Source organism: Methanobrevibacter sp., assembly GCF_030539665.1.
Lineage (GTDB): Archaea > Methanobacteriota > Methanobacteria > Methanobacteriales > Methanobacteriaceae > Methanocatella.
In genome coordinates this window covers 395451-453121 of sequence record NZ_JAUNXR010000001.1, presented here as the reverse complement: position 1 = coordinate 453121, position 57671 = coordinate 395451, and the positions used below count along the sequence as shown (strand labels likewise).

The window sequence follows — 57671 nt, the reverse complement described above, 5'->3', positions numbered from 1 at the left end:
AGAAAAATACCAGAATGCAAAAAGAAACCAGCTGGAAAAGCTGACAACAAAATTTGACTACACATCAAAAAGATATGCAAATGTCAAGAGAACCGAATTTGACTTGCTGAAAAAGGATTTCAAATCCGTTTCGAACAATATGGTATTCACCAAAAAGACAGAACTTAACTCTGTCAAGAATTCGAGGATCTTAAGAAATCCCCAAAGAATACTGCAGCCAAAGATGCGGCAGTACGACAGAATGTATGAAAAGCTGGAGGTAGTAAATCCGTTGAATTCACTGAAGCGTGGATATACAATAGCTAAAAAAGACAAAAAGGCAATAACAAGCGTAAAAGATTTAGATAAGGATGACATTGTAGAAATACAATTCAAAGACGGGAACGTCAATACAAAAGTGATATGAGGTGATAAAATGGAAAATATGAGTTTTGAAGAAAGCTTAAAAGAACTAGAAGAAATTGTTGAAAAATTGGAAAACGGAGATGTATCTCTAGACAATGCAATTGAAGAGTTTAACAAGGCAATGCAACTGATCAAAACCTGCGATGCCAAATTAAACAATGCAGAAGAGGCAATTGCAAAAATCGTCAATGAAAACGATGAGCTCATTGACTTTGAAATAGATGAGGAATATTGATGGTAAAATTATCCTTGATCCTTTGTGTTTACAATGGAGAAAAATATGTTGATGAAGCTATTAGTAGCGCATTAGATCAAAGCTTGGAAGACATTGAATTGATTATTGTAAACGATGGTTCAACCGATAAGACATTAGACATTATAAATAGCTATTTGATTGACCCTAGAATTAAAATAATAAACCAAAAGAATAAAGGCCTCGGTGCTGCAAGAAACGTTGGAATGAATCATGCCTCAGGAGAATACATTGGATTTCTGGATGCTGACGACTGGCTGGACAGCAAAATGTGTGAAGTAGCATACAACGAAGCCAAAAGCAACGATACTGACATTACAATGTTTAAAATTATAAACCAAGATGATTCCACAGGAGAAAAATATGAAAGTGACTGGTTTAACCTGAAAAACCTCGATGGAAGATTTGACAACAAAGTGTTTTCTCCAGATGATACCAAAGATGTCCTATTTGATTTTTCCGTTAGCGCATGCCAAAAAATATATAAAAATAGCTTCCTGAAAGAAATAGGAGCAGAATTTCCTGAAGGAATTTATTTTGAGGACATGCCCTTCTTTTACTACGTGTATCTTAATGCAGAAAGAATTTCAATCATAAGAGAACATCTCTACATCAGGCGCAAACATGACTCATCAATTACTGAGAAGATAGATGCCAAATTCTTAGATACTGTTCCTGCAGGACAAATAATGTTTAATAACTTTGTTGAAGGAGGATTTTACGAAGATTACAAATTCGATCTGATAGCCTACAAGGTTAACGGGCCTAGAATGGCATTAGCTTCAATAACTGATGATTACAAAGCACCGTTATTTAATTTGATAAAAGAAGATTATGAAAATATTAGAAAAACGGAATACTATAATGACTTTTTGGATAATCTAGGACCAAAAAAGAAAAAATTCTTCTTAGACATGCTGAAATCAGACAGCTATGATGAATTTATAGAAATTAATGAAAACAAGTATTAAAATAACTTTGCTTGAATATCCTTTTTTGGAAACTTATTCAAATATTCAAATATCATGTCACTGTCGTTCAATATTCCGTTTTCTCTTGTTTTCCTCTTAAAAAGTTTCATGAGCTGACTGTTTCTTTTGCTTGGCAAAACATAGCTGTCCCCATATGTTCTGATGTATTTCTCTTTAATGCCTGGGAAATGTTCGTCCAATTTTGAATAGAAATGTTCCCTGTTTCCTTCCCTTAGAGTAAGACCCATTTCAAAGCATATGATTCCATAAACATTTGCTTCACTACAGTATTCAACGATTCCTTTTATGTTGTCCTTATTATCGTTAATGAATGGCAAAATCGGAGTCATCCAAACAACGGTTGGAATGTTTTCCTCGTTTAACTTTTTAAGAGCCTTGAACCTTTCAAATGTCGTTGAAACATTGGGTTCCAATATCCGGCAAAGCTCCTCATCATAGGTCGTCATTGTCATTTGAACAACTGCCCTGCTTTTGTTATTAATGCTTTTAAGCAAATCTAAATCCCTTAAAACAAGATCTGATTTTGTAATGCAAGTAAATCCAAATCCGTACCTGTCAATAAGTTTTAAGGATTTCCTAACATATTCCAATTCTTTCTCTAACGGCAGATACGGGTCGGTCATGGCACCTGTGCCTATAATGCATTTTTCCTTTTTTGAATGAATGGCTTTTTTAAGAAGCTCCAGGGCATTCTCCTTAACCTCAACATCCTCAAATTCATGATCCATATTGTAAATTTCACTTCTTGAATCGCAGTAGATGCACCCATGAGTGCATCCCCTATAGATATTCATCCTATTTTTAGCCGATAAAATGCCTTTGGCTCTTTTATAATGCATATTTAGAGTCTGTTAAAAATAGTATTTAAATGAGATTTGAGAGCAGTAAAAAAGTAATAAAAAAAAGAAATAATGGAAAATTTTAATCTAAGAAGCGTTTCTAGGTTTTTTGTCAGAAGGTTTTGAAAGAATTACTACCTTTTCGTTTCCATCATCATCTTCTTCAATAGCTACCATTAAAGCCTCTTCTTCATAAGCGCCAGGATCCTTTTCTACACATTCACTAATTTTAGCATTGATAGCTCCTGAATCTTCCACATCAATCATATCTACAATTTCCAATTGATTTTGGAATCTATCAATACCTTCAAGAGGAATGTTTTCTACAAAAGGAATAGCCCCTACAGCACCATTTATGCTTTTCTTCTCAGGGTCACAGCCGTTTTCATGCAGTGCCACAATACTTTGGCCTGTAATGTGACCTTGTACTTCAGCACCTGACAAAATCAAAAATCTAATGTTAGGATTTGAAATGATGTTTGCAACAACCTTTTCTACACCAAGATTTTCTGTTTTACATGGCCCTGCGATTGCAGCCCCTTCCAATTCTCCTTCAATATGTGATGCAAGGGTAGTTACTGCTACAGGACTTTCTGGATCACCTACAATGTAATCTCCACTGATTACTGGCCAGCCTTCAGCTGGAGCTTTTTTATCTGCCATGATTTTTTCCTCCTTTAATGAATTTAATATAATAATTTCAACAACAAATTGCTGATTAATAATAATGACTTTTCAATATATAAACTTGAGCATTTTTACACATCAGAATAACAAAAAAACTAAAATAAATAATAACCCTTTCTAAAAAATCAATTGAAAAAATAGATGTTCAAATAGAATTTAATTGAAATTTTAAAAACTGTTCATATAAGATTTTGCAAAACAATGAAAACGGTTCATGAACAAGGCAGATTAAATACACATAAAAAACAAATATATACTTATGAAACTAGGATTTTCAACATTATCACTGTTTAGCAAAACAAATGACAAAATTGTAGAAACGGCAAAAAACAATGGATTTGAGATGATTGAATTATTGGCTGAGAATCCATTTAACTTCAATACTCCCGAAGCACTGAAGAGTTTTGATGTTTTAATTCATGGCCCCACAGTGGATTTGAATATAGCCAGCATAAACAAAGGAATAAAAGAGGAAAGCGTCAAGCAGATGAAAGACACAATAGACATGGCAGAAAACGTGAATGCAAAGGCCATTACAGTACATCCCGGAAAAATTGGAAGAAATGATGAAAGATTAAGGAAAATAGCTATGGAAAAGGCAATTGAAAGCATAGGCGAACTTGTAGATTATGCAAATTTAACCGTATCCGTTGAAAATATGCCTTCAAGATTCTCGTTTCTAGCAAATAACGTTGAGGAACTTGAACAAATCCAGCAGGAGACAGGATGCAAGATTACAATAGATACAGGCCATGCCAATACCTGTGAAAATCCGGAAGAATTTTTTGACTTGAAAAATATATGCTATTTCCATTTGAATGACAACAACGGTGAAAAAGACCAGCACTTAACACTTGGGGAAGGAACACTTGACCTGAATCTTCTTAAAAAGGTAGACTGCGGGATAATAGAGTTGAATAACTTTGACAATATTCTTAAAAGTAAAGATGTTATAAAATCACTTTTTAAAAAATAAAAGAGAGTGAATATCTACAATTGTGGATGAAGGCCAATAATAGATATTCTTTCTCCAAATTAATTGTTTTTTGGTTCTAAAACCAAAATTATGCTATTAATACATTGCAACATGGAATATAGACTATCACATATAAATAGTTTTACATTAGTACCAAAAGTAAAATAAACGGGAAAAATCCACGTTTTTTAAGAAAATAAGTTAAATTATAAGAAAAAAGTTTAAAAAAAAGAAAAAATGTAGATGTAAAATCTACATCATTGGAGGCATTCCGCCCATAGCAGCAGGATCCATATCAGGGTTTCCGCTACCACTTGATGCGATTACATCGTCGATTCTTAAGATCATTTCAGCAGCTTCGGATGCAGATTGGATAGCTTGTTTTTTGACACGTTTTGGTTCAATTACACCAGCATCTTTCATATCCATTACTTTTCCGGTGAAAACGTTTAATCCCATGTATGGGTTGTCTTCGTGGGATGCTCTTAAGTCTACTAATGAATCGATACTGTCTAATCCAGCGTTTTCAGCTAAGGTTTTAGGAACAACTTCTAAAGCTTCTGCAAATGCAGTTACTGCTAATTGTTCCCTTCCACTGATAGATTCTGCGTAATCTTTAAGTTTTTTAGCCATAGCGATTTCTGGAGCTCCTCCACCAGCTACAACTTGATCATCTTCTACAGTAGCTGCCACTACACCGATTGCGTCTTCGATTGCTCTTACGATTTCGTCTACGATGTGTTTGGTACTTCCTCTTACGAATAAGGTTACAGCTTTTGCAGATTTACATTCTTCAACAAAGATCATATCTTCGCCAGATACTTTTCTTTCTTCTACGATACCTGCTTCACCTAAGTCAGCTTCTTCTAAGTCATCTAAGTTAGATACAACAGTAGCACCGGTTGCTCTTGCTAATTTTTCAATATCGGATTTTTTAACTCTTCTTACAGCTAAAACGCCTGCTTTAGCTAAGTAGTGTTGTGCAAGGTCATCGATACCTTTTTGTGCGAATAATACGTCTGCTCCAGCATCAACGATTTTTTGAACCATTTCTTTAACCATGTTTTCTTCTTGTTCGATGAATGCTTGCATTTGAGCAGGGTCGGTTATTCTGATTTCTGCATCTACTTCAGTTTCTTTTACTTCAAGAGGAGTGTTTACTAATGCGATTTTTGCATCTTTTACTTCTTTAGGCATACCTGGGTGTACTCTTTCTTTGTCTACGATTACACCTTCAACTAAGGTAGATTCTTCTACTACAGCACCGTCTTTTTTCTCGATTTTGATGTGGTCAATGTCAACATCGTTTCCGTCAGCTACTTTTTGTACAGCATCAACGATTAATTCAGCTAATGGTTCACGTGCAGCTTCGGTTCCTTTTCCGGTCATTGCAGTCATTGCTACTTTCATTAAGGTTTCTCTGTCTACAGTGTCGATTGCAATGTTGTCTAAGATTTCTTGTGCTTTTGCAGCTGCTTGTCTGTATCCCATAGCTACGATGGTTGGGTGAATGTCTAAGTCAAGTAAGTTTTCAGCGTTCTTTAATAATTCTCCAGCAATGATTACTGCAGTTGTAGTTCCGTCACCTACTTCATCTTCTTGGGTTTTAGCTACTTCTACGAGCATTTTTGCTGCAGGATGTTCAATATCCATTTCTTTTAAGATAGTTACTCCGTCGTTGGTTACTACAATATCACCAAGACCGTCTACTAACATTTTGTCCATTCCTTTTGGACCTAAAGTGGTTCTTACAGTTTCTGCAAGCACTTTAGCAGCTAAGATGTTGTTTCTTTGTGCATCTCTACCAATCATTCTGTTGGTACCTTCAGGTAAAATAAAAATTGGTTGTCCTTGTGCCATATATATCACCTAATTAAATTCTATTTATAATTAAAATAACTTGAGTATACTAAATACTAGTTATACTATAATAACTGAGTTTAAGGTTATATAAATACTTTATGATTTAGGTAAATAATAACAGATAATGATAAATTTATCAAACCATCTCCTACTCAAGTCAAAAAAACAATTAAGCTATTTATTAAATAAACCTTTGCAATTATCCCCAAAAAATTAATTTGATTGAAATTAAAATATCAATTATGCCTTTTATTGACTTGACACACAATTTAACAAATGAAACAATAGAATTTCCAGGAGATCCAAAAACAAAGATCATACATGTTGAAAATGAGGACTGCAACCTGTTCGAAGTTACCACAGGACTTCATACTGGAACCCATATGGATGCTCCGTTCCATTATATGACTGATGGAGAAAAGATTAATGAAATTGACATCAATGATTTCATCGGAAAGGCAAAATTATTGCAAAGCACATCCAAGAAAATCAACCCTTCCGATGCATTGGAAGAAATTGTCATTATAAATACAAATTGGTCAAAGCATTGGGGCACTCATAAATACTTTAGTGAATATCCTTACTTATCCATTGAATTTGCTGAAAGATTAGTTGAAGAAAATGTTAAAGGGGTTGCAATAGATACATGTTCAGTAGATAAACATGATGAAAATGAAATTCATAAGTTACTGTTAAAAAATAAGATATGGATTGTGGAAAATATAGCAAATAGTGGCAAACTTAAAGGGAAATACTATAAATCCTATTTCATTCCATTAAAAATTGAAGCCGAAGCTTCTCCAATAAGGGCATTTGTTAAAGAGATATAATTATTGTTTATCCAATCTGAATGGAGGTGTTTCGGGAGCATTGCTTGAGTAATATTCATTTTCCTCTTGCAATTCATTGAAAAACTCATTAATTTCTTCCAATCTTTTAATCTTATTATCCTTTTTGGTTAATTCTTCTTTTAAACGATAATATTCTTCGATTGGAACGGATTGGTCTTTGATCATGTTCAATTGATTATTGATTTCTCTAATTTGATTGTCCCTAATTTCAATTTCCTTTTCAAGAACCAAGATTTTATTTTGACTTTCAACATCGTTTTCAAGTTTGATGATTTCTATCTTATATTCATCGATCTGTCTTGAAAGATTGCTGATTTGAGCATCCTTTTTAGCTATGCTTTGATAAGCGTCGTTCAATCTGTTGTTAATTTCAGACAATTCCTGCTCTTTGTACTCTTTAAGTTGATTAGCAAAATAACCTTTAACTTCCTCTAAGGATGTGTTGACATAATTAAGTTCATAAATCTTATTTTCATTACGTTGAATCTCCCTGTCCTTTTCCTCAAGTTCTTCTTTAAGGATGTCGACAGCTTCATCAGCTTTGAATTTTATCAATGATACTTCTTTTTCTTTTTCAACAATTATACTTTCCAATTCTCTAATTTTATTAGTTTTATCTTCCTTCCGGATTTCATAATCCATTTCTGTTAAACTTAATTTAACATCATTAAGTTCCAATAAACTGGATTTAATTAGAGATTGTAACGTATTGTTTTCAACATTGCCACCAATTTTCATTATTATCCCTTATGTTTAGTATATACTAATAAATAATAATTATACTTCATTATATTTAAAATAAACTAAAAATAATAAAAAAAATGAAAAAATTATAAAATTTTATCATTAATAAGTTCAGCATTCAACACAGATGCACCTGCAGCACCACGAATGGTGTTGTGACCTACAAGAACATATTTTAAACTATTGTCAAATGCCTGATCTTTCCTAAGTCTTCCTACAGTTACAGCCATACCGTTTCCTGCATTCCTATCCATTCTAGGTTGTGGCCTGTCATTTTCTTTCTTGACAACAATAGGATTTTCAGGAGCTGAATAAAGACCTAATTCCTGAGGCAATGCTTTGAAATTTTTCATTTTGTCTTCAACATCCTCAATGTCAAAATCATCCTCCAATTCTATGAAGACAGCTTCAGTATGACCATCAATAACAGGAACCCTATGACAAGAAGCACTTAAAACAAAATCAGCAGGCTTAACTTCTTCGCCATCATAATTACCTAAAAGATGTAAAGTTTCTGATTCCATCTTTTCCTCTTCACTTCCAATATAAGGAACAAGATTGTCCAAAATAGCCATTGAAGGAACACCATTATAACCTGCACCGGAAATGGCCTGCATAGTAGAAACCCTAATGCCCTTTACATTGAAATTGTCAACAATAGGCTTTAAAGTTAAAGTTAAAGCAATAGTGGAACAGTTTGGATTGGTTACAATAAAACCATCCCAATTATTCTCTTTTTGTTGTGCATCAATCATGTCCAGATATTCAGGATTGACTTCAGGAATGACCAATGGAATGTTTTTCTTCATTCTGTGAGCACTAGCATTGGAAGCCACCACATAGTCTTTTGCAAAGTCTTTTTCGATTTTAGCTGCAAGCTCTGTTGGAACTGATGAGAAAACAATGTCCACATCATTATCCATAGCTTCAGGAGTTGTATCACAAACAATAATGTCCTTTACAGCTTCAGGCATCTCCTCATTAAGATACCATGTTGTTGCATCCTCATATCTTTTACCTGCAGATCTTGAAGAAGCTGCAAGTGCAGTTAATTCAAAGTCAGGATGACTATCAAGCAATTGAATAAATCTTTGACCAACCATTCCAGTTGCGCCTAAAACACCAACTTTAACCATTTAAATCTACTCCAATCCAAGAACATCCTGCATACTGCTAAATGTTTTAGTAGCTGTAGGAATGTATCTGATAGCTCTAATAACACCGGCGATAAATACTTCTCTTGTATGTGCCCTGTGTGTAATTTCCAATCTTTCACCATCACCAATGTACAAGACTGTATGATCACCTACGATATCCCCACCACGGATTGCATGAATACCAATTTCTTCTTTGGTTCTTTTACCCACATGGCCTTGTCTTCCGTAAACTCCAACTTCTTCAGGATTACGTTCAAGAGTCTCAGCAATTACTTCAAATGCAGTCATTGCTGTTCCTGAAGGGGAGTCTTCTTTCTGATTATGGTGAGCTTCAATAATCTCAATGTCAAAATCATCTAAAATAGGAGTTAATTTTTTAAGCAAGTCGAAGAACACGTTTACCCCAATAGCATAGTTAGATGAGATAATTGCATTGACACCAGCATTTTCAATGTTTTTAATGTTTTCATCCATCTGCTCTTCTGAAAAACCGGTTGTTCCCACAACCAAATTAACGCCATTTTCAGCAGCTATCCTAATAGTTTCGACTGCTGCATGAGCAATGGTAAAGTCAACCAAAACATCAGGTTTAGCTTCCTTTAAGGTTTTATCCAAATCCTGGGAACCAGAAATTTCAACACCGATAGGGCCAATACCTGCCCTTTCACCAGCATCTTGACCTGCTAAAGGAGTGTTTGGCATTTCAATAGCTGCTACAACTTCCATATCATCTTGTTCTGTTATTTTTCTAATAATACCAGAGCCCATTCTTCCTGCAGCCCCGGTTACTGCTACTTTAATCATAATAATTACCTTTAAATTAAATCAGATTCTTTTAAAATATTCTTAAGAATTTCTACATTTTCCTCTTTCATAGGTGCCAATGGTTTTCTAAGAGGGCCTGAAGGAAGACCCATAATATTCATGGCTGTTTTAGCTGGAACAGGATTACTTTCCATGAAAATAGCCCTTATTAAATCAATCATTTCATAATGGAGCTCCATTGCTCTTTGATAGTCGTCATTTAACATGCTGTCAACCATCAGAACCATTCTTTTAGGATCAACGTTTGCTGAAGCACTTATTACACCAGTTCCTCCCAATGCCATAATCGGTAAAGTAAGACTATCTTCTCCAGAAAGAATGTTGAAATCATCCTCAAGACCTTCTTTTGAAAGTGCCCTATATAAATCGTTTATTTTTTCAATGCTTCCACTAGCTTCCTTAATAGCATCAATATTGTCTATTTTTGCAATTTCAACAATGGTGTCAACATCCATGTTTATTCCAGTACGGGATGGAACGTTATATGCTATGATTGGAATGTCTGAAGCGTCTGCAATTGTTTTGAAATGGTCTATTAAACCATGAGGCTGAGGTTTGTTGTAGTAAGGAGTAATTACAAGAGCCGCATCTGCACCTGCCTGTTCTGAAAACTCAACTAGGTCAAGAGCCTCTTTGGTAGAATTACTGCCTGCACCTGCAATAGTTTCAACTCTTCCATCAACTTCATCAATAAGAATTTCAATTACTTTTTTATGTTCGTCATGGGTTAATGTAGCTGATTCACCGGTTGTTGCAGCACCAAGTAAACCGTTAACGCCATTATCAATCAAATAATTGATATTACTTCTAAATCCTTCTTCATCAATTTCTTCATTTTCAGTAAAAGGAGTTACCATTGCAACATACGTACCTTCGAAATTCATTTTAAAACCTCTTTAACTAATTCATGTGCTTTTTTACCATCCTTCCATTCTACAAAAACAACAATGGCTGTTTGTGAGGAAGATATTTCAACTATGTTAATATTATTTTTTCTTAATGGTTCAGCAATATTGGAAATAATGCCTGGTGTCTCTATAAAATCAGGACTTACTAATGTAATCATAGCTGTGTCCTTTCCTAAAGATAATGAGCTTAAAACATCACTTTCAATTACTAAATCGTGCAATAAATGATAAGCTTTATCAGAGTCCTTTTTATTAATGAAAACAGTCATGGAATTTTGACCTGCTGAAATGCCAAATATATTAATCTCATTTTCTGAAAGGCGTGTAGTTAATTCTGAAAGTAAACCTACTTCTTTAAGCATTCCATCTCCAACAAGAGCTATTACTGAAAGGGGTTCTGAATACAATGAAGCGCATTTCATCATTTCTCCATTAAAAGGGCCGACAATCTTAGTTCCGCTTTGAGTTAAATCTCCCTTATTAAAATTAATAATCTTGGAATTGATTAATGGATCCTTATATTTTAAAGCATGAGGATGTAAAACCTGTGCTCCATGAGTAGCCAAGTCTCTCATCTCTTCTACACTAATTTTGTCAAGCAACTCAGCTTCTTCAATCTTGTTTGGATCTGTGGACATTACTCCATCCACATCAGTAACGATGATTACTTCATTGGCATCTAAACAGTGGCCCAATAAAAATGCAGTAATGTCACTGCCTCCTCTACCTAAGGTTGTGATTTCTCCGTCCGGACCCTTACCTAAAAATCCGCAAATTACAGGAATGATGCCTTGGTTAATTAGGTCTCTGATTCCCTCTACCTTCTTGTTGGTGGTTTTGAAATCAATTTTCGCTTCTAAAGGATTGCTATCTGTAACAACTGGCCAAAGTTCATTGTAAGGATCTATAAATTCTGATTTAACCCCCAATGATTCAATAGCTGCTGAGAATAATCTTGTGCTGGTTAATTCACCCATAGCTAAAATTTCAGCCTTGCGCTTTTCTGTTAAGCCTTCACCAACAGCATCATGGGATAACTTAATTAAATCATCTGTTGTCTTGTTAACAGCAGATACAACAACTACCACTTGATTGCCCTTCATATATTCATTTACAACAGATTGTGCTGCTTTTTTAATCCTTTCTCCATTACCGACCGAAGTTCCTCCAAATTTGGCTACTATTAAGTCCATTAATATTCACACCTATTTCATTAAACTACGTTTAAATTTTGATTAATATAAAATATCTATATATTAATTTAAGTATTCCTATTAATAAACTTTATATTTAGAAAAAGAAGTAATTTTAAAAAAAATAAGGACTGCTTATAAATTTAGAATATTTTTGTCAAGAATTTTCAAGATATATACTTTAAAAATTAAATTAATGACCAACATTTAGGAAAATTGCTGAATCTTTGAAAATAAAAAAAAATATGAAAAAAGAAAATAAGTAAGTTTAACAACCTTTTTTGTCAGAAAGATCGGTTCCAGATTTTACTTGAGTTTCGATTTTGTCTTCGATTTTTTGTTTTTTAGCACCGACAACTTGTGCTTCGATTTTATCTTCGATCTCTTTAGCTGATTCACCAACAACTTGACCTTCAACTTTTTCGTCAATCTCTTCAGCTGGTTCACCAACAACTTGACCTTCAACTTTCTCATTAATCTCTTCAGTAGGTTCACGTACTACTTCGTCTTCAATTCTTTCACAAATTTTTGCCATTTTAATCTCTCCTTATGTATTCTTTTATAAAATACAATATTAATATAAAAATAAGTAATATAAAAAGGTTTGCATTATGTGAAAATAAAATAAATAAAAAAAGAAGAAATGATAGTTAACTAAACTATTCTTGAGTTTGTTCTAATCTTACAAGTCTAGTAACATATCCTGCGATTTTATTTCTTAAATGTTTAGTACTTACAGTGGAATATTCCATTACTAATTTTTTGTTTTCATCAAAACTAGTGGTAAAAATTCCAGGATGAGTTTCTATAAGTTCTTTTGCTAAACGTTTAACAAATGAAGTTCTAATATTTCCCATTCTCTACCCTCCTTAAAATTTCGTTTTGTTCATTTTTACTTAAAATAGTTAACATATTCATGATTTGCTCAATAATATCAGCATCAATATTTTTTTCCTTAGCTAATTTTTGTGATTTCTCAAAAATAGCTTGCTCTCTTGATTTATCATAAATTGGCATTTCAAGATACATTTTAGCAAGAACAATATCTTTAGCTAAAGAAGTTCTTTTACAAATCAATTCAAATAAATTATTATCAATTTCATCAATCTGCAATCTTGAATTATTTAGAAGCTCATCGGCTTCACTTTTATTTTTAAAAGAATATATCTCTATTTCCTCATTCAAAAAATCACCATAATTTGATAATAATGATAATGATATAATTTATAACAATTATAGTATTTAAATTATATGATGATTCCAGATGAAAAATAAAAAAAAGAATAAATGAAGTAATAAAAACTTCACCTAATATTTGAATTTTCTTCTAAGTGGTATTAAAACCATAGCCAACAACATCAACAATATTGGATTGGCAGTTTTTACATTGTTTAAATTTCTATTTGCATTGTTTAAACCTGTATCCATGGTTTTATTAGCAACATTGCCAGATTGGTTACCTGCTGTTTCATTGCCTGGAACGTTTGATGAGGTTCCATTTGTAACATTGCCAGTAGCATTGGTCTCGTTAGCAATAGGACCTGATGGAGTTTCATTGGTAATGTTTCCAGTTTCATTAACAGGAATTACATTGAATGTTGTACTATTAACAGCATTTTCATAGTTTGGAGCTACGAATGAAACATTTGCCAAATAACTTCCAGGATTTAATATTGAATCAAATTCAACAGTTCCTTTTCCATTATTAATTTCCACTTCAAATGTTTTGTTATCAATAGTAACGTTAGCTGTTCCGTTTAACGGATCGCCATTGATTCCAGTAACTTCAACAATTCCTTTAGACGCATTTCCATAAGTAACATTGTCCATTTGAATGTTTAATTTAGGAACGGCTTTAGACACTTCAAAGATTGTTGAATTATTTGCAGACAAATAATTTCTATTTCCTTCATAGTTAGCTAAAGCAGTATAGTTTCCAGCATTCAAATCAGGAATAGCTATTTGACCAACACCATCATTTAAAGCTACATTGTAATTTTTACCGTCAATGGTGACTTCTACAGAAGATCCTCCATTGCTACGGAGAAGTTTGAATGATTTAAGTAAAGAATTTTGTTCTGTTTTATTGTTTAAATAAACATTACAAATTGCTACATCCCCGTAAGTAATATTTGTAACTTCAATAATCAATTTTGGAGCAATTTTAGCTACTTCAAATATTGTAGAATTGGATACGTTCAAGTAATTGTTGTTTCCACCAAATTCAGCAACGACAGTGTAATTACCAGCATCCAAATTAGGTATCACTAATGTAGCTTTACCATCAGCCAAATCAACATCATAAATAGTTCCGTTTACATCAACTTTGACAGACCCTTCTTTGACATCGCAGGATACGTTTACGGTAACTGAATTGCCGTAAGTTGTATTTGAAGCTGTGACATTTAAGGAAGGTTGGACTTTCATGACTGTAACATTTGCAGTATTGTTGGAAGCCAAATAATTATCATTACCTGGGAAAACACCGGAAACAACATAATCACCAGCATCCAAACCAGATACAGTCAAATTACCTTTACCGTTCACCAAATCAACAGTATAATTTTTATTGTTAACTGTAATATTGACAGAACCGGTAATATTGCCCAAAGTCACATTGCAAACCAAATCCTGACCAAAAGTAATGTTATCTGCTTCAATAACCAAATCAGAACCAGCTTTATCTACTTCGAATACTGTTGAATTTGAAGCTGGCGCATAATCATCGTTACCAGCGAAATCAACAAAAGCAGAATAGTTGCCTGCATTCAAATCAGATAATTTGAATTCAGTGTTTGGTGAATTGGAACTGTTGTAGATTGTCTCATTAGTTTTGATATCTTTAATTATAACCTGAACATTTCCAGAGTTTAAATCAGAACTTGAAACGTTGACTGTTGCATTTTCCCCATAGGTTATATTATCGACGGATATGACCAAATTAGGGTTTGATAGAACTTTAACTGTTCCATTTTCCAATAAATATTTGTCTCCATTTGAATCAATGGTTGCACTGACAGGATAGATTCCTCCTTTTGAAAATGTAACATTAGCTTTGTAAGTTCCATTTTTGTAAAGAGTAGGATTCACAGCTGTTCCATTTACAATGAATTTAAAGGATCTATCTCCAACGGTGTTGTTGTTTGCATCCACCAAAATAGCTGTAATTTCAACGGTTTTGTTGATATTGGTCTTTACGGTTGAATTGTCAAGTACAACTAATTTCAATGGGTTTGTAAATGTACCGTTGTCGTTATAGATACTTAAATATTCGCCTGATTTTAGATTGTTGTCTTCAAGAGTTAAAGTACCGTAATTTTGTATTAAAGTATAGTTAGCAGTTAAATTTGAAGAGTAAAGTTTCAAATCAGCACCATTGTAGATTTCAGTACCGTTGACCGGAACGTTATAATCAAAGTTGGAATCCTTAATAACTGCATAACCTGGAAGAGGATATCCCCATGTAGCGTTGGTATTATAGATAACGCTTCCATTGGTTCCTATGTTTCCTGTAAAGTTAGATCCAGTTACATTTAGTTTTCCACCATCATTGAATAAAAGTGCAGAACTGTTAGCTGTATTATGAACAAAAGTAGAATTTTCAACAATTGCAGTTCCTAGGAAATTGTAAATTCCACTACCTTTGTTATTAGCTACATTATACTCGAAAGTACAGTTGTTAACTTTAAGATTAGCTGAATAATCATAATTGTAGATTGCAGCACCACTATTTCTGGTTACGACATTGGATGTGAAGTTAGAGTTTTTGATGTTAGCCACTCTACCGTCGTTGATAATAGCTCCACCATATAGTCCTGAGTTATTTTCAAATAAACAATTATCGACATTCAATATTCCATAACTGAAGATAGCCCCACCACTGTAACCTGTTTCATTAGTTCTTAAAGCTGAGTTGTTCATGAAATTACAATTATTAATATTTGCATTTACATTGTAAACATAAATGGCTCCTGCACCACTATTTAATGCCCTGTTGTTTAAAAAGGAACAGTTGTCGACATTTAAAGTGGAACCTGAACCTGACATGTAAACAGCTCCTCCACTTGTAGCAGTATTGTTTTCAAAGTGGATGTTAGAAATAGTTAAAGTAGCAGAATTCGGCCTGCTATAGACAGCACCACCAAAATCGGAAATGTTACCATTGACTATCACTAAATTTTTTAATGTTACTTTAACATTGGTAGCACTGGCCAATATGATAAATACTCTTGAATTTCCCTGTGCATCAAGTACAGAGACTGAATTTGGATTGTCCTGACTTGATCCGTCAATTGTAATACTTTTAGCAATAGAAATATGTTGACCATTTCCAATAAATGATTGATTATTTAAATAAATAACACTATTTGATGCTGATGAAGCAATTTTACTGTTAATATCTGCAAATGTAGTTGCATCTGCATCTAGATTAACAACCGCAAAATTATCATCTACAGTCTGATTATCATCTGCACTAACACTAGATACAGAGAATAATAAACACAACACAAATAATATCACCATTATTTGTTTTTTCATATTCATCTCCCCCATAATAAATTTAAAGACTCGAAAACAAGCCTAAGAATTTATTAAAAATTGTATATATCTAATAAATATACAGCATAAAATAGACCATTATCTCTTATAAATGTTTCTATTATGTAGTTAAATGAACAATAAATAAAAAAAAAAGAATTGTTTAAATGAAAGTGCATCCCTCATTGTCAACAGTGGTTTCAATGATTCTGCCTTCAAATTGGGCCCAGGCATCCTTAACCTCATCCACGCAATCGACTTCACATATCGCAACAAATGACGAACCTGTTCCTGACAAACCGGATGCTAAAGCCCCAGCATTTAAAGCTTCAATAGCTATCTGACTGTTGAAATTCAAAGTGGCGGCATAAATCAAACCGTTCAAGTTCAGTGCTTTGAAATAATCTCCATTTCTAGCCATTTCAAATGCTGATTCAACAAGAGGTGCCAAAAGTTTCATACGATTGACATCAGAGCTTCCTGATTTTGAAATTTCATCAGGCATGTAAACAAGAATTGGAAACTCCTCCATCCTTTCCTTAACAATCATTTCATGATACCTGTTGTTTGTAACCACAACACCTCCAAAATAGGAAGCTGTTGCATCATCAAAAGCTCCTGTAATTGTTACTTTTGCTTTAAGAGAGGATTCGATAGCCATATTAATAATGTCATAATCGTTGAAAAGTTCCAAGTCAAATTCTTCAGAGATTATTTTAGCTGTTACTGCAGTGATTGCATTGGAAAGCGCACTGCTGCTTGATAAACCTGAGGCCATTGGAAGTGTTGACTTTGTCTCCAAATCAATACCGAATTCATCCTCTGAAATGCCATAGGTCTCAAATACGTTTCTAGCGCAGTCTTCCATGAATTTGGTTTCAGCCCCAACATCGTTTCTTGCTGTAATTGAGCTCTTCTGAGTTTTTGCCTTACATACGATATCCAATCCGATTCCAAATGCAGAACCGGAACCTGTAGCTATCGCGTTTATAATTGTTGCAGAACCTGGTGATCTTACTGTTTTTTTCATTTTTTCAACTCATCATAAGGTATTTTAACTTCACTAAAATCCATTGCCCTATCTCTAGCATTGGACTTGAATGAATCATATAATTCGTTATTGTTTAATAATTCTTCAATAGCTTTGGAAACTGTTTTTGGATCATTTGGGTCAATTAACAATCCCACATTTTCGGTTATTATCTCCTTAATTCCACCGACATCACTTCCAATTACCGGAACTCCACAAGCCAATGCCTCTATTAAAACCAGCCCAAAGCTTTCTGAAAATGATGGCAATACAAGCAAATCAACTCCTGGAATAATGTCCTCCACATCTGTTCTAGGACCTGTAAAGGTCACTCCAGAAATGTTTTCATTTTTAACTTTCTTTTTAAGATCATTGTAAAGAGGACCTCCGCCAACTACAACAAGTTCATAGTCAGATACGGCATCTTTTTTGGCCTCAAGAAGAACATTGACATTTTTACGCTTGATTAGGTTTCCTACAAACATTACGATTGGTTTATCAGTATCCAAAAACCTTTTCCCGTCATCCTGTTTGAACTTATCAGTGTCAACGGAATTCCAATGAAGTGAAACCTTATCTCCAATTCCCTCAACACCTGTATTCAATATCTCATCTTTTAAAGCGTTGCTGACTGCAAAAACCTTATCCGCATTTTTAAGAACCTTTTTAAGAGGTTTTCTCATGAATTTCTGTTTCTTATACAATTCAAACATGTCAGAACCATGTGCAGTAACATAAGTTTTTATACCATGTTTGTTGCCCACTTCAACTGCTGCGGCCCCTGCAGGGAATAAGTAATGTCCATGGATAATATCAATATCCTCTTCCTTTAAAAGATTCTCCAAAGCTTTTTTAGCATTCTTTTTAAAAGTTAAACCACGAATTCCAGGCACATTAATTCCCTTGGTTCCAATAACGTGAATTCCATCAATATCCTTAATGTCATCATGAGGATAGGTAATCACATAGACCTCATGACCTTCCTCAACGAGTTTTTTAGATAATGAATGAATATGAACCCCAACACCACCGACATGAGGTGGAAATTGACCTACCATAGCTATTTTCATAATTAATACTATTGTTTAAGGTTGTATAAAATTATTGTTTAAGAAATTGCCCTTCATATCCACCAATATGACGTTGATGTCCAAGTCTAATTTAAGCCTGCATCTTTCATTTATTGCCAATGCTATGCTATTGCAAACTTTTAAGGACAAATCTTCTTTATTTAATATGTCCAACATGTCTTCTGTGGTTTTTGAATCATACAATTGTTCAGCCACTTCATTGCTGGCACCACAAAGAACCGCATGAGTAATCATTATCTCACGGCGTCCGTCAGCTACGGCATGTTTCGTATCGAAAATTCCTCCGGCAACCTTAATAAGTTTTCCAATATGGCCAAAGAAAGTAAAACTGTCGATTCCTCTCTTTTTAGCTTCCTCAAACATGAATCCTACAAAGTTTCCTGTTTGTACAATCTGGTCCAATGATATGTTGAAATCCTTAATGGCTAATTTTTCACCAATGTTGCCCGGAACAAAAATAATGTCCTCAATATTTTGAGCAACAACCACATCCAATTGTTTTACGATTGAATCCTTATATGCCTTTGTTGACATTGATCTTGCAATGCCTGTAGTTCCAAGTATTGAAATTCCATCAACAATCCCTAATTTGGGATTCATGGTTTTTTGAGCTATTTTTTTACCTTCAGGAACAATGATGGTTACAATAGCTGTTTTATCTTCAGGAATCAGGTCCCTTAAATTATCATGAATCATTTGGCGAGGAATCGGATTGATTGCGGCTTCACCTATTTCGATTTGAAGGCCAGGCTTTGTTATTGTCCCTACCCCTTCACCGCCTTTGATAATCACTTTTTCGTCCTTGAAAGGAATCAACTCCACTTTCGCATCTATTTCAACCTCGACAGTGACATCCGGATCGTTATATGGTCGTTTATGAGCGCTTGAAATAGCTGAAGTTGAAGATAACTTTTCAGAATTGTCTATCAATATATTGAGAGTGGTTTTGGGTGTCTTAACATTTACAGCAGATACCTCTTCATTAAAAATAGTTTTAAGACTGGCTATTGCACATGCAGTAGCGATTGTACCTGTTGTAGGCCCTGTAAAATCAGAATTATTTGAAGTCATGAAAAAAATAAAAAAAAGAAGATTAATTAGAAAATATCAGTTTCATCACTGTTTGCAATTTCATTTATTTTTGCAACTAATTGATCTTCGGTTGGTGCACCAACAAATTCAACTTTACCGTTGATTGCAATAGTTGGAACAGCCATGATTTGATAATCTCTAGCTCTTGCCATGTTTTCTGGATCGTTAACATTTACTACTTCTACTTCAATGTCTAAATCCATATCATTTTGTGCTTCTTGTGCTACTTTAATTGCGCCCGGACAGTGTGGGCAGCTATTTGATGAGAATACTTCTACTCTAATTGCCATTTTATCATCTCCAATTAATTTTTAAAGAGAGTTTATACATTCTTATATATAACTGTTTTGGTATTGTGCAAAAATGAAAAAATATCCAAATACTCATAAAATGCTCTCCAAACTTTTAATAATATTACAATACTATTAATATTAAGAGAGGATAATATGGAGACATTACAATCAGATATAAAAACCATAATTAATGACAGCTATCCTTATATTGAAGAATTTAATCCTGCACAAAAAGCCGTTATAGAATCTGGTTATTTAGAAGATGATGATAATTATATTATTTCAATTCCAACAGCAAGTGGAAAAACAGTACTTGGAGTCTTAGCTGCTCTTAAAACTATACTTGATGGAGGAAAGGCGGTTTATGCCGCACCATTACTATCAATACAAAACGAAAAGGTTAAAGAATTTAAAAAATTTGAAGATCATGGAATTACCGTTGGAAGACATCCAAACAGTTCCGATTTATCTGTAATGGTTTTTGAATCATTTGATGCACTTACAAGATTTTCCTGGAATACTTTAAGGGATGTCGATACATTAATTATTGATGAATTCCATATGATTGGAGAATACAGCAGAGGCCCTACTTTGGAAGCTGCAATTACAAGAGCCAAAATAATAAACCCTAATCTTAGGATAATAGCTTTATCTGCAACTTTACAAAATATTGGGGAAATCGAAGAATGGCTTGAAAGTAAAACTGTAACCCACGATTACAGGCCGGTTCCATTGAACAAGGAAGTTTTAGATGCTGAAATGTTTGGAACCAAAAATAAGAATGACGTTATTGTAAAAATTATCGAAAAATCAATTGAAGACGATACACAGGCATTGTCCTTCGTTTCAACAAGAAGATTTACAGAAAGCCTTTCAACATATGTCGCTAAAAAAATCAATAAAAAGTTGACAAAAGAACAAAAAGAGAAGTTTAAAGAAGTAGCCGACAAACTTCTGGAAGTTCCCAAGAAAAAAGGCTCACTTCCAACCAGCACATGTCTTAAACTTGCAGAAAGTGCTGAGAAAGGTGTTGTTTTCCACCATGCGGGACTTTTTAATGAGCAGAAGGAGATTATTGAAGACGAATTCAGAGCTGGAAATATTTTGATGATTGCCGCCACACCAAGTCTTATGTATGGAGTTAATCTACCTTCAAAATCTGTTGTTATTCGTGATTATACTCGTTGGACCAGCAATGGCCCTGCAAACATTCCTGTTTTTGATTATGAGCAAATGTCTGGAAGAGCTGGAAGGCCACAATATGACACTGAAGGAAATTCTTATTTGATTGCTAAAACCATGGATGAGGCTTATGACTTGAAAGAAAGATATGTTGAAGGGGAAGTTGAAGCAACCAACTCTAAACTTGTTGACAATAAAGATGCTATCTTTAAACAGATTATAGCTCAAATCTCAAGCGGATTGTCAAGAAATATTGATGAACTTGCGGAATTCTTTGATAAAACTTTATACGGATTTCAAATGAAGAACAATCCTTCAATGGCAATGTTTGCTTCAGATAGCATAAAATGGGAAATTGAATCTGCCTTGGAATTTTTACTTCAAAACGGAATAATAAGAGCAACACCGGAAGGATTGAAAACAACTGATTTTGGAAATCTAATATCAAAATCAAACTATAGTGTTGAAACTGCGGTTAAAATAAAAGAATATGTTTCATCAATTAATGAATTCAACCCTTACGAGTTAATCTATGCATTGTCTGAAACTCCAGACATGCCATTGATTTCATTTAAAGGAAGAAAAAGTAAGGATCCTGTGCGTGACAAGCTATCAGAATCTGGGCTTTTTGCTGTTGATATCGGCAACCCTGAAGCAACAGCAGTCTCTTTAATTGAATGGATAAACGAGAAAAATGAATATGAAATAGAAAACGCATATCATGTTTACTCTGCATCTACTAGGCGCTCCGCATATGAGGCATCCCTGCTTGTAAAATTTGCAAAACAAACCATGGAAATTCTTGGAAACTATTCCATACTAAAAGATCTGGATTACCTGTCAGCAAGACTTTACTATGGAGTAAAAGAAGATATCATCCCTCTCGTTGTAGGAGTTAAAAGGCTTGGAAGAAGAAGAGCAAGGGATATTGTGAAAATATTTGGAACCGATTTAAGCAATGTAAAGGAATCAGAACTTCAGAAAATCGATGGCATAGGGCCTAAATTGGCTGAAAGAATTGTAAATTTCTCACAAAATCAAGTATGAATATTCGGTGTCTGTTCTGCTAAACAAAACATGCAAAGAGCATTTATATTGTCTTTTTGTGCATCCTTAACAGGACAGTAAAAAATACCGTTCTCCTCATAAACTTCCAGATTTCCAGGAAACAGGCTTCCAACAGGATGCATTGGCTCTTCCTTAATGAAAGTTACATAAAGAGAGGTTATTGCAATGATCAACCTAAAGTTAGGGTCCAATCCATCATCCTCAATTCCTTTATTGTATCCATATTCCAAATTTATTAACCCCTTTTCAAAAAGTCCCTTATCTATTGAGCCTTCAATTTCAAAATCCACATCCAACAGCTCCTTAACACTTAAAATAAAGACTTTTACATAAGGTTCTACAAATTGATCCTGATATTCCTCTTGAACGAATTCAACCCCTTTGCGCATACTGGCGGCGGCCAACATCAAATCATATACTGAAATATTCTTCCCATACTTCTTTAGAATGTGCAATAACTGCTTTTTAGATATTTTTTCATTATGATTTAAATCTTTCAAGTCTTGAAAAATAGCCTCGTCAATCATCAATTATAATATATGAAAACGAATATAAAAAATTTTATAAAAAAAAAGAAAATAAAAGTGGAGAATGCTTAATATTCTCCAATAGCTACACCAAATCCGTCAACGATTAAAGCAACACCAATGATGATAGCTACATAAACTGGTCCCATCATTGCAAAGTATCCTAAGAATACGGTAATAATACCTAATATAATGGATAATACTGCAATTCCTTTGTTAAATCCATTGTGGAATAATCTCATAATACCTGCGATGATTATCATAAAACCAAAGACATAAAGGTATACGCTTACGAATAAGTCAAAGACTAAAACGTTGAAGAAGACTATATAACCACATATGATTGATAAAATTCCCAAAATAATGTATGCTACTGTTGATCCTTTTGAAATACTCCATACATTTCCAGAAGCGATTAAGTAGTAGATTCCTAAAATGAAGAATGCTACACCAAATACTACTGATAAAGCGAAGTTACTTGCAAAAGGGAAAATTAATATTAAAAAACCTAAAATTATTGCTATAATTCCAAGGATTGTCCTGTTTTCCATATTCTCACCTTTTATATATCTATTACATTGAAATAATTCAAATGTAATATACAATAGTGAGAACTCATATATAAAGTTAATGTTTAAAAAAAGTAAAAAGTTAGAAGATAAAGGTTTTATCCTCCACCTTCAGCAACATTAGAATTGAGTTCAATATTCTCTAAATCTAATGCATTGTCTTTAATGGCATCGATGTCGACCTCTTTATCTTCACCATAGATGCGTTTTTGTTTTAAATCTTTTTCATCTAATACTTCAAGCAGATTAGAAACATACCATAGGCCTGTTTTATCCAATCTTACCCAACCAACATCATCTTCAAGTTTTAATTCAATAACTTCACCTATAGTACCAGTGTTAACATATCTAACCTGGTAACCTATATTGATAGGCTTGTCACGAGCGTCAACAACTACCATTAATTATCACCGATTTAATCTTCTTTTTCAACTTTTACAGGTTTTGTTTCTTTTGGAATTTCTTTTTTAAGAATAATGTAATCCCCGATAGCTGCAATGTCATCGAATGGAACTTCCACTTCATCTTTGCTGATGAGATTTTTTTTCAATCCGATTACAATTCCTTCCACTGCACCAGTTTCTGGGTCAAATTTTACATCTTCTACTTTTCCAACTGCTTTTGCGTTTTTATCAAGTACAGCCATTCCTTTAATTTCACTTAAATACATATATATCACCTTTTTTAAAATTTTTTATATTCTTAAAGAAATATAAATAAACATTAATTAAAAACATATATAAAATTAACTATTGACTAAATGGTGATAATTATGGAAAAAGCATGTCGAATTATTATTAAGGATATTATAGATGGAAAAATATCTACTCGACGTGAATTGGAAGTTGAAAAAAGACAGCTTTGCAGGGATTTGAAGTTATCGAAATTCATGAGCAATTCAAATATTCTTGAATTTGCAACAGCAGAAGAAAAGGAAATCGTTTCCAACATACTGAAAAAGAAGCCTACCAGAACAATGTCCGGAGTTGCAATAGTTGCCGTAATGTGCCATCCCCATGATTGTCCTCATGGAAGATGTTTCTATTGTCCTAAAAGTGATATTGCTCCACCTAGCTATACTGGTGAGGAACCTGCTGCGCTTAGAGGAAGAATGTTTGAATTTCATCCATATGTTCAAACTTTCAACCGTTTGAAACAGCTTAAAAAGATTGGTCATCCCATTGACAAGGTTGAGCTTATCATTATGGGAGGCACATTCCCTTCAAGAGATCCCTGTTATCAGGAATGGTTTGTCAGCCAATGCCTAAAGGCCATGGTTGATTTCGGACTAATACTTACCAACGAGCCAAGGGACGATAGCTATGATTTGGACAAGGTTAAAATCAGGCAATATGAAGAGGGAATCTTGAAGACCTATTCTCCAAACGATTACGTGTTAATCGAGGATGTTCAAAAGGCAGATGAGTCATCGAAAGTAAGGTGTGTTGGAATGACCTTCGAGACCAGGCCGGATTTCTGCAAGGAAGAGCATGTGGACAGAATGCTTAATATGGGAGTTACCCGTGTGGAGCTTGGGGTTCAGACATTGTATGATGATCTCTACACCAAGATTAAAAGAGGCCACACCATACAGGACACCATTGATGCCAACAGAATTCTCAGGGACTCTGCCGTGAAAGTAGCTATGCACATGATGCCAGGATTGTTTTTAACCCCAGAACAAGACCTGAAAATGTTTAAAAAGCTTTTCAGTGATGAGAATTTCATGCCAGACATGCTTAAGATCTACCCATGCCTTGTAACAAAGGGAAGTGAATTGTATGACTTGTGGCTCAGTGGTGAATATGAGCCATACAATGATGAAGAGGCCGTTGACTTAATTGTAAAAATCAAGAAAATTCTTCCAAAATGGGTAAGAACCATGAGAATACAGAGAGACATTCCTTCCACACTTATTGATGCCGGCGTTCAAAAGTCAAACTTGGGAGAGCTGGTTTACAACAGATTAGAGGAAGAGAACATTAACTGCCAGTGCATCAGATGCCGTGAAATCGGCCATAAAAAAACAGAACAGAATTATTCATTGGATCAGTTCCATATTTTCGAGGAATCCTATAATTGCTGTGGAGGGCTGGAGACATTCATATCCGTAGAGGATGAGAATGAAGAAAGCCTGGCCGGATTTTTAAGGCTTAGAATGCCTTCCGATAAAGCCCATAGAAATGAAATTACTGACAAAACAGCTTTAATCAGGGAATTGCATGTATATGGAAATATGATGCAGATTGGCCAGGAAAACAAAAACGTTGGCCAGCATTCAGGATTTGGTGAAAGATTGCTTAAGAGGGCTGAAGATATTTCAAAGGATATGGGAAAAGATGAAGTTCTTATAATTAGCGGAATCGGATCTAGAAATTACTATCGTAAGTTTGGCTATGAAAGAAAAGGACCATACATGGCTAAAAAAATATAATGCACAAATATTAAATAGTAGTTCGTATATATACTAACTAAATAGAAGAGGGGATATATTATGTATAGAATAAAAAGTGCTAAAGACTTAGCAGGACATATTGAATACAATAATCTCAATAACCTTGCAACAGAAGAAGAAATGAAAGCATTTCTTGAAACTGCAAAAGAATTTGATTTTTATGGAATTACAATAAACCCAAGCTTTGTTGAACTTGCAAAGGAAACTCTCAAAGACACCGATATGAGTATCGGGACTGTAATCAGTTTCCCATTAGGCTTTGACACCATTGAAGCTAAAATTAAAGAAGCTGAAACCGCAGTAGAAAGTGGAGCTGACGAAATAGGCATGGTAGTCAACATCTCACAAATCAAGGATGGAAACTATGCTGCCGTTGAAGAAGAAGTTTCAAAAGTAAAAGAAGCAATTGGAGACAAAATTCTCAAGGCAATCATTGAATCAAAAGCATTGGATGATGAGGAAGTAATAAAAGCTGCACAAGCAATCGAAAAAGGCGGAGCAGACTATATTGAAACCGGAACCGGCTTTGTAAGTCCAAATACAATTTACGAAGACGTAAACCTAATAAACATCATTCAGAAATATGCTCCAAAAATAAAAATCAAAATAACAGGCGGAGTTAACATCTACAAAATAGCTAACCAGCTATTGACTGGTGGAGCAGACCTTATTGGTTCCAACGAAGGATATAAAATCGTAAAAGATTACCAAGATTTAAGGGAAAATACAAAAATAACTCCAAAGCCAATTAAGTTTGATTAAAAACTTAATTCTTCTTTTTTTTAAATTTTTTTATAGAAATTAATTAAACTCTTTTTTGAAAAATAAACAAAGCAATAGCTAATATAAAAATAATTACAGAAAAATAAGTTAGGAATGCCATGGGCCGGACTTGAACCAGCGACATCTAGATCTTCAGTCTAGCGTTCTCCCAACTGAACTACCATGGCATATGGACCGAACGAGATTCGAACTCGTGATCTCCTCCATGTCAAGGAGGAATCATACCCCTAGACCACCGGTCCTATACAACATTTAATACTTTATCCAATAATATATATAAATGTTTTGGTAATCACCGATAGTCAAAATTAAAAAAAATATAAATTGACCACAAGAAATGGCCAATAGATTTTAAATAAAATACTAAAAAAGCCTATTTGATAGCTAATTTGATATCTTCAGCTTTTACAGTTTTTCTACCAGCGTGGCGTGCGAAATTTACAGCTTTTTGTGCGATTTCGTTACCTTTTTCTTCTAATGCTTCAGCTAATGCAATTTTTGCATCATCACTAATTCTTTGTGCGCCAGCATTTTTTAAGATACGACCGACTGGTGCGATTGGTAATTCACTCATAATTACACCTCCAATTAAATAGTAGATTAAGATACTATATAAATGTATCGGTAAAAATGGCTAAATTCGATTAGAAATATATAGTTAGTAGTTATAAGTTATTATTTTTAAAAATAAAATATCTAAAATTAATATTGTGAAAATTAAAAGAAAAAATAAATAAAACTATAAAAAAAAGATTAAATAAAAATTTAATAAAAATTCCATCATAAAAAAGAAGTACCCTAAAAAGCCTTAAAAAAATTAAAGCAAAGACAATATTAATAATAAATTAAAAGACAAAAATGAAAATAAAATAATAATAAAATAAACGATTTTAATCCACTAAAACACCTTTTAAATATGTAGAAGTTGTTTCAGTTATTTTTACTCTAATAAAATCGCCTAATTTTACATTATCTACAATTATTGGAATGTAAGAATCTGATTTGGCTATGAATCCACCTTTAGAACCTTTTTCAACAACTAAAGCATGTTGTATTGTTCCTAAAAGTTCATCATTTTCTTTTTTTGTAATTGAATCTTTAATTTTTGACAAATGTTTTGAACGTTGTTTCATAACGGTGTGAGGAATCTCCTTCAAATCAGATGAAATAGCTCCTTTCCTATGCTGATACTTAGATAGATGAATCAGACTTGGCCTGATTTCTTCAAGGAGATTGCAGGTCAATTCAAAATCCTCATCTGTTTCAGTCGGATAACCTACGATAATGTCTGTAGCTATTGTAATGTCAGGAATTTCCTTCTTGAATTTTTCAACAATTTCCCTATACTGATCAAGATTGTGACCTCTCCTCATCTCTTTCAATACCTTGTCACTTCCTGTTTGTACGGGCAAATGGATAAAATTATATACCTTCGGATGTTTAATAGCTTCAATTATTTCATCGACATTCCTTAAGACGTTTTTAGGGTGCATCATTCCAACACGTATACGAAAATCTCCATCTAAATTGCTTACCTCTTTGATTAAATCGGCTAAGTTTTCACCTGTGTCTAACCCATAAGCTGCAGTGTCCTGAGCGGTAAGCTGAATTTCAGCAGCGCCATTGTCAATTGCCTTTCTAACATCCTCAACAATATCATCAATAGGATAGCTATTTAATGCCCCTCTTGCAAAACGGGTACAGCAGAAAGTGCAAGCTCCAGTACAGCCTTCACATATCTGCACAATATGAATAAAAGAATCATCAGTAACCTTATTTACATTAACTTTGGATTCCTTGGAAAATCCACACTCCCTTGTAACTTCCCCACAATAGGCCTTTTCAACAACATCAGCCGTTTTATTAAGTTGATGAGGCCCAATCCAACTGCAGTCAGGCCCAATCTTCTCCAATTTTTCAGGATCGATTTCAACCATGCACCCGCCGACAATAATCTTCTTGTTAGGAAACTCCTTCTGAAGCTTTTGAATCCTATAAACAATCTTGTTTTCAGTCGGAAGCTTTACATAACAAGAGTTAACAATGATAACATCAGCATCTTCAATAGAATTAGTTAATTGGATGTCATTATCTTCCAATACGCCAGCCATGATTTGGGCATCGGCTTTATTAAATGTACATCCATAACTTTCAATAAAAACTTTCATAATATCAAATTAAGTTTTTTTAACAATATATTTGGTTAAATCATAGTCATAGTTGTTGAAACGTATCGGCCTGCCGTAAACCCTTTTAATTACGTCGGCCTTTGCAAATCCACTGGTAATCTTTCTTTCGATTGTTTTGATAACATGGATTTTGACAATGTGCTTGTCGATTTTAACTATGTCTTCAGTAGATATTTGGAAATCCCTATCCAAGTCAAGCTTATAGGAATCCACTTCCCCATGCAGATCTACGGAAAATCCTATACGAACAGGAATCTCAATAGATGAAGCCCAAATGGTAACAATATCTTCAATTTTGGATTTGCCAACCCTTTTTTCTTTGGTTTCAATTGCAGATACCATTACTTGACCCACTTCAGACAACAATACATCTCCAACTTCCAAAGTATCATCTGGAGACAAATCTATAGTTGTTTTAATAGAATCTTCATTTTCACTAATAATTATCCTGTAAGGTTTAGGTTTTTTAGCTGAAAAAGTATCCTTAAATACGTGTTGACAATCATTACATTTTAACAATAATTCTTCTACAATCTTCTTTTTAGAGGATTTTTGTTTTGAATTTAAAATTTCAATATCCTCAGATCCACAAATTGGACATTCCATATTCAATCCCCCATCTATTCGTTTTCTTTCAAATAATGATTTACAAGACCTTCATCGTTGAGGATATCTAACATGAAGTCTTTGAAGGGTTCAAAAGTATCCTCAACCCCAGTGGTTTCATTTACTATAATCCCTTTTGCCAAATCAATTTTTAAAATATCCCCATCTTTAGCTTCAATGTCGCTAACAACAACTGGTAAACCTATGTTAATTGCATTCCTATAGAAAATTCTTGCAAATGATTTTGCAACAATAGCATCCACACCTGCTGTTTTAATAGCTACAGGCGCTTGTTCTCTTGATGATCCACAGCCAAAATTTTCATCCGCAACAATTATGTCTCCTTTCTTAACATTTTTGGTAAAATCAGGACGTTCCCCTTCAAGAACATGATCAGCAAGGTCCTGAGGGTTAAAAGTTCTTAAATATCTTCCAGGGATAATAACATCAGTATCTATATTTTCCCCAAAAGTCCATGTTTTTCCTTTAATTTCATCCATAATATCACAAGCTTTATTTAATTATTTCATGACCTGAATTTTTAGCTTTTGTAGTGAAAACTATACCATCGTCACCAACATACTCTTTCATCTCATCAACAATATACTTATTGTTTTTATCGAAAATAGTGTAAACTGTAGGACCGAATGAACTCATTCCAACACCATAAGCCCCCAATTCCCTCATTTTATTCATTAAATTCTTAAGTTTATCTGTTTGAAGTTCCACTTCGACTTTTTTGAATCCCAAATTCTGAATCTTATCAATAGCTGTTCCAAATGCAGGCAAATTCTTTTCAAGCAAGAATGGAACCATATTCATGAAAATCAAATGGGAAACCTCCAATACCTCATTTTTAGGAAGAGGGCAGTAGTCCTGGAAAATGTTTACTTCTTCCTTTCCACTAACGCCATCAGCACTGCTTAAAATCACTATTAAGATTTCCCAATCTTCAGGAAAATCATAATTGGCGAATAACAATGGAGGACGTACCTCAGAAGCAGCAGATGGTAAAAAAGAATCCTTTTCTTCTATACTACGACCGGCATCAATAATGAAACCGCCTTTATCAAAAGCAAATGTTCCAATTCCTGAAGTTCCACCACGACCTATAATAGTGCTTAAAGTCAATGAGTCCAAAGAATCCCCATTGAATTCTGAAATAAGCTTGGCTGTAGATAAGGCTATTTGAGTACCGGAACCCAATCCTGAATGAGGAGGATATGCTTTCATAACTTTAAAATAGAAACCTCTACCATCATCATAATACTCAATCATTTTACTTGCGGCATCATTGATTTTCTTGTTATAATCTTCAATAATACGATTATCCACTATAGAATCGTCAAAATCGATTTGGATGCCTTTTTCAGAAGGTTCGGCAAATAAAACGAAATTAGGATCTTGTAATGTAAGACCAATACCTCCATCAATACGACCATATGCTCCAGACAAATCTATTAAAGACATGTGGAGTCTTGAAGGTGATTTAATAATCATATGAAACAGTCCCAGTATAAAAAGAATATGAAAAGAGTTTAATTACTCTTTTTTAGATTTTAATGGTGTTGAAAACTCTTCTTCAATTCCTTCTCTATAAATTGAATTCATTGAACAGAATGGAATGATTCTTCCATCTGGAGTTGCATAATGGATAACGCATTTTTTAACCCTATCTTCATCAAAGTTAAATGGATCCATGAAGTGCATGCATGAAATGAGCATTGCATCTTTAGAGAATTCGCCTAAAGCATCATAAGACCTGTGTGTAAATACATTTAACAAGATTTTAGTAATGTCCAGGTTTTTAGGTTTTTTATCCTTGTTGATTAATTTAGGCAATTCTGTAGCTGCTTTTGCAAGGGTTCTTTTCTTAATACCAAATCCTCCTTCTTCAATCCTGTCAGAGTATTTGTCCAGTAATTCAAAGAATCCATCAACATCAATAAAGTCAGTAATAGGAATCAATTTGTCAGGCTTGTCTGGGTCTTCGCTTTCCTCAATGAAAACATAAGTAGCTATACCACAATGTTGGCTACAGTTAAGGGTAACACTAGCTGGTTCGCCGTCCATAATACCCATAAATCTTGAAACTGGTTCAACAGATGATGGAGGGTAGAAATTTTCAGGCTGCAAATCTCCCAAGGTTTGTTCTGATACCAAATTGACAAAATCAGGAATGGTTATTCTTTGTTCTTCTACTGCATCAGAAGGAGTTCTTCCTGCAAATGAAACAGGCTGGAAGTTTACTCCATAAATTATGTCTCTGTTTTCAAATGCGAATTTAATAATGTCCCCTATTTGGTGATCATTTACTCCGCCAACAACAGTAGGCACTAAAACCATACCAAGGCCTGCTTTTCTACAGTTTTCAATGGCTTTAAGTTTTTGTGGAAGTAAATCCTTTCCTCTACTTGCAATATATGGTTCTGGTGTTACACCATCGAATGCCATATATACTGTGTTTAATCCTGCATCTTTTAATTCCTGAGCAAAATTTTCCTTCCTAGCTAATCTTAAACCGTTTGTAGCTATTTGAACATGGGTAAAACCCTCTTCCTTAGCCATTGCTATGAGTTCAACAATATCTTTACGTACTGTTGGTTCACCACCAGCATATTGAATTGCAGGGGTTGGGAAAGGTTTTAGATTTCTTAAGTTTTTAAGCATTTGTCTGATTTCATCCTGTGTAGGATCATATAACCTTCCAGTTTGAGCCGCGTTTGCAAAACAAATCGGACAGCGTAAATTACAACGATTAGTTACATCTATCAATCCCAATACGGTAGAAGTATTATGTTTTTCACAAAGGCCGCAGTTTTCAGGACAGGCCCCTTCTTTTTCCACTGCAGGATTTTCAACGTGTCTAATTGTTGGTTCAAAGTTATTTACTTTATGATATAAATCAGCGTCACTCCAATAAGTGTTAACAAATTCCCCGTGTTCTTCACAGGTTTTTTTAATGTAAATTTTTCCGTCTTCCTCATATACCTCAGCATCAAGTGTTTTTAAACATTCCGGGCATAAACTTTTAGTATCTTTAATTTTCAAAAAAGCACCTCCAAATATCTTAATACAAGTGAATTTCGGTAATTTTGATAATTTTTATAATATAATAATATTAATACTCCCAACTATTTAAATTTAATTGCCATAAATATGAAAATTTAAATAAAATCACTTTCAAATAGATAATTATACTAAATGGAGATTGATGAATGTTAACAAACTTTGAAATATTATTATTTTCATGCCTAACAACGGTATTTTTTATTCTTCCAGCCTACGCTTCAAACAGTGGAGGATTATTGTTTGGAGGAGGCACTCCCGTTGATTTTAGAAAATCAGACAAAAAGGGAAATCGTTGGATTGGAGATGGGGTGACTTGGAAAGGCCTTATTGGAGGAACTATTTTTGGAACTGTTGTTGGAGCCATTCAAGGTTTTTTTGGTCCGTTCATTATGGCAAACTTTGGAAGCTACATTTTCACTCCAATATGCACAAGTCTTGTTGAAGGAATCATCGTAGGATTCCTATTGGGATTGGGAGCTCTTGTTGGAGATGCCATCGGAAGTTTTCTAAAAAGAAGAATTGGAATAGGCAGGGGAAAACCGGCACCTATCCTTGATCAGGCAGACTTCATATTGGTTGCCTTGCTTTTCGTATCTGTAATTGTTAAGTTTGACTGGATGTTTGTTGTAATTGCCATAGTAATTACTATTTTTATCCATTTGATCTCAAATTCACTTGCATATCTGTTTGGAATTAAAGATGTCTGGTATTAGATGGCTTTGTTCATCATGACTGCAGTTCCTACAGCCGGCGCAACAACGCACTGCTCATCAGTCAGTATTTCGCCCATGGATTGGACTTTTAAACCCAATAGTTCTGCAGCCCTTTTATCGAGAATGTCCTTTCCAAGACCTGTTGTTACAATCAAATCCAACCCTTGTGTTTTTGATACTTGATTTAAGCCATCTGCGATTTGTGCCACTTGGGCTTTGTGTATAAAACTAGCTATTTTTAAAATGTCCTCTTCGGACAACATATCCATATCTGCACAAAGAACGCGAGCAATTCTTTTCATGCAATCGAATTTGGATTTTCCTTCCCCGTCGAATGTATCGCAAACATAATCAGACTCGTCAATCAAATCCAAAACCATATAAACGTCAGCGGTTTGTGCAAACAGTTCGGAAGCTACCCTATATTCATTTCCATTAAATGGAATCTTTTCAAGAAAACTGGCAAGATTTGTCCTTAATGTACCGGTATATACCAGCTCTCCAGTGGCCAATCTTTCGAAGTCTGAATTGCCTATTGCACATTGCTTTCCGTTCTTGATTGGAATGATGTCTGTGGTTGTGCTTCCTGTGTCGATGAAAATACAGTTGTCACTAATTAAAGTAGCTATTTCACAGGTGGCTATCCAGTTTGCAGCTGCTGCATTTAAAGGATTTGCTTCTATCTCTTCTCTTGTAAGAATTCCATCAAGACCCACATATCCAATAGGGCAGTCAAATGTCCTTTCACATTTTTCCACAATGTCCAGAACACCATCCTTTTTTGTATCATATGCATCAACAAGCTCAGCAGTCATGGATATTCCAACTGCATCAATTTCATCAATAGGACATATCTTTTCAATCAAATCAACCAACACATTCTGCAAATCATCATTGTTACTCCACATTGGCAGGTATGCAAAATCCACTTCAATGTTCTTTATTTCATCGCCGTCAAAGTCAATAATGGCCAAATCTGTATTTGCACCTCCAATATCAAAACCTGCAATCTTCATTTTAAAACACCTCAATCATAAGATGGTCCTTCACTTTCTTAAACTCAACATGACCATCGAAAGATATAATTTTCTCCAAATCTTCTGAATCCATTTTACCATCAATCCAATCAATAATGCTGTTTGCAATATTGAAATTAGCAATTTTTTGAAGCCCAACATATGGAGTGGTAAATCTGGAATTGATTTCAATCAAATAAACATTGTATAAATCTGTTTCATCAGGATTGAGTCTCAAATCAACTCCAACAAAACCGTTCAGACCTTCCAATGTTTCACAAGCCTTAATTGCCACTTCCAAAATTTGATCTTTAAAGTCTGTTTCATATGGAAGCATTCCACCCAGATATCTTTCAAAATCACCCTTAATCTCAACAAACTGCTTGTTGATACTTAAAGGTATTGCCTTGCCGTCATGAACCATCAAACTTACGCTAATATCTTCACCATCAATGAATTCCTGAACAAGGATTCTGGAACCTGGAGGAAATATATCTTCCAAATCATAGCTTAACTCATCAATGTCATTCAGAATTACTACATTTTCACAGTCAACACCATTTATTGGCTTTATGATGAGTTTAAGCTTTGTTAATGGATCTTCAGCCTGCCATTTCTTATAGAGATTCTCAACAGCACGTTTCCAATAACCTTTAGAATCAATTTTAAACTTATTTGTAAGAGGCTGTGGAACGGCACCGTACAATGACTCAAATAATTCAAACTTATCTGAGCTCTTGAAACATGCCTCAGAATTGGAATTATAAATAAAAATATCCTTATCCTCCAAAATCTTGGCAATATTGTAAAGATGATTGTCATTTTCAGCGGCAATATATATTGCCTTTTCAAATCCATCCAAATTATCCTTCAAATAATCCTCCAAACTCCCTTCTATAATTATGGGATTTACATTGCTGTAGCCATCAGCAACATGCTTATAGGTATTATTTAAAATAATAGTTACATCAAAATCTTTTAAATCATCTAAAAGAGCACGAATAAGAGCTTCAGCTTCTGAACTTATGCATTTATCGTTTTCTCCAGAAGCAGTAAAATATTCAAATGCCAAAATAGAGTTCTTAGTTGTATTTGTCATAAGCAATCATCAAGTTTTTAAGGTTTAAGTCATCGTGAGGGAATAGCATTTCTTCATTGTTGTAAACCAAATGAATCAAAGCACAATAGCGATCTTCAAACTCCGCTACAGTAATATCCTCATTTACAACAGCCATTTTTCTTTTGAATGAAGTCATAATATCATCAGGAGCTTCAATGGTAAGCAACCCTTCCTCATAGAACTTCTCAATAGCATCAAGAGTCCTAATGGCAGAAGTACCATCACCATATGGATTTTTAGCTGATTTCATGCTTTCTGCAAAATCATCGTCTTCCAGAATTTTTCTAACAAAACCTACAATAACATCGGTGTCTGCACCAACCAATATGTTTCCACCAGCAGTTACTGTTTCAGGCCTTTCCGTATTGTACCTTAATGTTAATGCCGGGACATCAAGAGTTATGGCCTCTTCCTGAAGACCTCCTGAGTCTGTTAAAATTAAATCTGAATTAGATTGAAGAACTAAAAAATCAAGATATCCCAATGGCTTTACCATATGAATATGATCCAATGAATCCAATTCATCATATAAACCGAAATTCTGCAAGGTTTTCTGGGTTCTTGGATGGATTGGGAAAATGATATTGGTCTCTGTCAACTCTTTTAATGCATTGATGATGCCCTTTAAACGAGTTTCATCATCCACGTTCTCTGCCCTGTGCATAGTTAAAGTAATCACATTATCCAGATTGTCGAAATCTATTTCCCTTAAAGATTCCTCTTCAATTTCTCTTTTTTTAGCTATTTCCAAATGTCTAAAACAAGCGTCGACAACACTATTTCCTGTTATTATCATTTTTTTATGAGAAATATTCTCTGCAAGCAAGTTGATGGCTGCATCTTCTGTTGGAATAAAATACATTGCAGAACAAACATCACTTACCTTACGGTTAATCTCTTCAGGCATAGTGTCATCAAAAGAACGTAAACCGGCTTCCACATGACCTACAGCAATATGAAGCTTGGCCGCAACAAGGGACCCTGCCAAAACAGCATTTGTATCCCCCTGAACAAGAACTATATCAGGTTTTTCGTTTATTAAAATGTCTTCAATTCCCTCCATAACCAAACCTGTCTGCTTACCGTGAGAAGCTGAACCTACGGATATATTGTAGTCAGGCAATGGAATTTCCAGATCTTTAAAGAAATTATCGGACATTTCTTTGTCATAATGCTGTCCTGTGTGAATTAGGACCACATCCATATCTCTTTTAGTAATTTCATCAATAATTGGCGCCATTTTAATAATTTCCGGCCTAGTTCCAAGTACAATAGCTATTTTCATATTACCCCTCATAAATAAATTTAGTGCAAATCATTTAAACTTTTTATTATTGATTCCTTAATCGCATAATCCCTTTGAAGATTTGTCAGATTATTGACCAATTCCTTTTTAAATCTTCTGCAGGCATAATCGTCATATGTGAACTTTATCCCATCGTAAACAATGTCCATCAAAATAAGATAATCAGGTTCCAAAACCTTTATATTGGCTCTTGGAGCGTTTTCTTCAGGATTCAGCAATTCCTCAACCCTATCCAAATCCATCTTGCCCAAGCCAACGTCCACAAAGACCCTCATCATCTTGCGAACCATATTCCATAGGAAGCTTTCACCATAGATATCAACAAAAATTGGAGAAATGGTGTCATGCAAATTTGGAAATTCTTTCTTGTGGAAATCTTCCAGTTCAACCTTATTGATTTTAATGTCTGAAATTGTTCTTGTTGTTGTCTTCTGGAAACGCTTTGTAAAATTGGTGAAATTATGGGTTCCCTTAAATATTTCGGCAACCTCATTAAGCTTGTCAAAGTCCAAATCTTCACGAAACAGCATATAGCGATACTGGCGCATTTCAGCATATCTCGGTTTAAAACCAAACCTTACAGGGGCCTTTGCAAGAATCTGAATATCATCAGGCAAGCTGTTGTTGATCTCGTTTACTCGAACTTCCTTTTCGCTTTGAAAACTGATTACATTTCCCAAGCTATGAACTCCTGCATCGGTACGACCTGCAATTCTAAATCTGGACTTTTTCAAATCGTCAATATATCCCAATTTTCTTAAATGATAAATTAATTCTTCCTCAACCGTCCTTAAATCAGGTTGTCTTTGAAATCCATGAAAATTAGTTCCAATATATCCAATTTTTAAAGCCGTCCTTTTCATATTAAAATATTATATAAATCAAATAATAATAATTTTATGATTGAATAATAGCTAATTTTAATTATAACAATATTACATAAATAATATATTATAATATAATTAAGAGGTTTAAAATGTCATTTAAAAAAGATGAAATGTTAATAATGCCTGCTGTCGACGTTAAAAATGGAAAGTGCGTGCAGCTTGTTCAGGGAAAGCCAGGAAGCGAAATGGTTCAGATTGAAAATCCTGAAAAGGTAGCTAAAAAATGGGAAGACATGGGAGCGGACGCATTGCACATAATCGATTTGGATGGAACAATAAACAAAGAATCCAATTTTCCAGCTCTTAAAAAGATAGTGGATGAAGTTTCAGTTCCAGTACAGATTGGTGGTGGGATTAGAAGTACCGAATATGCTAAAGAACTTCTTGATTTGGACATTGAAAGAGTCATCATAGGAACCATGGGAATAATGCATCCCAAAACCTTGACAGAATTGTCTGATGAATATGGTTCAGATAGAGTGATGGTTTCCCTTGACAGCAAAGACAATAAAGTCGTAATTAAGGGATGGCAGGAAAATATTGACAAAACCCCTGTAGAGCTTTCAAATTCAATGAAGGAAGCTGGAGCAGGAAGTATCCTTTTCACCAACGTCGATGTGGAAGGATTGCTTGGTGGATTTAATTTAGAACCTCTTAACAACCTTAAAAATTCAGTAGACATTCCAATAGTTTACTCTGGAGGCATTTCCAGCATTGAAGATGTGAAAGAGCTAAACAAGACCGGAGTTGAAGGTATCGTAATTGGATCTGCACTATATAAAGACAAGATTGACTTGAAAGAAGCATTGAAATATCAAAAAAGATAGGTGTGAAAGTAATGAAAAAAGTAATGGCAAGTGGAACGTTTGATATATTACATCCTGGCCATGGAATATACCTTGAAGAAGCTAAAAAACTTGGTGGTGATGATGCTGAACTTTATGTGGTCATAGCTCGTGATTCCACCGTTAAGAAAAATAAAAGAACCCCAATTGTAGGTGAAAATCAGCGCAGAGACCTTATACAGATGTTGAAACCTGTTGATGAGGCAGTTCTTGGAAATGAGGATGGAGACATATTCAAAATTGTGGAAGAAATAGATCCGGACATAATTGCAATTGGCCCTGACCAATGCCATAACGAGGAAAAAATCCAAGAGGAAATTAATAAGAGAGGTCTTAAAGCTAAGGTTGAACGTGTGAATGTTTATCATGATGCAAAGCTGGACAGCAGCTGTAAAATTATTAAAAAAATTAAAAATACTGACTTTAAAGATAAATTAGATGATTGTGATTAAAATGACAAACGTAGCTATTGTAGGTGCAAGCGGATATACAGGTGGAGAACTTCTAAGGATGCTCTTAAACCATCCCGAAGTGGAAGTTACAGAAATTACATCCAGACAATATGATGGAGTGGAAGCTCATAAAATACACCCACATATTAGAGATTCAGGACTTGTTTTTAAGAACAAGCAGCCATCCGAACTAGAAGCAGACATTGTGTTTACAGCAACTCCACATGGAGCTTCAATGAAAATTGTCCCAGACATTTTAGAAACTGGTGCAAAGGTAATTGACCTAAGTGGAGATTACAGATACAAATCAAGAGACGTCTATGAGAAATGGTATGGGATGGAGCACACCAGCGATGCTGAAGCCGTATATGGACTTCCTGAAATATACAGGGATGAAATCAAAAAGGCAAATCTGGTAGCTAACCCAGGATGTTTCCCAACAGGAGCTATTCTCTCATCATACCCTTTAATTAAAAACAATATTGTTGATAGAATAGTTATTGATTCAAAAACTGGAGTCAGTGGTGCTGGAGTTAATCCAAGCGAAACAACACATTATCCCAATATTGCGGACAATGTAAATCCTTATAAAATTTCAACCCATAGGCACATGTCTGAAATTCAACAAGAATTGAAAGGATTTGAAGGCGTTAAAGTTTCATTTACCCCTCATTTGGTCCCTGTAATTCGTGGAATACAAACAACAAGCCATAGCTTTTTAAATGAAGAAAATGAAGATATAACACCTGAAGAGATTAGGGAACTATATCAAAAAGAATATGGTGATGAATATTTTATTAAAATTATGGATGAAGGGGAAATCCCACACCTAAGTTCTGTTCGCGGATCCAACTTTGCCCATATTGGCGGATTTGAAATAGATGAAACCGGAAGACTTGTAATGTTATCCGTAATCGATAATCTTGTTAAAGGAGCATCAGGTCAGGCAATCCACAATATGAACATCTTACTTGGACTTCCAGAACAAACAGGTTTAACACATTTCGGCCTTCACCCATAAGGAGAGTCAGATGAAAACTTTAATAATATACTATTCAGAAAGTGGATCTACAGAAATAATTTCAAAGGTATTGGCATATAATCTAAATGCGGATATAGTTATGATTCAAGACTTGAAACCAAGAGATGGATTTAAAAACAGGCTAACCGCATCTTTTGACGCATTTCGTGAAAATAAAACTGAAATTTATCCACCAACACTCAATCTGGAAAATTATGACTTAATATATATAGGAACACCAGTATGGGCATCCAAACCAAGTCCTGCAATCAGCACAATTATCGATTCATGTGACTTGAGAAGAAAGGATGTTATCCTATTTACAACAATGACCTCTTCCGGCGGAGCTGCAACCATTGAAAAACTTGAAAAAAAAGTCAAAGCTCGTGGAGGACGTGTTGTTGAAACATTTACAATAAAAACAAAAGATAAGGACATGAACAGACTCATGAGAGATGCTGAAAGTATTATAGACATTTTAGACTTAAAAATATATAAATAAAAAGGTTATTTTATGGATAAACTTAAAAAATCCGAACTAAAAATCAAAGCAATTGAAAACGGTACTGTAATTGACCATATTACAGCAAATGGTGCATTACATATTCTTAAAATATTGAACCTTCCAAATTCAGAAACAAAAAACGTTACAATAGCTATGAATGTATCTTCAAAGGAAATTGGGAGAAAAGATATTTTAAAAATAGAAAATAGAGAATTGGACTCTGAAGAAATTAATCAGATAGCATTGATAGCTCCAAAAGCGACCATTAATATTATTCGTGATTATAAACCAGTGAAAAAAGAAAAAATCATTCTTCCAAATAAGATTACTGGTTTGATAAAATGTACCAATTCAAAATGTATCACAAACAATATAAATGAACCAATAACACCTAAATTTACAGTTGTTGAAAAATATCCTCCTGTAGTCAGGTGCCATTATTGTGAAAAATTGATAAAAACAGAAGATATCGAAAAACAATTCGAATAATCTTCTTAATTTTCTATTTTTAAATAATCCGCCAATCTTTTTGAAAGTGCAAGTATTGTTAAAATCGGCGGTTTTCCTGGAGATATTGGAAGTACGCTTGCATCGTCAACAAACAAACCCTCAATAGAGGTTTCCAAGTTGCTGTCAACTATTTCCCCAATAGCTGCTGAACCACCAGGATGCGCTCCCCTGTAAACTGTGGATTTAATGGTGTTTACATCAACCCCTGCTTTTTCCAGAATCATGCCTGCCGCTGCACAGCCTTCAGCCATATAACGAATGTCATTGATTGTATTTTCCTTTACAACACTGCCATCATCGTTAATGTAGCCCTTTCCATCGTCAGGAGTCTTTACCATAATTGCCAATATATCCTCATTGCTTACTGTCTCATCATGAATTTTATCCCTGATAAATGAGGAGAAATGAGGGGAAAGGACAAAATTATCACCAATTACAAGCCCTGCCATCTGGAGTTCCTTGTTAAAGTTAATTCCCTTGATGACGCCACCGATGGTTACGAAAGGATCGAAGAATAATTTTCTACCTGCATTTGAAATGCCCAATTTTCTCAAATATAATGGAGAATTAATAGCCCCTGCACAAAGGACAACAATATCTGATTGCAGTTTAAATTCCTCCCCGTCCTTTGAATATTTAACACCAGCAACAGCGTTGTTTTCTGTTAATATCCCAATATTTTCTGCCCCTGTTATCAATTGCGCTCCATTTTCAATTGCATCATCAACAAATGATTTGGAAGTCCATTTTCCATCTACAGGACAGCCCAATGCACACATTCCACATTGAACACATTTCTCTTCATATACTGCCTTTGGCATTTTAGATACATTCAAACCAAGTTCACCAGCAGCATCCAAAAATAGTCTGGTTCCGTCCCCTATATGGGAATCGTCCATTTCATGAACGTTGATAAGCTTTTCCACATAATCATACTCATCTGTCAAATCAATTCCATAGTCATTAAGCTCATTGTCCAATGCACGAACCATATTGGCCATGGATACGATAGTGGAACCTCCAACACAAGTGGTTGTAAGCAGATCTATATTTTCGTCATAGGCATCATAATGTTTGATTCCATCATTAGTCTCTATATAATCCCCCTTATCAATTATTGTAACCGGAATGTTAACCTTTGAAAGTTCATATGCAAGAATTCCACCACCTGCTCCTGAACCAATAATTATAACCATCGAATCACACCTTTAATTATTTAATTAATGAAAAATTATAAAAGTTTATACTAATATTATTCAATAAATATATAATATAAATAACTACATTATTAAATCAGGTGAAAAATCATGGAAGAATATATAGATCTATGCCAGAAGGTTATCTCAAAAACTATTCCTAAAGTAGATTACATTGATATTAGGGCAGGAAAAGGGAATAGTACTGGACTCATAATGAAAGATGGCAATATTGATGAGATAAACACTGGTAATCAATTAGGAGTTAGAATAAGAGTATTAAATAACGGAGCATGGGGTTTTGCCTATACTAATGATTTCTCAAAATTAGATGAGATAGCTGAAACTTCAATTAAATTATCCAATTCCCTTAAAGGAGAAGTGGAACTTGCAGAAAGTCCTGTTGTTAAAGATAAAGTAAAAACTGATGTTAAGATACCGGTTTCAGATGTGAGTATTGAAGAGAAGAAGGAGGTTTTGCTTGAGGCAAATAAAGCAGCGGATTTTGGAGAGATTGCAAGCATTACTGTAAATTATTCGGATAATGAATCCAATTCATTATTTTTAAATAGTGAAGGCTCCATAATTGAACAGCAGACCACAACAACATCCATGTCCCTCAACTCAGCAGCGAGCAATGGCGAAATGATTCAATTCGGCCATGGCAGCATAGGAGGAGTGAAAGGATTTGAGGTTATTGAAAATGAAGATATTGAAAAATTTGCAAGAGAAATATCTGAAAAGGCCATTAGGCTATTAAGTGCGGAAGCTGCCCCATCAGGACAATTCCCAATAATAGCTGACAATCTTCTAACTGGAGTATTCATACATGAAGCCTTAGGACATGCTGTTGAAGGTGATTTAATCTTACAAAACGATTCAATCCTTAAAGGCAAACTTGGAGAACGGATTGCATCAGACATTGTGAATATTTTTGATGACGCAAGTTTAAAGGACGGGTTTGGATACTATGCCTATGATGCAGAAGGTGTCAAAACAAAACCAAATCAACTCGTAAAAGATGGAAAACTTGTAAGTCTTCTTAATTCAAGAGAAAGTGCGGGAAAATTAGGTATGGAATCATCTGGAAATGCCAGATCATCAATATCTGACCAGCCAATTGTAAGGATGAGTAATACTTACCTACAGCCAGGAGACATGACTTTTGATGAATTAATAGAAGATATTAAAGATGGAATCTACCTTAAAGGTTCAAGAGGAGGTCAAGTAGACACTGGAAAAGGAATTTTCCAATTTAATGCTGCTGAAGCATATAAGATTGAAAATGGAGAGCTTACCAATACATTAAGAGATGTTTCACTTTCCGGAAATATTCTGGAAACACTTAAAAACGTTGATGGTGTTGGAAAAGACTTCAAATTAAGTGTTGGATATTGCGGTAAAGGAGGCCAAACTGCACCGGTAGGTGATGGAGGACCTCATACTAAAATATTAAATGCACTTGTAGGTGGAAGCCAATAATAAAAACAAAAAAAAGGAGATGAAAAAAATGATATCATATGAAAATGGACAATATTTAGTGGGATTGGCAAAAGAGGCCGTTTTGATTTATTTAGATGAAGGCAGAAAAATTGAAGTGCCTGAAGATTGTCCTGAAGAACTAAAAGAAAGAATGGGAATTTTCGTAACTTTAAATGAAAACAGACAATTGAGAGGATGCATCGGATATCCGGAACCTGTAGAAAGTGCAGTTCAGGCAACAATAGATGTAGCTATCGCTGCAGCATGTGAAGATCCAAGATTTCCGGAAGTAACCATGGAAGAATATCCTGAATTAACATTTGAAGTGACAGTACTATCCCCTCCGGAAAAGTTAGAAGTATCCGATCCTTTAGAATACCTGGAAAAAATAGAAATTGGTCGTGATGGCCTCATTATTCAAAAAGGATACAGGAGAGGATTATTACTCCCGCAAGTAGCAGTAGAACATAATATGGATGTGCAAGAATTTTTAGAGCACACCTGCATGAAAGCAGGAATAAGTGCAGATAGCTGGTTAGATGCAAGCAGCGACGTTTACACATTCCAAGGAAAAGTATTTCAGTGATTAAAATGATGATTCCAACCATACCAACACCAGATGAGTTATTAGATAAAGGTTTTAGAAGAGGAAAGAAAAACGCAGACCTAATGAGAACACAGAAAATCCCAAAACATTTAAAAGGTAAGAAAATCGAGGAAACAAGAGTTGTTACTGCCTGTCAAGTAATCAAGGACAAACTCAAGTCAATTATCGACAGCGTACCTATCATTGAGGAAATGCCTGAGTTCTATCAGGATTACATTGACATTACCGTTGGTGTAGATGATTTAAAACAAGCATTGGGAGGTCTTAATTGGGCATATGGTATTTTAACCCAACTTGAAAAAGAATATGGTGGAAAAATACGCAACAACCCTTCCGAACGTGCAAGCATGCTTCAAAAACAAGCATACGGAAGAATTGCATCAGTCGTAAATAAAATCAAGAAGGACCTTGACATGCTAGATTTTGCAAAACAAAATCTCAGGAACATGCCAACCGTCGATTTTGATGCGATTACAATAGTTATAGCCGGTTTTCCTAATGTTGGAAAATCAACACTCCTAAGACAAATTACAGGAGCGGACCCTCAAGTTGCAAATTATCCGTTCACAACAAAAGGTATTCAAATAGGACACACTGAAAGACACTGGCAAGAGATACAAATTATTGATACACCTGGACTTTTGGATAGGCCTGTACTTGAAATGAATGATATTGAATTGAACGCTTTAATAGCCCTTGAGCATCTGGCAGATGCAATTTTATTTATCTTTGATGCATCAGAAACCTGCGGATTTACCCTTGAAAGTCAGTTTAACTTGTTCAAACAAATTGAAAAGGTATTCAGCGAAATTCCGATCATTGCATTGTTTAACAAAATGGACATAATCGAACAGGACGAATATCTCCAACAATATGTTGATGAATTTGATGAAAGCATATTCATATCAGCTATGGAAGGAGATGGAATAGAAAAGATAAATGAAACAATTGACAAAATTGAAAAAATTCAAAGAGAATAGTGATAGGTTTATATATAACAATGACACAATCATAATTAAAATTAGTTAAAATAGGAGTGTGAATAACATGAGCGAAAAAGATACCATTGAAATAAATTCATCAAAAGCTGACGAAATCGATGAAAAAATCGATAAAGGTCAAGAAAAAGTTGATGAAAAACTTGAAAAAGGCCAAGAAAAAGTAAATGAAAAAATCGACAAAGGCCAAGAAAAAGTAAATGAAAAAATTAATGATAAAAAAGATAAAATCAATGATACTTTCGATCAAGGAAAACAAATAGCTGACAAAGTAGCAAATGATTTATCCAAAGGTGTAGATGAATTCTTTGACAATGTAAAAACTGCACACAAAAAATTCAATGACAAAGTAAATGACTACAAACAAACAGTTATTGAAACCTTAGACATTGATTTAATTGAAGATAAAGGTAACTACTACATTAAAGTAGCAACTCCTGGTGTAGCAAAAGAAAATATTGAAATTGAAGCTGGAGATTATGAAATCACCATTGAAGCTATTTTCCCATCATTCAAAGATGAAATTGATGCAGCAGAAGATGCTGAATTAATTCTTGATGAATTAAAAGAAGGAAAATGCGTCAAAAGCATCAGCTTTGCAAACCAAATCAATATTCACGAAATTAAAGCTGCATACGATAACGGAATGACCATCATTACCATTCCTAAAGTTGAAACTCCAAAAACCAAAGTTACTGTAGAATAGAACCAATATTCTACTTTCTTATTTTTTATATTTTTTAAATACAAACCTGAAGACTTTTTTTATAAATTATTTGCCAGAGGATGAAATAATGAAAAAACAACTTGAAACCAAAATGGGAATTTTTCCAATGCCTGTATTGATGATTGCAACATATAACGATGATGATACTGTAAATGTCATGAATGCCGCATGGGGAACAATGAAAAGTCGCGACCAGATAATTCTAGAATTGGGAGCTAGACATAAAACTATGGAAAACATAAGGCAAAGAAATGCATTTACCGTAAGTTTAGCTGATGCCGATCATGTAGTTGAAGCAGATTATTTTGGAATAGTTTCCGGAAATGATACTGAAGACAAATTTGAAAAAAGCAAAATGACCGCTGTAAAATCCGAAATTGTGGACGCTCCAATCATAAACGAATTTCCAATATGTATGGAATGTGAATTGGTTGAAATTAAAGAAGGAGAATTTGGTTGTGATGTTGTCGGAGATGTGTTAAGCCTTACAGCTGATGAAGACGTTTTGACTGAAGGCAAAGTGGATATCTCCAAATTAAATGCAATCGCTTTTGATCCATTTACCTTAGGATATTATAAAATCGGAGAACGCGTGGGAAACGCATATAAAGATGGTGCACAATTAAAATAAGCCATCTTACTTATTTTTTTAAAAAAAGAAAATTATTTTATATCAACACCGCCAAATGTGGCTGTTGCATTGATATTAATTGTAAATTGATTATTGCTTGAATTATTAGTTTTATTATCCACACCACCCAATATGCTTGTGGAATTTATTTTTAGATTGGCATTTTCAGGAACACGAATATCAATACCTCCAAAAATTACAAAGGCATTGATTGTACAGTCTTGATTTAAAACCGCATTTGTTAAATCCAAGTCAAGGCCTCCAAAGGCCACAACACAATTGCATCCATCGAATACTGTGCCTGAAGAGTTTATCTCCTGACCGGAGAAAAATACGTTATATGATTGCTCCATGCCGTTGCCAGATATCCTTTTTAATGCCATTGCAAGGAAGACAACAGCAAACACAACAAGCACTGCAAGGACTATTTTTACAATGACTGAAAAGCTAGCCATTCCTCTTGTGGAAATCAAAAGCAAAAGTCCAATAATAAGACCTATAACTCCTCCTTTCCTATCTTCAGGTCTAAATAAAGCCAAAGCAGAAGGAATTATAATAAATAATGTCCACCAACCCTTAAAAAAATGTAAAGTCACTATGCCAAAAATATGGAGACAAACTAAAACAACTACAATGCCCAAAAATACGCTCCACGCCACATCACTGTTTTTCAAAAGATCACCAAAAAAAGAAAAAAAATAAGATTTAGTATCTTACTTTTCCAATATGTCTTGTAGCTCCTGGATCTTCACCATTATAATGAGCCAAATAATAAACGAACCATTCCAAAGGTACAACCAATACGAATGGAGACAATAACTTGTCAACATCAGCATAATCCTGAAGTTTATATAAAATTACTTTCAAATCAAGATTTTTGGAAAACTCAATTGCCTTTTTAGTTATTTCATCTGATTCAAAGTCAGAATCTAAAAATATTACAGGAACATCCTTTTCAACACGTTCAATTAAACCATGTCTGAATTCAGTAGCATACACAGGACAGGCATGTTTTATTGCACCTTCCATAAGCATTGTCATTGCCAATTTGTATGCAAGCCCGAAATTCGGCCCACTCCCCAGACAATAGAAAATATCTTCGTCTTTAAATTCCTCCGCTAATTTTTTATTGTCTTCCTCAGTGGTTTTAAGTAACCTTTCAATCAAATCAGGCATTTCTTTTAACTGATTAAGTAATTCTCCCTTATTTTCATAATCAGAAGCTGTGAATAATATTTGATAAAGACAAGCTAATTGCGCCACATATGTTTTAGTTCCAAGAATAGCTGTTTCTTTATCACCTCTTGTTATAATCGGATATTTAGCTTTTTTAGACATGGAACTATCAGGTTCATTGCTAATTGAAACTGTAGGTACTCCGTAGTCATTAGCTTTTTCAAGAGAAGCTAAAGTATCTGCAGTCTCACCAGATTGGGATGTGAAAATTGCAATAGTATTTTCATTCTTGTTTAATTTTTTATTATAAAAAAATTCATATCCTGTAAAAACTTCAACATTCATGTTTGTAGACATTCTTAAAGCATCCCTAACACTGTAACATGTAGATATTGAACTTCCACAACCTACTAAATAAATTTTATTAGCTTGTGATACCTTTTGAGAAACGATGTCCATTATCTCCATCTCAGATGCAAATGTTTTTCTAAGAGCATCTGGTTGTTCCATCATTTCATCATACATTTTATAAGCCATAGTTATCACACTCCAACTATTATTATAGTATTTGTTTTATAGTTAATATAAACCTTATTAGAAGTTATTATATTATAAATGAAATAATATAATAATATGCAAGATTTAAGAAGTATAGGTTTGGAAAAAGGAATTCATTACGAGACAATAATAACTACAAAATATAACAATAAATCTAATTCTGCACCCATTGGAGTTATTTGTACTGGAAACCATAGTATAATGTGCCGGATTTTTAAAACAAGCCATACTTTAAACAATATTTTGAAAACCAATGAATTCATTGTTAATGTTGTTGACAATCCTTTTGCATTTACTTATTCTACTCTTTCTACAGTACCAAATAGCTATTTGAATTCGGACAATAGCCTGAAATGTGCAAATAGCTATTTTAAATGTGAAGTGGAAAGCATCAAAGATGTTGTTAAAACTAATGATCCAATAAATAAAAGTCAAAAATCCATCATTAAAGCAAAGGTGGTTGAAATTGTTAAAAAAAATAACAAGAAACCCCTTAATCGTGCAATGGACTTGCTTGTTGAATCAGTTCACAATATGGAAAAAATTGATGAAAACCCAGAATACTATTTGGGAAGATTTAAAGAAGCTAAAAGAGTGATTACAAAGGTAGGTTCCAGAAAAGACAAGGAAGCCATTAAGATTTTGTTGGAAGAACTTGAGAAAAAAGGATATGGATTTAATTGATTAAATCTATGAATTCAAATGATTCTCCATCAAAAAGACCCTTGTTTGAGATTTTCAAAGACGGTATTACAAGCAATGCCATGAAGGAAAGCGTTGTAATCGGAGCATCCATTTTACAGCCCCACAATCTTAGAACCCTTTCCAACTCCTCAACCTTGTTGGCCACTTTCCCATAGTCCTCGTTAGTCATTAATCCGGCAACTGGAAGAGATAGAAAATCCGAATAGTTTTTGCTGGCAACAGCTATGCCCCCCTTGTTTTCAATGACCAGGTTTACAGCCTTTGCCATGTCCTGAGAATTTACTCCAACAACCAATATGTTATGAGAATCGTGGCTGATTGAACTTGCAAGAGCTCCTTCCTTCAGATTAAAACCTTGTATAAATCCATTGGCCAATGAATTCCCACCGTATCTTTCAACGTTGGCTATCTTGAGAATATCATTGTCAACATTTGATTCCAATATTCCATTTTTACTTTTAAGGAAACATTCCACCTTTTCTGTGAGCAGTTGCCCATTGAAACATTTTATTACATTTACACTAGCCTTATCAGATTCGCAGATCACTTCAAAATCTTCAGGAGTCTTGTAATCAACTTCAAAGTTGTTAATTTCACTTATTTCAGGAACATCAAATAGAACATCTTCACCATCGAAAACCAATTTTCCACCAACGTATGTCTGTTTGACATTCAAATCATCCAAATTGTCAACAACGACAAAATTAGCTTTCATACCTTCCATTATTGCACCGGAATCCAATCTGTAATGCATTGCGGGAGCCAAGGTTACCATCTTGATTAGCTCTATAATGTCCAGTTCCAATCTCTTGGCCTTTTTAAGGGATTCGTTTAAATGACCATTTATAATATCTGCAACATGCTTGTCATCACTTACAATAAAGTCAAAGATAGGATATTCAAGAATTCTTTCAAGTGCTTCGTTTGGAAGGTATCCGAAATTGTCCTTGTTTCTCCAATATTCAATCCTATCTGAAAAATCAAAAAGAGCTTCAAGATTTTTAGCTGATGAAGCATCCCTCACCATTATTTTCATGCCTTTATCCTTTTTTTCAATAGCTTCATTAAACCTGCTGCATTCATGGTCAGTACTTATACCCTTAGACAGATATTTTTCCAAATTTTTACCTGAAAGCAACGGAGCATGACCATCAATAGGCTTGTCAAGATCCCTTGCGACATTTATCTTTGAAAGAACTTCAAAGTCATCATCAATAACCCCCGGAAAATTCATTATTTCCCCAAGAGCCACAATTTCATCCCTACTCATCAATTTATAAATGTCATCACTGTCCAAAATAGCCCCTGATGTCTCAAAGACAGTTGCAGGAACACAGGACGGAGCTGAAAAATAAAAATCAAAAGGAACCTTTGATGCATTTTCAATCATGAAATCAACACCTTCAATCCCCAAAACATTTGCAATTTCATGAGGGTCTGCAATAACAGAAGTCGTCCCATGACGCAAAGCCGCCTTTGCAAATTGGGCCGGAGTAAGCATGGTGCTTTCAATATGAATATGAGCATCAATGAAGCCCGGCAAAATCAAGCCATCAATATCGGGAATAAAATTGGTATCGCTAAGAATTCTGATTGAATCAAAAAAAGAGTTTTTAATAGAAATTTCAGCAGGATGTATGGTGTTATCCAATACATCCAAATAATAAGCCTTAAATTTCATCTAAATCATCGTCTTCATGTAATGCATTGTATAATAAAGGTAAAAATGTACCAATATCCGTAACAATGCCAACGACTTGAGCGCTGCCCCTGTCAGAAAGTTTAGTCACCGTAGATGGGTTAATATCTACACAAATACTTTTCACACGTGAAGGGAGTAAATTACCCATAGCTATTGAATGAAGCATTGTAGCAATCATAATTACCATATCCAAACTTTGAGCCTGTTCACGCATCAATTCCTGAGATTTGAGAGTGTTTGTGATTACATCAGGCAAAGGACCGTCATCACGAATGGAGCCTGCCAAAACGTAAGGGACATCATTCTTAATACATTCATACATGATTCCCCCTGTTAAAGTTCCATCTTCAACAGCATTTTTAATAGATCCGGAATTGTTTATTTTGTTAATTGCCCTCATATGGTGAGTATGACCATGAGATACAATGTTTCCGGTTTCTACTTCAATTCCCAAAGAAGTTCCAAATAGATTGCTTTCAATATCATGAGTAGCCAATGCATTTCCAGCCATTAAAGCGTCAATGTATCCTTCACGAATAAGAGCAGCCAAATATTTTCCAGAGCCTGTATGAACAATAGCTGGCCCACCAACAATTCCTATTTTACCGCCTTTAGCTTTAATTTCCTTCATCTCTTTAGCTATTCCACGAATAAGATTCATTAAAGGTTTTTCAGAAGAAACATCACTGTTCATGAATTCAAATAGCTCCTGCTTGCCCCTTGCTCTTTGAGGAGGAGTTACTTTAATACCTTCACGGCCTACAACAATCATGTCTCCTGCCTTAATATCACCTAACGGTTTACAATATGCACGTTCGTTTTCCTCATCAATGCAGATTGTACAGTCCATTTCGATGTCATTAACAACAATCCAATTTCCATTGTATAAAACATGAGTTGTATGATTGGAAGTTGAATAGAATCCTTCAGGAGCAACTTTGTCTTTAGTGGATGCCACAAGCTGAACCTCTTTAAGTTCGGATATGGAAGCACCTAATCTAGATAATTCGTCTAAAATCATGTTTAACTGATCGGGAGAATCTGCAGAAACCAATATCTTAGCCCTACTAATATCAGATTTTCTTTTTCCAACATCAAATTCCAGTATGTCAAAATCTCCACCTCTGTCCATAATAAGGTCCATAGTCTTTGGAAGAACCAATGAATCAATAATATGTCCAGAAAGTTCAACTGTTCTGTTATTCATAAAAATTTGCTCCTTCTAAATTAATAAATAATATATTATAGAACCGAATATTTATATTATACTAATAAATAGGAATTACAAAAATATAATTCCAGTTATGAAAATAAGTTTGACATGCAGTCAAAAATACAACATAATCGAAATGATTCAATAAAATCACATGAGTGTTAAGAAATCATAAACGAGTTTGGAAGCCGCCACAGCAGTAATGTCTCCCAACCTGTCGGTAGCTGTTTCCACAACATCCATGCCAACAATGTTTTTTGCAGCTAAACATTCCATAATGTCCTGAATATCCTGGATTGTAATTCCCAAAGGAGTTGGATTTCCCACACTTGGAGCGAAAATAGGATCCAGAACATCCATATCTATTGACAAGTAGATTGGAGTTTCAATCTGTGACAAATAATAAAGGATATTGTCAATATGATTTTTAACTTCATTGCTTCTGAAGGTTTTAATATTTGGGGATTCATTTGCAAAAGCCTCCTCTTCACTGGAAGATGATCTTATACCTATTTGAATCAGTTCCTCAACCTTCAAATCATGGATCCTCCTCATGACTGTTGCATGAGAATATCTCTCACCCATGAATGTGTCTGCCAAATCCCTATGGGCATCCAAATGAACCACTGTCAGGTTAGAGTATCTGTTTTTAAGAGCCTCAACAGCACCAATGCTAACGCTGTGCTCTCCCCCAATGAGAATCGGTTTGATTTTATGACTCATCAGTTCGGCTACATTTGATTTTACAAGGTCCACTGTTGCAACACAATTTCCGGGAATTACATTGGAATCTCCAAAATCATAAAAATCAGTGTCTAGATTTGTGTTGAAATCTATATTGAACATTTCGAAGCCATATGAAGCTTCCCTAACAACAATTGGGCCTAAACGAGCACCTGAATGATAAGATGTTGTGCTATCGAATGGAACCCCAATAATCCCCCATGCTTCTTCTTCAACATCATCAATGCTCTCGGAACTTTTCGAAAAGGCAAATTTCCAAGGATCGTAAGTATTGAAAAGCATAGGAATCAACTATTAAATAAAAAAAAGTAAAAATAATTATTTAAAATAATTATTTTGTTCTCATTATTTTCATATTACCTAAAGCAACGATGTATTCCACTTCGATACCTTCGGTAATTTGGTCTTTTAAGTCATCAGGAATTTCTAAATCTAAGGTGTCGTAACTTTCCATATCCATCAATTGAACGTTGTCACCTTGGATAGATAATACTTGACCTACTCTTTTGTCAATGATTGGAATATCTACTTTAGTATCTACAGGTTTTACGATACTTCTTTTTTGGTTATCAAAGATACCTACAGCTTCTAATCTTGCTTTTGCAGCACCGTGTTTACCAGGTGATGAAGTAGTTAAGCTTGTGATTTTAGATGCTTCTCCACCTAAAACGATGTATTTTCCGACTTTTAAAGTTTTAATTTCTACAACTTTTGTTGACATTAATCTTCCTCCATAATATATAAAATAAGATTTAAATTAAAATTGATACAATCCAAATGATTATATTACTATTATATTTTATTAGACTTTTATTTAAATTATTCGATTTAGATTAAAGTTAAACACTTAACTTTTAAAAATTATGAAAAGCAATATTAAACTAAGTGATAAAATGAAAATAGCTATAGTTTCTGGAAAAGACGAAGGACCAACAAAATTAAATGCCTTTGACAATGCCCTTACAAATGCAGGAATAGGGGACGTGAATTTAATTAAAGTATCAAGCATGCTTGCTGGAAATACAGAAGTGCAAGAAATAGTTCCCCTAAAACCTGGATCAATGGTGAATTGTGTTCTCTCCACAATAACATCAGATAAGCCGGGAGACATATTGACTGCGGTTGTTGCAGTAGCAATAGGTGAAAAGCTAGGTTGTGTTGTGGAAGCAAAAGGAATTGATAAAGACCCGGAAACTCTCGTTGACAAAGCTATTTATATGGTAAAATACATGATGGAACAGCGCAACATTGAAATTAAAGAACTGATTGTGGAAGAGATAACTCATGAAGTTGAGGAAATTGGAAGCGTTGTTGCATCCGTCGTCTATTTGAACGATGACATAATCGAATAAGGTGATAATATGGATGAAAAAAATAAAAAAATAGCTTCAGACCTTGCATATGCAATCATAAAAGATGTTGGAAGAGCAATCAGGCCATATGTTGGAAATACCGAGTCTGGAGAACACGTTAAAATAGGTGCTGACGGAACACCATCATCCCTCATAGATATTATTGCTGAAGAAAAAATAATAAACATCTTAAAAAACTCTCCAGAATACTGCTATTTGATTAGTGAAGAGGTAGGGGAATTAAGACTTGGAAAAGGATTGAAAGAAAACATAACCCTCACACATGAATTAAGAAGAACAGACATTCCGGAAGATAAAAAAGCAAAATTCATATTTTTAATCGACCCTCTTGACGGGACAAACAATGCAGTGAAAGGAATTCCTGCATATGGAATATCTGTAGCTGTCGCCAAAGTTCCTGAAGGAAGGGTGGCGACGCTGGATGACGTCGAACTTGGATTTGTAAGTAATTTCAGTAACGGGAACTTCTTTGAAGCTGAAAAGGGAAAAGGAACCTGGCTAAACAATGAAGAGGTTCATCCGTCAAAGGTTATAAACATCAGCAACACAACACTTGGAGGATTTACAAAAAGCAGCACAATAACAGCTTCAAAACTTGTAGATAACGCTAGAAGAATGCGTGTTTTAGGATCCGTTGTTTTGGAACTTTCATATGTGGCCAGTGGAAAATATGATGCGTTTCTGGATTTGAGAGGAAGCAGAATTATTGATATCGCCGCATCAAAACTGATTCTGGAGGAAGCGGGAGGAATCATCACCAACAAATACGGCGAAAAGCTTAACAACAAGTTAACAATCTATGAAAAAACCATTGTTGTGGCTGCAAACAATGAAATTCTCCATCGTCAAATCGTAAACATCCTAACTGACAATGAGGCAGACATCATTGGAGAAGTGGCTATTGTAAGTCGTTTGGATGAATACAAATCAATATTATACTCTGCAAAAATAATAAACTATCTTTTGATGAACGGCGTGGCGGTTGTTATTGAAAACGATTTGGCAAACAAACTGGAAGAACTTAAAAAGGACCCAAACCTTCCTGAAATAATAAAACAAACACAAAAAGAAGCCCCTGAAATTGCAGACCAGATTAAGAATCTCAAATTAGACATTAACTACAAGCTGCTTTCGGAGAAAATTGACGAATTCGATAGCGACATGATCATCATTCTTGGAGGGGATGGGACTCTTCTTAGAACCCAAAGTAAAATGAAGCAGCCGATTCCAATATTCGGTATTAATATGGGTACTGTTGGATTTTTAACTGAAATCGAAGTGAAGGATACGTTCAAAGCCTTGAAAAAGATATTGAAAGGAGATTATTTCATAGAAAAAAGGTCAAAGCTTATCGTATCCCATGAAGACCACCAATATTCCGCTTTAAATGAAGTGGTAATAATGACTGACAAACCATCAAAAATGCTTCATTTTGAAGTAGAAGTTGATGGAGAGGTTGTTGAAGAATTTAGAGCGGACGGATTAATTGTATCAACACCAAGCGGTTCCACTGCCTATGCAATGTCAGCAGGAGGCCCTATTGTTGATCCTAAGCTTGAAGCATTTATAATAATCCCAATCTGCCCATACAAATTAGGAATAAGGCCTTTTGTAGTGTCTGATAAAAGTGAGATAATTGTAAAGCTTCTTAAAAAAGGTAAAAAAGCTATTTTTGTAATGGATGGTCAAATTAACGAAGAAGCAGAATATGAAGAAGAAATCAAGTTTAAGAAAGCTGAAAAAGACGTTTACTTCATCAGAACCTCCAAAAAATACTTCTATAAAAAGGTTAAGGACAAGTTAACCGAAGGTGGAATCCATACAGAACCAAGGTGCTTATAATGGATTGTCTTATTATAGATGCGACACATGGGGGAGTCAAGTTAGCCGCTGAGTTTTCAAAACTTGACAAGTATGAAAACATTTATCTTTATGACATCTATAACACTTTAAATGAAGAGGAAATTACAAAATTAACCTTGAAAGAGGTTAAAATAAGAAAATTGGAAGAAATAGAATCTGATGAACTGATTGTAGTCTATCCAATACACCTACCCCTTTCAAAAAATGAGATTATTGAAAAGATAGAATGCACTGAACTTGATTTTATAACACATCATGAAGCCGTAAAATTGCTTCTTAAAGACTTTTTTAAAAAATATCCGAAAATTCCAAAAATTGAAATTACGGGGGTGAAAGGAAAAACCAGCTCCGTTTTTATGCTTAAGGAAATTCTAAAGGATTTGCATCCATTAATACTTAGCAGCCTGGGCATTATTCAAGTAAGAGACAACCATGAAATCAGGCTAAAAAAGAATGTTAGCATAACACCTGCAAACATCAAGGAAGCTGTGGATTTGGCCTATAGGATCGATAATCCTGCATGCAATTGGGGTTGTAAGAAAAACGAGATTACTGACTTCATAAATTACGGAAGTCTGATTTTGGAGAGCTCCCTTGGAGTTACAGGAATCGGCGATGTTGGATTGCTCACAAATATTGTTGAAAACTATCCAATAGCCAAAAATAGGAGCGATGCTAAAACTGCAAAGTCACAAGTGTTTAGATGCGGCAAAATAGCCATAAAAAAAGAAACCCTTGACAAGCATTATAATGATGAGTCTGACAGATTTAAGGATAAAATAAATACGTTTTCAATTGACGATGAAAAGAGCAACGTTCATGCTAAAGATATAAATTATGACATTGATGGAACCTCCCTAAAAGTCATTTATGAAAATGTTAAAACAATAAATGACAATCTGCTTTCCGGATGTCTTGAAATTGAAAGCTTTGCAATGGGCCCCCACCATATTGAAAATATTCTGGGAGTAATAACAACTGCATTGACTTTGGAAACAAGTGAAACCGACATAATCAATGGATTGGCCAACTACAAAGGAATAGAAGGCAGGACAAACATTAGAAATGTAGGTGATTTGAAGATAATTGAGGAGATCAATCCCGGAATAAACACAAAGGCCATAGAATTTTCAATAGATATGCTTAAAAATCCAGAAAAATACTGCATAATAATTGGAGGAGACTATGGAATAACCTGTGAAGAGATTGATGAGGAGAAAGTGGCGGGCCTGCTGAATGAAAATGTTGATTTGAATCTGATATTGACTGGTGAAGTTGGAAGAAATATAAATGAAAAACTAAACAAATCAGCAACATTTATTGAAAACTATAATGATGCAATCAAATATGCAATTAATCGAAAATTAAATGTTCTTTTCATATACCGTTCAGATTATCGCAAATTGTCACAAAGATAATGGCATTCCATTCATTTAAGAAATAAACTTTATTTTTTGGAAAATTTTCCACCATTATTTAAATAAACCATATAACTTATAAGTTATCAATAATAAAAAAGTAATATAATAGAATTTAAAAGTCTATGAAATACTTCAAAAAAAATATTTTCTTGATACTGAGAAAAAACATTGGAGATGGTTAGTTGATCGTTGGAACTAGAGGAAGTCAATTAGCACTTGCTCAAACAAACCAAGTTTGTGCTGCATTATCAAAAATTACAAAGGAAAAACCCCAGATTGAAATCATAAAAACAAAGGGAGACAAAATAACCCAATCCCAATTGTACAATATGGATTCAAAGGGATTATTCACAAAAGAACTTGATATAGCTCTTCTTGAAGAAGAGGTTGATTTTACAGTGCATAGTTTTAAAGATTTACCTACTGAATTAGATGAAGATCTTGAAATAATAGCGGTTCCTAAAAGGGAATCCCCTAATGACGTTTTAATTTCAAATAAAACATGGGATGAATTAGGTAAAGGTTCTACCTTAGGAAGCAGTAGCCTTAGACGTGAAGCATTCTGCAACCATTATAAAAAAGGTTTTAAACTTAAACCTCTTAGAGGAAATGTTGAAACTAGAATTAAAAAAGTTCTTAATAATGAATTGGATGCTACAATAATGGCTGAAGCTGGTTTAAAAAGACTCAATTTGACAAAATATATAAAAA

61 protein-coding genes and 2 tRNA genes (2 of these 63 cut by a window edge) are annotated in these 57671 nt (G+C 34.4%); 24 read left to right on the top strand and 39 right to left on the bottom strand.

Annotation, left to right across the window (positions count from 1 at the left end; genetic code table 11):
- The 3 genes in view from xseA to Q4P18_RS02225 are tightly spaced (at most 9 nt apart) and all read left to right on the top strand, a layout consistent with a single transcriptional unit that may run on beyond the window.
- A protein-coding gene (gene xseA, locus Q4P18_RS02235; RefSeq protein ID WP_303335057.1) for an exodeoxyribonuclease VII large subunit crosses the window boundary here: on the top strand, positions 1-406 show its final stretch. The gene continues 1238 nt to the left of window position 1, outside the view; 406 of the gene's 1644 nt are visible here — the last part of the coding sequence; the start codon falls outside the window, past its left edge; the stop codon is at positions 404-406.
- A 9-nt stretch (positions 407-415) separates the two neighbouring features.
- A complete protein-coding gene (locus Q4P18_RS02230; RefSeq protein ID WP_303335055.1) occupies positions 416-640 on the top strand; it encodes an exodeoxyribonuclease VII small subunit in 225 nt (74 codons plus the stop codon).
- Entirely contained in the window at positions 640-1629 is a 990-nt protein-coding gene (locus Q4P18_RS02225; RefSeq protein ID WP_303335053.1) for a glycosyltransferase, read from the top strand. Before Q4P18_RS02230 ends, Q4P18_RS02225 begins: the two co-directional genes overlap by 1 nt.
- Here Q4P18_RS02225 and Q4P18_RS02220 read toward each other — a convergent pair.
- Both Q4P18_RS02220 and mtrA read right to left on the bottom strand, forming a co-directional pair.
- On the bottom strand, positions 1626-2489 hold the full coding sequence (locus Q4P18_RS02220; protein ID WP_303335051.1) for a radical SAM protein: 864 nt from the start codon (positions 2487-2489) through the stop codon (positions 1626-1628). The genes Q4P18_RS02225 and Q4P18_RS02220 overlap by 4 nt on opposite strands.
- Before the next feature lie 87 nt (positions 2490-2576).
- On the bottom strand, positions 2577-3152 hold the full coding sequence (gene mtrA / locus Q4P18_RS02215) for a tetrahydromethanopterin S-methyltransferase subunit A (protein WP_303335049.1): 576 nt from the start codon (positions 3150-3152) through the stop codon (positions 2577-2579).
- 283 nt (positions 3153-3435) lie between these two features.
- On the opposite strand from mtrA, the gene Q4P18_RS02210 reads away from it, so the two are divergent.
- Positions 3436-4152 carry a sugar phosphate isomerase/epimerase family protein gene (locus Q4P18_RS02210; protein ID WP_368660178.1) on the top strand — a complete coding sequence of 239 codons (717 nt, stop codon included), beginning with the start codon at positions 3436-3438 and terminating at the stop codon, positions 4150-4152.
- A gap of 252 nt (positions 4153-4404) precedes the next feature.
- Here Q4P18_RS02210 and thsA read toward each other — a convergent pair whose 3' ends face one another.
- Positions 4405-6012 (bottom strand): thermosome subunit alpha, encoded by a 1608-nt coding sequence (gene thsA / locus Q4P18_RS02205; RefSeq protein ID WP_303335045.1) that lies wholly within the window; start codon positions 6010-6012, stop codon positions 4405-4407.
- A gap of 221 nt (positions 6013-6233) precedes the next feature.
- On the opposite strand from thsA, the gene Q4P18_RS02200 reads away from it, so the two are divergent.
- Positions 6234-6845 carry a cyclase family protein gene (locus Q4P18_RS02200; protein WP_303335043.1) on the top strand — a complete coding sequence of 204 codons (612 nt, stop codon included), beginning with the start codon at positions 6234-6236 and terminating at the stop codon, positions 6843-6845.
- Here the strand turns inward: Q4P18_RS02200 and Q4P18_RS02195 are convergent, their stop codons facing one another.
- The 13 genes from Q4P18_RS02195 to Q4P18_RS02135 form a co-directional block, all read right to left on the bottom strand.
- The gene (locus Q4P18_RS02195; RefSeq protein ID WP_303335041.1) at positions 6846-7604 is read right to left on the bottom strand and encodes a glycosyl transferase; all 759 of its coding nucleotides are present in this window, start codon (positions 7602-7604) and stop codon (positions 6846-6848) included.
- A 92-nt stretch (positions 7605-7696) separates the two neighbouring features.
- The gene (asd, locus tag Q4P18_RS02190; protein ID WP_303335039.1) at positions 7697-8746 is read right to left on the bottom strand and encodes an aspartate-semialdehyde dehydrogenase; all 1050 of its coding nucleotides are present in this window, start codon (positions 8744-8746) and stop codon (positions 7697-7699) included.
- A 6-nt stretch (positions 8747-8752) separates the two neighbouring features.
- On the bottom strand, positions 8753-9571 hold the full coding sequence (dapB, locus tag Q4P18_RS02185; protein WP_303335037.1) for a 4-hydroxy-tetrahydrodipicolinate reductase: 819 nt from the start codon (positions 9569-9571) through the stop codon (positions 8753-8755).
- Between the two features lie 11 nt (positions 9572-9582).
- The gene (gene dapA / locus Q4P18_RS02180; RefSeq protein WP_303335035.1) at positions 9583-10476 is read right to left on the bottom strand and encodes a 4-hydroxy-tetrahydrodipicolinate synthase; all 894 of its coding nucleotides are present in this window, start codon (positions 10474-10476) and stop codon (positions 9583-9585) included.
- Complete coding sequence (locus tag Q4P18_RS02175) at positions 10473-11693, bottom strand: aspartate kinase (protein WP_303335033.1); 1221 nt, start codon at positions 11691-11693, stop codon at positions 10473-10475. The genes dapA and Q4P18_RS02175 overlap by 4 nt, the downstream gene beginning before the upstream one ends.
- 268 nt (positions 11694-11961) lie before the next feature.
- On the bottom strand, positions 11962-12228 hold the full coding sequence (locus Q4P18_RS02170; protein WP_303335031.1) for a hypothetical protein: 267 nt from the start codon (positions 12226-12228) through the stop codon (positions 11962-11964).
- Positions 12229-12352: 124 nt separating this feature from the next.
- Positions 12353-12550 (bottom strand): 30S ribosomal protein S17e, encoded by a 198-nt coding sequence (locus tag Q4P18_RS02165; RefSeq protein ID WP_303335030.1) that lies wholly within the window; start codon positions 12548-12550, stop codon positions 12353-12355.
- Positions 12537-12878: a chorismate mutase gene (locus tag Q4P18_RS02160; RefSeq protein WP_303335028.1), complete on the bottom strand. Its 342-nt coding sequence runs from the start codon at positions 12876-12878 to the stop codon at positions 12537-12539. Before Q4P18_RS02160 ends, Q4P18_RS02165 begins: the two co-directional genes overlap by 14 nt.
- Before the next feature lie 123 nt (positions 12879-13001).
- A complete protein-coding gene (locus Q4P18_RS02155) occupies positions 13002-16202 on the bottom strand; it encodes an S-layer family protein (protein WP_303335026.1) in 3201 nt (1066 codons plus the stop codon).
- A 193-nt stretch (positions 16203-16395) separates the two neighbouring features.
- Positions 16396-17262 carry a shikimate kinase gene (locus Q4P18_RS02150; protein ID WP_303335024.1) on the bottom strand — a complete coding sequence of 289 codons (867 nt, stop codon included), beginning with the start codon at positions 17260-17262 and terminating at the stop codon, positions 16396-16398.
- Complete coding sequence (locus tag Q4P18_RS02145; protein WP_303335022.1) at positions 17259-18332, bottom strand: glycosyltransferase family 4 protein; 1074 nt, start codon at positions 18330-18332, stop codon at positions 17259-17261. Before Q4P18_RS02145 ends, Q4P18_RS02150 begins: the two co-directional genes overlap by 4 nt.
- Before the next feature lie 15 nt (positions 18333-18347).
- The gene (cbiD, locus tag Q4P18_RS02140; RefSeq protein ID WP_303335020.1) at positions 18348-19424 is read right to left on the bottom strand and encodes a cobalt-precorrin-5B (C(1))-methyltransferase CbiD; all 1077 of its coding nucleotides are present in this window, start codon (positions 19422-19424) and stop codon (positions 18348-18350) included.
- A 26-nt stretch (positions 19425-19450) separates the two neighbouring features.
- A complete protein-coding gene (locus Q4P18_RS02135) occupies positions 19451-19735 on the bottom strand; it encodes a thioredoxin family protein (protein WP_303335018.1) in 285 nt (94 codons plus the stop codon).
- 156 nt (positions 19736-19891) lie between these two features.
- Here Q4P18_RS02135 and Q4P18_RS02130 point away from each other — a divergent pair, with 156 nt between their 5' ends.
- Positions 19892-21967 (top strand): DEAD/DEAH box helicase, encoded by a 2076-nt coding sequence (locus tag Q4P18_RS02130; protein ID WP_303335016.1) that lies wholly within the window; start codon positions 19892-19894, stop codon positions 21965-21967.
- Here the strand turns inward: Q4P18_RS02130 and Q4P18_RS02125 are convergent.
- The 4 genes from Q4P18_RS02125 to Q4P18_RS02110 all read right to left on the bottom strand — a co-directional run bounded on the left by Q4P18_RS02125 (position 21958) and on the right by Q4P18_RS02110 (position 23754).
- Entirely contained in the window at positions 21958-22515 is a 558-nt protein-coding gene (locus tag Q4P18_RS02125; protein WP_303335014.1) for a DUF2115 family protein, read from the bottom strand. The two genes, Q4P18_RS02130 and Q4P18_RS02125, sit on opposite strands and share 10 nt — an antisense overlap.
- A gap of 68 nt (positions 22516-22583) precedes the next feature.
- Positions 22584-23066: a DUF308 domain-containing protein gene (locus Q4P18_RS02120; RefSeq protein ID WP_303335012.1), complete on the bottom strand. Its 483-nt coding sequence runs from the start codon at positions 23064-23066 to the stop codon at positions 22584-22586.
- 116 nt (positions 23067-23182) lie between these two features.
- Positions 23183-23485, bottom strand: a complete 303-nt coding sequence (locus Q4P18_RS02115) for a DUF2098 domain-containing protein (protein WP_303335010.1) — start codon at positions 23483-23485, stop codon at positions 23183-23185.
- A gap of 14 nt (positions 23486-23499) precedes the next feature.
- Positions 23500-23754: a PRC-barrel domain-containing protein gene (locus tag Q4P18_RS02110; protein WP_303335008.1), complete on the bottom strand. Its 255-nt coding sequence runs from the start codon at positions 23752-23754 to the stop codon at positions 23500-23502.
- A 102-nt stretch (positions 23755-23856) separates the two neighbouring features.
- Here Q4P18_RS02110 and Q4P18_RS02105 point away from each other — a divergent pair, with 102 nt between their 5' ends.
- Positions 23857-25518, top strand: a complete 1662-nt coding sequence (locus tag Q4P18_RS02105) for a tRNA uridine(34) 5-carboxymethylaminomethyl modification radical SAM/GNAT enzyme Elp3 (protein WP_303335006.1) — start codon at positions 23857-23859, stop codon at positions 25516-25518.
- Between the two features lie 60 nt (positions 25519-25578).
- Positions 25579-26301, top strand: coding sequence for a deoxyribose-phosphate aldolase (gene deoC, locus Q4P18_RS02100; RefSeq protein ID WP_303335004.1), 723 nt, complete (start codon positions 25579-25581; stop codon positions 26299-26301).
- A 115-nt stretch (positions 26302-26416) separates the two neighbouring features.
- On the opposite strand, the gene Q4P18_RS02095 is transcribed toward deoC, so the two are convergent.
- The 8 genes from Q4P18_RS02095 to tes form a co-directional block, all read right to left on the bottom strand.
- A tRNA-Phe gene (locus Q4P18_RS02095) sits at positions 26417-26489 on the bottom strand.
- Positions 26490-26492: 3 nt separating this feature from the next.
- Positions 26493-26564: transfer RNA gene (locus Q4P18_RS02090), tRNA-Val, on the bottom strand.
- Between the two features lie 131 nt (positions 26565-26695).
- A complete protein-coding gene (locus tag Q4P18_RS02085) occupies positions 26696-26896 on the bottom strand; it encodes a histone family protein (protein ID WP_178784731.1) in 201 nt (66 codons plus the stop codon).
- Between the two features lie 316 nt (positions 26897-27212).
- Positions 27213-28490: a tRNA (N(6)-L-threonylcarbamoyladenosine(37)-C(2))-methylthiotransferase gene (locus Q4P18_RS02080; RefSeq protein ID WP_303334999.1), complete on the bottom strand. Its 1278-nt coding sequence runs from the start codon at positions 28488-28490 to the stop codon at positions 27213-27215.
- A 9-nt stretch (positions 28491-28499) separates the two neighbouring features.
- The gene (locus Q4P18_RS02075; RefSeq protein WP_303334997.1) at positions 28500-29117 is read right to left on the bottom strand and encodes an HVO_0476 family zinc finger protein; all 618 of its coding nucleotides are present in this window, start codon (positions 29115-29117) and stop codon (positions 28500-28502) included.
- Positions 29118-29131: 14 nt separating this feature from the next.
- Entirely contained in the window at positions 29132-29617 is a 486-nt protein-coding gene (hacB, locus tag Q4P18_RS02070; RefSeq protein WP_303334995.1) for a homoaconitase small subunit, read from the bottom strand.
- Positions 29618-29630: 13 nt separating this feature from the next.
- Positions 29631-30617 carry a beta-ribofuranosylaminobenzene 5'-phosphate synthase gene (locus tag Q4P18_RS02065; protein WP_303334993.1) on the bottom strand — a complete coding sequence of 329 codons (987 nt, stop codon included), beginning with the start codon at positions 30615-30617 and terminating at the stop codon, positions 29631-29633.
- A 42-nt stretch (positions 30618-30659) separates the two neighbouring features.
- Positions 30660-32168: a tetraether lipid synthase Tes gene (gene tes, locus Q4P18_RS02060; RefSeq protein WP_303334991.1), complete on the bottom strand. Its 1509-nt coding sequence runs from the start codon at positions 32166-32168 to the stop codon at positions 30660-30662.
- A 167-nt stretch (positions 32169-32335) separates the two neighbouring features.
- Here tes and Q4P18_RS02055 point away from each other — a divergent pair, with 167 nt between their 5' ends.
- A complete protein-coding gene (locus Q4P18_RS02055; RefSeq protein ID WP_303334989.1) occupies positions 32336-32902 on the top strand; it encodes a CDP-2,3-bis-(O-geranylgeranyl)-sn-glycerol synthase in 567 nt (188 codons plus the stop codon).
- Here the strand turns inward: Q4P18_RS02055 and Q4P18_RS02050 are convergent.
- The 4 genes from Q4P18_RS02050 to truA are packed head-to-tail and all read right to left on the bottom strand — an operon-like array spanning position 32899 to position 37207.
- Positions 32899-33918 (bottom strand): hydantoinase/oxoprolinase family protein, encoded by a 1020-nt coding sequence (locus Q4P18_RS02050; protein ID WP_303334987.1) that lies wholly within the window; start codon positions 33916-33918, stop codon positions 32899-32901. The genes Q4P18_RS02055 and Q4P18_RS02050 overlap by 4 nt on opposite strands.
- 1 nt (position 33919) lies before the next feature.
- Positions 33920-35017 carry an ATP-grasp domain-containing protein gene (locus Q4P18_RS02045; protein ID WP_303334985.1) on the bottom strand — a complete coding sequence of 366 codons (1098 nt, stop codon included), beginning with the start codon at positions 35015-35017 and terminating at the stop codon, positions 33920-33922.
- Positions 35001-36323, bottom strand: a complete 1323-nt coding sequence (gene wecB, locus Q4P18_RS02040; protein ID WP_303334983.1) for a non-hydrolyzing UDP-N-acetylglucosamine 2-epimerase — start codon at positions 36321-36323, stop codon at positions 35001-35003. The genes Q4P18_RS02045 and wecB overlap by 17 nt, the downstream gene beginning before the upstream one ends.
- A gap of 20 nt (positions 36324-36343) precedes the next feature.
- Positions 36344-37207: a tRNA pseudouridine(38-40) synthase TruA gene (truA, locus tag Q4P18_RS02035; protein WP_303334981.1), complete on the bottom strand. Its 864-nt coding sequence runs from the start codon at positions 37205-37207 to the stop codon at positions 36344-36346.
- Between the two features lie 113 nt (positions 37208-37320).
- Between truA and hisA the strand changes: the two genes are divergently transcribed.
- From hisA to pyrI, 5 genes are read left to right on the top strand one after another with little or no spacing between them, the layout of a single operon-like run.
- Complete coding sequence (hisA, locus tag Q4P18_RS02030; protein WP_303334979.1) at positions 37321-38058, top strand: 1-(5-phosphoribosyl)-5-[(5-phosphoribosylamino)methylideneamino]imidazole-4-carboxamide isomerase; 738 nt, start codon at positions 37321-37323, stop codon at positions 38056-38058.
- An 11-nt stretch (positions 38059-38069) separates the two neighbouring features.
- Positions 38070-38528, top strand: coding sequence for an adenylyltransferase/cytidyltransferase family protein (locus tag Q4P18_RS02025; protein ID WP_303334977.1), 459 nt, complete (start codon positions 38070-38072; stop codon positions 38526-38528).
- 1 nt (position 38529) lies between these two features.
- The gene (gene argC, locus Q4P18_RS02020; RefSeq protein ID WP_303334975.1) at positions 38530-39549 is read left to right on the top strand and encodes an N-acetyl-gamma-glutamyl-phosphate reductase; all 1020 of its coding nucleotides are present in this window, start codon (positions 38530-38532) and stop codon (positions 39547-39549) included.
- A gap of 10 nt (positions 39550-39559) precedes the next feature.
- The gene (locus Q4P18_RS02015) at positions 39560-40051 is read left to right on the top strand and encodes a flavodoxin (RefSeq protein ID WP_303334973.1); all 492 of its coding nucleotides are present in this window, start codon (positions 39560-39562) and stop codon (positions 40049-40051) included.
- A 12-nt stretch (positions 40052-40063) separates the two neighbouring features.
- Complete coding sequence (gene pyrI, locus Q4P18_RS02010) at positions 40064-40543, top strand: aspartate carbamoyltransferase regulatory subunit (protein ID WP_303334971.1); 480 nt, start codon at positions 40064-40066, stop codon at positions 40541-40543.
- Positions 40544-40548: 5 nt separating this feature from the next.
- Here the strand turns inward: pyrI and Q4P18_RS02005 are convergent, their stop codons facing one another.
- Positions 40549-41760: a GMC family oxidoreductase N-terminal domain-containing protein gene (locus tag Q4P18_RS02005; RefSeq protein ID WP_303334969.1), complete on the bottom strand. Its 1212-nt coding sequence runs from the start codon at positions 41758-41760 to the stop codon at positions 40549-40551.
- Between the two features lie 111 nt (positions 41761-41871).
- Between Q4P18_RS02005 and Q4P18_RS02000 the strand changes: the two genes are divergently transcribed.
- From Q4P18_RS02000 to Q4P18_RS01980, 5 genes are all read left to right on the top strand, one after another.
- Entirely contained in the window at positions 41872-43242 is a 1371-nt protein-coding gene (locus Q4P18_RS02000) for a TldD/PmbA family protein (protein WP_303334967.1), read from the top strand.
- 28 nt (positions 43243-43270) lie between these two features.
- Positions 43271-43828, top strand: coding sequence for a TIGR00296 family protein (locus Q4P18_RS01995; protein WP_303334965.1), 558 nt, complete (start codon positions 43271-43273; stop codon positions 43826-43828).
- A gap of 5 nt (positions 43829-43833) precedes the next feature.
- Positions 43834-44829 (top strand): NOG1 family protein, encoded by a 996-nt coding sequence (locus Q4P18_RS01990; protein WP_303334963.1) that lies wholly within the window; start codon positions 43834-43836, stop codon positions 44827-44829.
- A 67-nt stretch (positions 44830-44896) separates the two neighbouring features.
- A complete protein-coding gene (locus tag Q4P18_RS01985; protein WP_303334961.1) occupies positions 44897-45553 on the top strand; it encodes an Hsp20/alpha crystallin family protein in 657 nt (218 codons plus the stop codon).
- A gap of 88 nt (positions 45554-45641) precedes the next feature.
- Positions 45642-46205, top strand: coding sequence for a flavin reductase family protein (locus tag Q4P18_RS01980; protein WP_303334960.1), 564 nt, complete (start codon positions 45642-45644; stop codon positions 46203-46205).
- Positions 46206-46237: 32 nt separating this feature from the next.
- Here the strand turns inward: Q4P18_RS01980 and Q4P18_RS01975 are convergent, their stop codons facing one another.
- Together Q4P18_RS01975 and Q4P18_RS01970 are read right to left on the bottom strand one after the other, a co-directional pair.
- Entirely contained in the window at positions 46238-46879 is a 642-nt protein-coding gene (locus tag Q4P18_RS01975; protein WP_303334959.1) for a LiaF domain-containing protein, read from the bottom strand.
- Between the two features lie 31 nt (positions 46880-46910).
- Positions 46911-47918, bottom strand: coding sequence for an SIS domain-containing protein (locus tag Q4P18_RS01970; protein ID WP_303334958.1), 1008 nt, complete (start codon positions 47916-47918; stop codon positions 46911-46913).
- Between the two features lie 96 nt (positions 47919-48014).
- Here Q4P18_RS01970 and Q4P18_RS01965 point away from each other — a divergent pair, with 96 nt between their 5' ends.
- Positions 48015-48623: a DUF447 domain-containing protein gene (locus Q4P18_RS01965; RefSeq protein ID WP_303334957.1), complete on the top strand. Its 609-nt coding sequence runs from the start codon at positions 48015-48017 to the stop codon at positions 48621-48623.
- On the opposite strand, the gene ade is transcribed toward Q4P18_RS01965, so the two are convergent.
- The 4 genes from ade to Q4P18_RS01945 form a co-directional block, all read right to left on the bottom strand.
- Entirely contained in the window at positions 48616-50325 is a 1710-nt protein-coding gene (gene ade / locus Q4P18_RS01960) for an adenine deaminase (protein WP_303334955.1), read from the bottom strand. The genes Q4P18_RS01965 and ade overlap by 8 nt on opposite strands.
- Positions 50315-51553: a TIGR00300 family protein gene (locus Q4P18_RS01955; protein ID WP_303334953.1), complete on the bottom strand. Its 1239-nt coding sequence runs from the start codon at positions 51551-51553 to the stop codon at positions 50315-50317. The genes ade and Q4P18_RS01955 overlap by 11 nt, the downstream gene beginning before the upstream one ends.
- Before the next feature lie 156 nt (positions 51554-51709).
- Positions 51710-52585 carry an agmatinase gene (speB, locus tag Q4P18_RS01950; RefSeq protein WP_303334951.1) on the bottom strand — a complete coding sequence of 292 codons (876 nt, stop codon included), beginning with the start codon at positions 52583-52585 and terminating at the stop codon, positions 51710-51712.
- 49 nt (positions 52586-52634) lie between these two features.
- A complete protein-coding gene (locus Q4P18_RS01945) occupies positions 52635-53024 on the bottom strand; it encodes a translation initiation factor IF-5A (protein WP_303334949.1) in 390 nt (129 codons plus the stop codon).
- Between the two features lie 172 nt (positions 53025-53196).
- Here Q4P18_RS01945 and Q4P18_RS01940 point away from each other — a divergent pair, with 172 nt between their 5' ends.
- The 4 genes from Q4P18_RS01940 to hemC form a co-directional block, all read left to right on the top strand.
- Positions 53197-53655, top strand: a complete 459-nt coding sequence (locus Q4P18_RS01940; protein ID WP_303334947.1) for a pyruvoyl-dependent arginine decarboxylase — start codon at positions 53197-53199, stop codon at positions 53653-53655.
- 9 nt (positions 53656-53664) lie between these two features.
- Positions 53665-55518: a bifunctional NADP phosphatase/NAD kinase gene (locus tag Q4P18_RS01935; protein ID WP_303334945.1), complete on the top strand. Its 1854-nt coding sequence runs from the start codon at positions 53665-53667 to the stop codon at positions 55516-55518.
- Positions 55518-56957: a coenzyme F430 synthase gene (cfbE, locus tag Q4P18_RS01930; protein ID WP_303334943.1), complete on the top strand. Its 1440-nt coding sequence runs from the start codon at positions 55518-55520 to the stop codon at positions 56955-56957. Before Q4P18_RS01935 ends, cfbE begins: the two co-directional genes overlap by 1 nt.
- A gap of 185 nt (positions 56958-57142) precedes the next feature.
- A protein-coding gene (gene hemC, locus Q4P18_RS01925; RefSeq protein WP_303334941.1) for a hydroxymethylbilane synthase crosses the window boundary here: on the top strand, positions 57143-57671 show its 5' portion. 341 nt of this gene lie beyond the right edge of the window; 529 of the gene's 870 nt are visible here — the first part of the coding sequence; the start codon lies at positions 57143-57145; the stop codon falls past the right edge of the window.

Coding starts and splice junctions, on each gene's coding strand:
- Q4P18_RS02230 (WP_303335055.1), top strand. CDS start 416: ATGGAAAATATGAGTTTTGAAGAAAGCTTAAAAGAACTAGAAGAAATT.
- Q4P18_RS02225 (WP_303335053.1), top strand. CDS start 640: ATGGTAAAATTATCCTTGATCCTTTGTGTTTACAATGGAGAAAAATAT.
- Q4P18_RS02220 (WP_303335051.1), bottom strand. CDS start 2,489: ATGCATTATAAAAGAGCCAAAGGCATTTTATCGGCTAAAAATAGGATG.
- mtrA (WP_303335049.1), bottom strand. CDS start 3,152: ATGGCAGATAAAAAAGCTCCAGCTGAAGGCTGGCCAGTAATCAGTGGA.
- Q4P18_RS02210 (WP_368660178.1), top strand. CDS start 3,436: ATGAAACTAGGATTTTCAACATTATCACTGTTTAGCAAAACAAATGAC.
- thsA (WP_303335045.1), bottom strand. CDS start 6,012: ATGGCACAAGGACAACCAATTTTTATTTTACCTGAAGGTACCAACAGA.
- Q4P18_RS02195 (WP_303335041.1), bottom strand. CDS start 7,604: ATGAAAATTGGTGGCAATGTTGAAAACAATACGTTACAATCTCTAATT.
- asd (WP_303335039.1), bottom strand. CDS start 8,746: ATGGTTAAAGTTGGTGTTTTAGGCGCAACTGGAATGGTTGGTCAAAGA.
- dapB (WP_303335037.1), bottom strand. CDS start 9,571: ATGATTAAAGTAGCAGTAACCGGGGCTGCAGGAAGAATGGGCTCTGGT.
- dapA (WP_303335035.1), bottom strand. CDS start 10,476: ATGAATTTCGAAGGTACGTATGTTGCAATGGTAACTCCTTTTACTGAA.
- Q4P18_RS02175 (WP_303335033.1), bottom strand. CDS start 11,693: ATGGACTTAATAGTAGCCAAATTTGGAGGAACTTCGGTCGGTAATGGA.
- Q4P18_RS02170 (WP_303335031.1), bottom strand. CDS start 12,228: ATGGCAAAAATTTGTGAAAGAATTGAAGACGAAGTAGTACGTGAACCT.
- Q4P18_RS02165 (WP_303335030.1), bottom strand. CDS start 12,550: ATGGGAAATATTAGAACTTCATTTGTTAAACGTTTAGCAAAAGAACTT.
- Q4P18_RS02150 (WP_303335024.1), bottom strand. CDS start 17,262: ATGAAAAAAACAGTAAGATCACCAGGTTCTGCAACAATTATAAACGCG.
- Q4P18_RS02145 (WP_303335022.1), bottom strand. CDS start 18,332: ATGAAAATAGCTATGGTAGGTCAATTTCCACCTCATGTCGGTGGTGTT.
- cbiD (WP_303335020.1), bottom strand. CDS start 19,424: ATGACTTCAAATAATTCTGATTTTACAGGGCCTACAACAGGTACAATC.
- Q4P18_RS02135 (WP_303335018.1), bottom strand. CDS start 19,735: ATGGCAATTAGAGTAGAAGTATTCTCATCAAATAGCTGCCCACACTGT.
- Q4P18_RS02130 (WP_303335016.1), top strand. CDS start 19,892: ATGGAGACATTACAATCAGATATAAAAACCATAATTAATGACAGCTAT.
- Q4P18_RS02125 (WP_303335014.1), bottom strand. CDS start 22,515: ATGATTGACGAGGCTATTTTTCAAGACTTGAAAGATTTAAATCATAAT.
- Q4P18_RS02120 (WP_303335012.1), bottom strand. CDS start 23,066: ATGGAAAACAGGACAATCCTTGGAATTATAGCAATAATTTTAGGTTTT.
- Q4P18_RS02115 (WP_303335010.1), bottom strand. CDS start 23,485: ATGGTAGTTGTTGACGCTCGTGACAAGCCTATCAATATAGGTTACCAG.
- Q4P18_RS02110 (WP_303335008.1), bottom strand. CDS start 23,754: ATGTATTTAAGTGAAATTAAAGGAATGGCTGTACTTGATAAAAACGCA.
- Q4P18_RS02105 (WP_303335006.1), top strand. CDS start 23,857: ATGGAAAAAGCATGTCGAATTATTATTAAGGATATTATAGATGGAAAA.
- deoC (WP_303335004.1), top strand. CDS start 25,579: ATGTATAGAATAAAAAGTGCTAAAGACTTAGCAGGACATATTGAATAC.
- Q4P18_RS02085 (WP_178784731.1), bottom strand. CDS start 26,896: ATGAGTGAATTACCAATCGCACCAGTCGGTCGTATCTTAAAAAATGCT.
- Q4P18_RS02080 (WP_303334999.1), bottom strand. CDS start 28,490: ATGAAAGTTTTTATTGAAAGTTATGGATGTACATTTAATAAAGCCGAT.
- Q4P18_RS02075 (WP_303334997.1), bottom strand. CDS start 29,117: ATGGAATGTCCAATTTGTGGATCTGAGGATATTGAAATTTTAAATTCA.
- hacB (WP_303334995.1), bottom strand. CDS start 29,617: ATGGATGAAATTAAAGGAAAAACATGGACTTTTGGGGAAAATATAGAT.
- Q4P18_RS02065 (WP_303334993.1), bottom strand. CDS start 30,617: ATGATTATTAAATCACCTTCAAGACTCCACATGTCTTTAATAGATTTG.
- Q4P18_RS02055 (WP_303334989.1), top strand. CDS start 32,336: ATGTTAACAAACTTTGAAATATTATTATTTTCATGCCTAACAACGGTA.
- Q4P18_RS02050 (WP_303334987.1), bottom strand. CDS start 33,918: ATGAAGATTGCAGGTTTTGATATTGGAGGTGCAAATACAGATTTGGCC.
- Q4P18_RS02045 (WP_303334985.1), bottom strand. CDS start 35,017: ATGACAAATACAACTAAGAACTCTATTTTGGCATTTGAATATTTTACT.
- wecB (WP_303334983.1), bottom strand. CDS start 36,323: ATGAAAATAGCTATTGTACTTGGAACTAGGCCGGAAATTATTAAAATG.
- truA (WP_303334981.1), bottom strand. CDS start 37,207: ATGAAAAGGACGGCTTTAAAAATTGGATATATTGGAACTAATTTTCAT.
- hisA (WP_303334979.1), top strand. CDS start 37,321: ATGTCATTTAAAAAAGATGAAATGTTAATAATGCCTGCTGTCGACGTT.
- Q4P18_RS02025 (WP_303334977.1), top strand. CDS start 38,070: ATGAAAAAAGTAATGGCAAGTGGAACGTTTGATATATTACATCCTGGC.
- argC (WP_303334975.1), top strand. CDS start 38,530: ATGACAAACGTAGCTATTGTAGGTGCAAGCGGATATACAGGTGGAGAA.
- Q4P18_RS02015 (WP_303334973.1), top strand. CDS start 39,560: ATGAAAACTTTAATAATATACTATTCAGAAAGTGGATCTACAGAAATA.
- pyrI (WP_303334971.1), top strand. CDS start 40,064: ATGGATAAACTTAAAAAATCCGAACTAAAAATCAAAGCAATTGAAAAC.
- Q4P18_RS02005 (WP_303334969.1), bottom strand. CDS start 41,760: ATGGTTATAATTATTGGTTCAGGAGCAGGTGGTGGAATTCTTGCATAT.
- Q4P18_RS02000 (WP_303334967.1), top strand. CDS start 41,872: ATGGAAGAATATATAGATCTATGCCAGAAGGTTATCTCAAAAACTATT.
- Q4P18_RS01995 (WP_303334965.1), top strand. CDS start 43,271: ATGATATCATATGAAAATGGACAATATTTAGTGGGATTGGCAAAAGAG.
- Q4P18_RS01990 (WP_303334963.1), top strand. CDS start 43,834: ATGATGATTCCAACCATACCAACACCAGATGAGTTATTAGATAAAGGT.
- Q4P18_RS01985 (WP_303334961.1), top strand. CDS start 44,897: ATGAGCGAAAAAGATACCATTGAAATAAATTCATCAAAAGCTGACGAA.
- Q4P18_RS01980 (WP_303334960.1), top strand. CDS start 45,642: ATGAAAAAACAACTTGAAACCAAAATGGGAATTTTTCCAATGCCTGTA.
- Q4P18_RS01970 (WP_303334958.1), bottom strand. CDS start 47,918: ATGGCTTATAAAATGTATGATGAAATGATGGAACAACCAGATGCTCTT.
- Q4P18_RS01965 (WP_303334957.1), top strand. CDS start 48,015: ATGCAAGATTTAAGAAGTATAGGTTTGGAAAAAGGAATTCATTACGAG.
- ade (WP_303334955.1), bottom strand. CDS start 50,325: ATGAAATTTAAGGCTTATTATTTGGATGTATTGGATAACACCATACAT.
- Q4P18_RS01955 (WP_303334953.1), bottom strand. CDS start 51,553: ATGAATAACAGAACAGTTGAACTTTCTGGACATATTATTGATTCATTG.
- speB (WP_303334951.1), bottom strand. CDS start 52,585: ATGCTTTTCAATACTTACGATCCTTGGAAATTTGCCTTTTCGAAAAGT.
- Q4P18_RS01945 (WP_303334949.1), bottom strand. CDS start 53,024: ATGTCAACAAAAGTTGTAGAAATTAAAACTTTAAAAGTCGGAAAATAC.
- Q4P18_RS01940 (WP_303334947.1), top strand. CDS start 53,197: ATGAAAATAGCTATAGTTTCTGGAAAAGACGAAGGACCAACAAAATTA.
- Q4P18_RS01935 (WP_303334945.1), top strand. CDS start 53,665: ATGGATGAAAAAAATAAAAAAATAGCTTCAGACCTTGCATATGCAATC.
- cfbE (WP_303334943.1), top strand. CDS start 55,518: ATGGATTGTCTTATTATAGATGCGACACATGGGGGAGTCAAGTTAGCC.